General features: G+C 68.4%; 43 protein-coding genes and 8 pseudogenes (2 of these 51 cut by a window edge). 21 read left to right on the top strand and 30 right to left on the bottom strand.

Going from position 1 to position 57,671, the window contains the following annotated elements; all coding sequences use genetic code 11:
* From OG456_RS03990 to istA, 3 genes and pseudogenes are all read right to left on the bottom strand, one after another.
* Positions 1-329, bottom strand: the 5' end (the start) of a protein-coding gene (locus tag OG456_RS03990) for a SpoIIE family protein phosphatase (RefSeq protein ID WP_266557248.1). 2,029 nt of this gene lie to the left of the window's left edge; the window shows 329 of its 2,358 coding nt (coding positions 1-329); the start codon lies at positions 327-329; its stop codon lies beyond the left edge, outside the window.
* 421 nt (positions 330-750) lie between these two features.
* Positions 751-1,122, bottom strand: a complete 372-nt coding sequence (locus tag OG456_RS03985) for a hypothetical protein (RefSeq protein WP_266557246.1) — start codon at positions 1,120-1,122, stop codon at positions 751-753.
* A gap of 362 nt (positions 1,123-1,484) precedes the next feature.
* Positions 1,485-2,249, bottom strand: a pseudogene (gene istA / locus OG456_RS03980) (IS21 family transposase); the annotation flags it as partial.
* Between the two features lie 173 nt (positions 2,250-2,422).
* Here istA and OG456_RS03975 point away from each other — a divergent pair.
* Positions 2,423-2,858 (top strand): annotated as a pseudogene (locus tag OG456_RS03975) (serine/threonine-protein phosphatase); the annotation flags it as partial.
* Between the two features lie 30 nt (positions 2,859-2,888).
* Here the strand turns inward: OG456_RS03975 and OG456_RS03970 are convergent.
* A pseudogene (locus tag OG456_RS03970) lies at positions 2,889-3,801 on the bottom strand (integrase core domain-containing protein).
* Here OG456_RS03970 and OG456_RS03965 point away from each other — a divergent pair.
* Complete coding sequence (locus OG456_RS03965) at positions 3,778-3,984, top strand: hypothetical protein (RefSeq protein WP_266569561.1); 207 nt, start codon at positions 3,778-3,780, stop codon at positions 3,982-3,984. The pseudogene OG456_RS03970 and the gene OG456_RS03965 sit on opposite strands and share 24 nt — an antisense overlap.
* 223 nt (positions 3,985-4,207) lie before the next feature.
* Here the strand turns inward: OG456_RS03965 and OG456_RS03960 are convergent, their stop codons facing one another.
* From OG456_RS03960 to OG456_RS03940, 5 genes and pseudogenes are all read right to left on the bottom strand, one after another.
* A complete protein-coding gene (locus OG456_RS03960) occupies positions 4,208-5,233 on the bottom strand; it encodes an alcohol dehydrogenase (RefSeq protein WP_266557244.1) in 1,026 nt (341 codons plus the stop codon).
* Between the two features lie 2 nt (positions 5,234-5,235).
* The gene (locus OG456_RS03955; protein WP_266557242.1) at positions 5,236-5,640 is read right to left on the bottom strand and encodes an ester cyclase; all 405 of its coding nucleotides are present in this window, start codon (positions 5,638-5,640) and stop codon (positions 5,236-5,238) included.
* Positions 5,641-5,768: 128 nt separating this feature from the next.
* Positions 5,769-6,044 (bottom strand): hypothetical protein, encoded by a 276-nt coding sequence (locus OG456_RS03950; protein WP_266557240.1) that lies wholly within the window; start codon positions 6,042-6,044, stop codon positions 5,769-5,771.
* 123 nt (positions 6,045-6,167) lie between these two features.
* Positions 6,168-6,443: pseudogene (locus tag OG456_RS03945) on the bottom strand (transposase); the annotation flags it as partial.
* An 823-nt stretch (positions 6,444-7,266) separates the two neighbouring features.
* The gene (locus OG456_RS03940; RefSeq protein ID WP_266557239.1) at positions 7,267-7,788 is read right to left on the bottom strand and encodes a hypothetical protein; all 522 of its coding nucleotides are present in this window, start codon (positions 7,786-7,788) and stop codon (positions 7,267-7,269) included.
* 83 nt (positions 7,789-7,871) lie between these two features.
* On the opposite strand from OG456_RS03940, the gene OG456_RS03935 reads away from it, so the two are divergent.
* Positions 7,872-9,452 carry an IS1182 family transposase gene (locus tag OG456_RS03935; protein WP_266557237.1) on the top strand — a complete coding sequence of 527 codons (1,581 nt, stop codon included), beginning with the start codon at positions 7,872-7,874 and terminating at the stop codon, positions 9,450-9,452.
* A 149-nt stretch (positions 9,453-9,601) separates the two neighbouring features.
* Here the strand turns inward: OG456_RS03935 and OG456_RS03930 are convergent, their stop codons facing one another.
* The 4 genes and pseudogenes from OG456_RS03930 to kdpB form a co-directional block, all read right to left on the bottom strand.
* Positions 9,602-11,557, bottom strand: coding sequence for an amino acid transporter (locus tag OG456_RS03930; protein ID WP_266557235.1), 1,956 nt, complete (start codon positions 11,555-11,557; stop codon positions 9,602-9,604).
* A 556-nt stretch (positions 11,558-12,113) separates the two neighbouring features.
* Positions 12,114-12,884 carry a GNAT family N-acetyltransferase gene (locus OG456_RS03925; protein ID WP_266557233.1) on the bottom strand — a complete coding sequence of 257 codons (771 nt, stop codon included), beginning with the start codon at positions 12,882-12,884 and terminating at the stop codon, positions 12,114-12,116.
* A gap of 203 nt (positions 12,885-13,087) precedes the next feature.
* Positions 13,088-13,895, bottom strand: a pseudogene (locus tag OG456_RS03920) (SDR family NAD(P)-dependent oxidoreductase).
* Between the two features lie 318 nt (positions 13,896-14,213).
* Positions 14,214-16,367, bottom strand: coding sequence for a potassium-transporting ATPase subunit KdpB (gene kdpB, locus OG456_RS03915; RefSeq protein ID WP_266557231.1), 2,154 nt, complete (start codon positions 16,365-16,367; stop codon positions 14,214-14,216).
* Between the two features lie 643 nt (positions 16,368-17,010).
* On the opposite strand from kdpB, the gene OG456_RS03910 reads away from it, so the two are divergent.
* From OG456_RS03910 to OG456_RS03890, 5 genes are all read left to right on the top strand, one after another.
* Positions 17,011-18,423 carry a hypothetical protein gene (locus OG456_RS03910; protein WP_266557229.1) on the top strand — a complete coding sequence of 471 codons (1,413 nt, stop codon included), beginning with the start codon at positions 17,011-17,013 and terminating at the stop codon, positions 18,421-18,423.
* Between the two features lie 154 nt (positions 18,424-18,577).
* Positions 18,578-19,000: a GbsR/MarR family transcriptional regulator gene (locus OG456_RS03905; RefSeq protein WP_266557227.1), complete on the top strand. Its 423-nt coding sequence runs from the start codon at positions 18,578-18,580 to the stop codon at positions 18,998-19,000.
* A 78-nt stretch (positions 19,001-19,078) separates the two neighbouring features.
* On the top strand, positions 19,079-19,303 hold the full coding sequence (locus tag OG456_RS03900) for a hypothetical protein (protein ID WP_266557225.1): 225 nt from the start codon (positions 19,079-19,081) through the stop codon (positions 19,301-19,303).
* Positions 19,304-19,521: 218 nt separating this feature from the next.
* On the top strand, positions 19,522-19,800 hold the full coding sequence (locus OG456_RS03895) for a hypothetical protein (RefSeq protein WP_266557223.1): 279 nt from the start codon (positions 19,522-19,524) through the stop codon (positions 19,798-19,800).
* A gap of 186 nt (positions 19,801-19,986) precedes the next feature.
* Positions 19,987-21,831, top strand: coding sequence for an APC family permease (locus OG456_RS03890; RefSeq protein ID WP_266557221.1), 1,845 nt, complete (start codon positions 19,987-19,989; stop codon positions 21,829-21,831).
* Positions 21,832-22,312: 481 nt separating this feature from the next.
* Here OG456_RS03890 and OG456_RS50410 read toward each other — a convergent pair.
* The 3 genes and pseudogenes from OG456_RS50410 to OG456_RS03880 all read right to left on the bottom strand — a co-directional run.
* Positions 22,313-22,438: pseudogene (locus tag OG456_RS50410) on the bottom strand (integrase); the annotation flags it as partial.
* Positions 22,435-22,710 (bottom strand): hypothetical protein, encoded by a 276-nt coding sequence (locus OG456_RS50405; protein ID WP_323136291.1) that lies wholly within the window; start codon positions 22,708-22,710, stop codon positions 22,435-22,437. The gene OG456_RS50405 and the pseudogene OG456_RS50410, both read right to left, overlap by 4 nt.
* Before the next feature lie 289 nt (positions 22,711-22,999).
* Positions 23,000-23,437, bottom strand: coding sequence for an ATP-binding cassette domain-containing protein (locus tag OG456_RS03880; protein ID WP_266557219.1), 438 nt, complete (start codon positions 23,435-23,437; stop codon positions 23,000-23,002).
* Between the two features lie 640 nt (positions 23,438-24,077).
* Here OG456_RS03880 and OG456_RS03875 point away from each other — a divergent pair.
* A complete protein-coding gene (locus OG456_RS03875; RefSeq protein ID WP_266557217.1) occupies positions 24,078-26,435 on the top strand; it encodes a glycoside hydrolase family 95-like protein in 2,358 nt (785 codons plus the stop codon).
* Positions 26,436-26,443: 8 nt separating this feature from the next.
* Here OG456_RS03875 and OG456_RS03870 read toward each other — a convergent pair whose 3' ends face one another.
* On the bottom strand, positions 26,444-27,058 hold the full coding sequence (locus tag OG456_RS03870) for a BBE domain-containing protein (RefSeq protein ID WP_266557211.1): 615 nt from the start codon (positions 27,056-27,058) through the stop codon (positions 26,444-26,446).
* Positions 27,059-27,743: 685 nt separating this feature from the next.
* On the opposite strand from OG456_RS03870, the gene OG456_RS03865 reads away from it, so the two are divergent.
* A complete protein-coding gene (locus OG456_RS03865) occupies positions 27,744-27,989 on the top strand; it encodes a hypothetical protein (protein WP_266569560.1) in 246 nt (81 codons plus the stop codon).
* 170 nt (positions 27,990-28,159) lie between these two features.
* On the opposite strand, the gene OG456_RS03860 is transcribed toward OG456_RS03865, so the two are convergent.
* From OG456_RS03860 to OG456_RS03830, 7 genes are all read right to left on the bottom strand, one after another.
* Positions 28,160-28,474, bottom strand: a complete 315-nt coding sequence (locus OG456_RS03860) for a hypothetical protein (RefSeq protein WP_266557209.1) — start codon at positions 28,472-28,474, stop codon at positions 28,160-28,162.
* Positions 28,475-28,499: 25 nt separating this feature from the next.
* Positions 28,500-29,198, bottom strand: coding sequence for a GntR family transcriptional regulator (locus OG456_RS03855; RefSeq protein ID WP_266557207.1), 699 nt, complete (start codon positions 29,196-29,198; stop codon positions 28,500-28,502).
* A 126-nt stretch (positions 29,199-29,324) separates the two neighbouring features.
* Entirely contained in the window at positions 29,325-30,275 is a 951-nt protein-coding gene (locus OG456_RS03850; protein WP_266557205.1) for an NAD(P)-dependent oxidoreductase, read from the bottom strand.
* A 96-nt stretch (positions 30,276-30,371) separates the two neighbouring features.
* Positions 30,372-31,772: a gluconate:H+ symporter gene (locus OG456_RS03845; RefSeq protein ID WP_266557203.1), complete on the bottom strand. Its 1,401-nt coding sequence runs from the start codon at positions 31,770-31,772 to the stop codon at positions 30,372-30,374.
* Positions 31,773-31,873: 101 nt separating this feature from the next.
* On the bottom strand, positions 31,874-32,389 hold the full coding sequence (locus OG456_RS03840; protein WP_266557201.1) for a ribose-5-phosphate isomerase: 516 nt from the start codon (positions 32,387-32,389) through the stop codon (positions 31,874-31,876).
* Positions 32,390-32,470: 81 nt separating this feature from the next.
* The gene (locus OG456_RS03835) at positions 32,471-34,180 is read right to left on the bottom strand and encodes a dihydroxyacetone kinase family protein (RefSeq protein ID WP_266557199.1); all 1,710 of its coding nucleotides are present in this window, start codon (positions 34,178-34,180) and stop codon (positions 32,471-32,473) included.
* Positions 34,181-34,316: 136 nt separating this feature from the next.
* A complete protein-coding gene (locus tag OG456_RS03830) occupies positions 34,317-35,255 on the bottom strand; it encodes a sugar phosphate isomerase/epimerase (protein ID WP_266557197.1) in 939 nt (312 codons plus the stop codon).
* Between the two features lie 259 nt (positions 35,256-35,514).
* Between OG456_RS03830 and OG456_RS03825 the strand changes: the two genes are divergently transcribed.
* Together OG456_RS03825 and OG456_RS03820 are read left to right on the top strand one after the other, a co-directional pair.
* Complete coding sequence (locus OG456_RS03825; protein ID WP_266557195.1) at positions 35,515-37,833, top strand: beta-glucosidase; 2,319 nt, start codon at positions 35,515-35,517, stop codon at positions 37,831-37,833.
* 99 nt (positions 37,834-37,932) lie between these two features.
* Positions 37,933-39,222: an MFS transporter gene (locus OG456_RS03820; RefSeq protein ID WP_266557193.1), complete on the top strand. Its 1,290-nt coding sequence runs from the start codon at positions 37,933-37,935 to the stop codon at positions 39,220-39,222.
* Between the two features lie 463 nt (positions 39,223-39,685).
* On the opposite strand, the gene OG456_RS03815 is transcribed toward OG456_RS03820, so the two are convergent.
* Together OG456_RS03815 and OG456_RS03810 are read right to left on the bottom strand one after the other, a co-directional pair.
* Entirely contained in the window at positions 39,686-40,198 is a 513-nt protein-coding gene (locus OG456_RS03815) for a substrate-binding domain-containing protein (protein WP_266557191.1), read from the bottom strand.
* A 318-nt stretch (positions 40,199-40,516) separates the two neighbouring features.
* A complete protein-coding gene (locus tag OG456_RS03810; protein ID WP_266557189.1) occupies positions 40,517-40,774 on the bottom strand; it encodes a hypothetical protein in 258 nt (85 codons plus the stop codon).
* Positions 40,775-41,162: 388 nt separating this feature from the next.
* On the opposite strand from OG456_RS03810, the gene OG456_RS03805 reads away from it, so the two are divergent.
* From OG456_RS03805 to OG456_RS03790, 4 genes and pseudogenes are all read left to right on the top strand, one after another.
* Positions 41,163-41,861 (top strand): ThuA domain-containing protein, encoded by a 699-nt coding sequence (locus tag OG456_RS03805; protein WP_266557187.1) that lies wholly within the window; start codon positions 41,163-41,165, stop codon positions 41,859-41,861.
* Positions 41,846-42,937 carry a Gfo/Idh/MocA family protein gene (locus OG456_RS03800; RefSeq protein ID WP_266557185.1) on the top strand — a complete coding sequence of 364 codons (1,092 nt, stop codon included), beginning with the start codon at positions 41,846-41,848 and terminating at the stop codon, positions 42,935-42,937. The genes OG456_RS03805 and OG456_RS03800 overlap by 16 nt, the downstream gene beginning before the upstream one ends.
* Positions 42,938-43,160: 223 nt before the next feature.
* Positions 43,161-43,846, top strand: a pseudogene (locus OG456_RS03795) (ABC transporter permease); the annotation flags it as partial.
* A gap of 226 nt (positions 43,847-44,072) precedes the next feature.
* A complete protein-coding gene (locus OG456_RS03790; protein WP_266557183.1) occupies positions 44,073-46,490 on the top strand; it encodes a glycoside hydrolase family 95 protein in 2,418 nt (805 codons plus the stop codon).
* 155 nt (positions 46,491-46,645) lie between these two features.
* Here the strand turns inward: OG456_RS03790 and OG456_RS03785 are convergent, their stop codons facing one another.
* Positions 46,646-47,683, bottom strand: a complete 1,038-nt coding sequence (locus tag OG456_RS03785) for a LacI family DNA-binding transcriptional regulator (protein ID WP_266557181.1) — start codon at positions 47,681-47,683, stop codon at positions 46,646-46,648.
* Between the two features lie 177 nt (positions 47,684-47,860).
* Between OG456_RS03785 and OG456_RS03780 the strand changes: the two genes are divergently transcribed.
* The 4 genes from OG456_RS03780 (at position 47,861) to OG456_RS03765 (ending at position 52,833) form a co-directional block, all read left to right on the top strand.
* A complete protein-coding gene (locus OG456_RS03780) occupies positions 47,861-49,159 on the top strand; it encodes an ABC transporter substrate-binding protein (protein ID WP_266557179.1) in 1,299 nt (432 codons plus the stop codon).
* Between the two features lie 69 nt (positions 49,160-49,228).
* Positions 49,229-50,173: a carbohydrate ABC transporter permease gene (locus tag OG456_RS03775; protein WP_266557177.1), complete on the top strand. Its 945-nt coding sequence runs from the start codon at positions 49,229-49,231 to the stop codon at positions 50,171-50,173.
* A 31-nt stretch (positions 50,174-50,204) separates the two neighbouring features.
* Positions 50,205-51,110: a carbohydrate ABC transporter permease gene (locus OG456_RS03770; protein ID WP_266557172.1), complete on the top strand. Its 906-nt coding sequence runs from the start codon at positions 50,205-50,207 to the stop codon at positions 51,108-51,110.
* Positions 51,111-51,195: 85 nt separating this feature from the next.
* Positions 51,196-52,833, top strand: a complete 1,638-nt coding sequence (locus OG456_RS03765; RefSeq protein ID WP_266557165.1) for a beta-xylosidase — start codon at positions 51,196-51,198, stop codon at positions 52,831-52,833.
* A 130-nt stretch (positions 52,834-52,963) separates the two neighbouring features.
* Here OG456_RS03765 and OG456_RS03760 read toward each other — a convergent pair.
* From OG456_RS03760 to OG456_RS03750, 3 genes and pseudogenes are all read right to left on the bottom strand, one after another.
* Positions 52,964-53,116 (bottom strand): annotated as a pseudogene (locus tag OG456_RS03760) (transposase); the annotation flags it as partial.
* 248 nt (positions 53,117-53,364) lie between these two features.
* Positions 53,365-55,050, bottom strand: coding sequence for a ribonuclease J (locus OG456_RS03755; protein ID WP_266557163.1), 1,686 nt, complete (start codon positions 55,048-55,050; stop codon positions 53,365-53,367).
* Positions 55,051-55,359: 309 nt separating this feature from the next.
* Entirely contained in the window at positions 55,360-56,337 is a 978-nt protein-coding gene (locus OG456_RS03750) for a helix-turn-helix transcriptional regulator (protein WP_266557161.1), read from the bottom strand.
* Between the two features lie 89 nt (positions 56,338-56,426).
* Between OG456_RS03750 and OG456_RS03745 the strand changes: the two genes are divergently transcribed.
* A protein-coding gene (locus OG456_RS03745; RefSeq protein WP_266557159.1) for an MFS transporter crosses the window boundary here: on the top strand, positions 56,427-57,671 show its 5' portion. 72 nt of this gene lie beyond the right edge of the window; 1,245 of the gene's 1,317 nt are visible here — the first part of the coding sequence; it begins with the start codon at positions 56,427-56,429; the stop codon falls past the right edge of the window.

Below are 57,671 nucleotides of genomic sequence, written 5' to 3'. Positions count from 1 at the left end.
AGGACGTGCAGGCCCATGAGCGACTGAGCAGAGAGCGCGCCCAGCACAGCCGCACCGACCGCCGAGGGGATGGGCGAGTCCGTCCGCGCCTGGAACACCGCCCAGTCCACCGAGTCATCAGCGCGTAGCAGCGGCCGTACCCGTAGCTCCAAGCCCGACGCGGCACCGTTCCCCCGCAGCTGCGAGACCACACGGAGGGCGGAGGCTGACCCCGTTCGGCTCACCACACGGGCCACCGGTTGCCCCACCACCTCGGTCGCGGTGCGCCCCAGCAACTCCTCCGCCTCACGGCTCCACTGCACCACTGTCCCGCCGCCACTGACTACCATCAGGGGAGCCTCGCGCGTCACAGGCCTTCACCTCCACTCCCAGCCTCCTCCTGGTTGCCACCCTGTGCCTCCGCTGTTGGAAGGGCGCGCGGAGCAGCCTGGGAAACGCGGTCGTTGATCACGGAGCCGATCTCGACGCCCTGGGAACAGCTGGGGATGCACCCGCCGGGCGCCGATCGGGGTGGAGGGTGGCCGCAACTGTGCGGCCTCTCTAGCAGGGCGTCGAGGCTCTTTCCACCAGGGTGCCTCTCGAATCGGGTCACGTCCTCCGCGCCCCAGATGTGCACCACCGCTGCTTGCCCGCGGATACGCCCTCGACGATCATCCAGCGGCACAACCTTTACAGCCATACCCGAAGCCCCCGGCCCTCCGATCCTACGAACGACCAGAGCAGGCCCACGTCAAGAAGGTAGGACAACCCTTAGGGCAGCACCTCGTCCGCGCTCTTCGGCTCGACTTGGGGCTGGTGGTTGTACGCCCGACGGACCTTGGCCGACGCGGTGTAGATCTGCCGTACCTGCATGATCTCGCCCAGCGGCCTGTGTTCGGCCGTGACCCGCCACTGGTTGAAGGCAAGTCGGATTCCGAAGCTCTGCTCAGCGAGCGGAAGTTTTTTCAACCTGCGGTGATAGCGGTCATGCACTCGGTCAGAGAAGCGGGCGCAGTCCGGACACTTCGGCCGGCCTCTCGCCACCACCTCGACCATGTTGAACGCGACCGTCACCGCCTCGACGTCCACGTCGTCGATCCCGTCGAACACGAGCGAGTCCCAGAGAGGCGCGTCGGTCCGCATGACCAGCACGATCACCGCCCATAGTCGACCACGACAGCGACGACTATGAACTTGACGGGGCGTCATGTATGGCTGCGAGGCGGTATGGCATACGCGGGCTCACGCGGGCCTGTCCCCTCACAATCGAACACCGAGGTGACGCTCCGCAACGGCTTCCCAAGATCTGTGCCAGAACCCGCTCTCACCGACAAAGGCAACAGTTTGCCCGCAGCTTTGACAGCCGGGTCTGCCACCAGGCCGTGATGAGCGCCGAGATGAGCGCCGAAAGGAAGAGGACATGACCGCCTCGTACGAAACCATCAGCACCAGGTTGGACGACAATGTCCTGTCCGCCACCTTCAACGCCCCGCCGATCAACCTCATGCGGTCAGCTGGGCATTGAAGTCGTCGGGTCCAGTGAAGGTGCGGCCGGGCAGGAAGCTGGTCTCCAGGTAGCCATTCGCCCTCTCCACCAGCCCTTTTGCCTCTGGATCGCGGGGCCTGCAGAGGTAGATCTTGGTTGCGAGCAGGCCGGCGAACGCGGCGAAGTCGCCGGTCACCCTGCCGCGGCCGATGCCGGCCTCGTTGTCCCAGACCAGCATCCGCGGGACCGCGTTCCAGCCGGTCAGAAGCTTCCAGTGCCCGTCGATCAGGTCGCCGGTGGTGCGGGTGGGCAGCATTCGTGCGGAGATGATGCGCGAGTAGCCCGAGACCATCACGAGCACCGGCGGGCGGCCGGACTGCCCGTAACCGAGCGGGATGTCGAGGGGTGGGAACCACAGGTCGCACTGGGCCAGCTCGCCAGGCTGATAGGTCGTGCGCGAGACCGGATCGACGGGCAGATAGGCGGGTCGCAGCTCGCGCACGCGCTCCTTGAGGACCGTCATGCCCCGGTCCCAGCCGATCCGCTCGGCGATCACCGTCGCCGGCATGGTCGGGGTCTGCTTCAAAAGCTCCCGGATCTGCGGTTCGACCGCGTCGACCGCCGAGCCCTTCGACGGCCGGGAGTAGACCGGCGGCCGGTTGGTGGCCAACGCCCGCTTCACGGTGTTCTTCGAGATGCCCAGCTGCCGGGCGATCGCCCGGATCGGCATCTGCTCGGCCCGGTGCAGCCTGCGAATCTCTGCCCAGTCCTCCACGGAAATCACCCTCTTCTCCTGACCTTCGATCAAGATCAGGTTGGTCAGAAGACCACGAAGTGGGTCAGTTTTGATCCGCCGTCAGAGGGTCACGATTCACCCGTCGCCGACACATGGCTGATTCAGCGGGCGGAGCAGGTGACGGCTGTGACAGAGCCATGGCGCGCAGGTACTGATGGACGATGCGTCTTAAGCGGGAGTTTCGTCGGTCGTGGCAGCCGCGCCATGCGTTGCTGGCGCTTCCGCTCTGCCTGATCGCGGTCGTTACGGTGGTCGACACCCTGGCACCGCCCGACGTGCACCTTGGCCCGTTGCTGGTCGCCGCCCCGGCCGTCACGGCCGCTATCGGTGGTGCCCGGCTCGTGGCGGCTGTCGGCGCCCTCGCGGTAGATAGTGGCGCAGCTGGTGATCGGCGTGGCACGCCCTGGGTGGCCGCTCACGCTCAACCACGAGATGCAGATCCTCTCCCTGGCCATCGTCACTGCGGTCATCGCGACCTTCTGCTATCTGCGCGAGCGTCGGCAGCGGGAACTGGCGCAGGTACGTTCGGTCTCCGAGGCGGCGCAGCGTGTCGTGCTGCGTCCTCTTCCCTCTCGCCTTGGCCCGCTGAAAGTGGCCTGTGGGTGCCGAAAAGGTCTTCCGAGCTGGTCAGGCTGCATGGTGGTATTCGTGGAGCGTTCCGCTGAGGCGGTCGCGTCTGCGTATGTTCAGGTGGGCGATCTGGCCCGGATTGGTGACCGGCTCGGGGTGTGAGCGTAGAGGTGATGCTTGGCCGAGTGCACGATGCGGGCGGTGGTTGTTGTAGTGGTCTTCGAACTCTCGGAGGGCGCAGAGGAGATGGTGCGGGTTCCAGATCAGTGTGCGGTCGAGTAGTTCGCGGCGGCAGGTGCGTACCCAACGTTCCATGATCGCGTTCATCCGGGGCATGCGGATGCCGGTGAGCACCACTTTGATTCCGGTATCCGCGAGGATCGCGTCGAACAGTCGGGGATACATGCCGTCCCGGTCCCGGATCAGGAATCGCGCATGATGACCGGCGTCCTCCAGGTCTATGACGAGGTTTCGTGCGGCTTGCGTGACCCAGGCGGCGGTCGGGTGCGCGGTGGCGCCCAGGATCCGGATCCGGCGACTGGCGTGCTCGATCACCGCGAGCACATGCAGCCGGGTACCGGTAAGCGTGACGGTCTCGAAGAAGTCGCACGCGAGGAGAGCATCTGCCTGTGTGTGCAGGAAGTCAGCCCAGGTTGTGGTGGAGCGCTGCGGAGCCGGATCGATTCCGGCGGCGCGCAGGATCTCCCAGACGGTGGAAGCCGCGATCTTGATGCCGAGCATGGCGAGTTCGCCGTGGATCCGTCGGTAACCCCAGTTCGGGTTCTCTTTCGCGAAGCGCAATACCAGTTGCCGGATGGAGCGCACGGTTCTTGGCCGGCCGGTGCGCTTAAGGGCGTGAGCGGGCTGCGTGCCGACACTTTGTCAGGTCGCGGTGCCGGCGCAGCACCGTGTCCGGCCGAACCAGCAGCCGCAGCCTGCTCAGGGCATGTCTGGGCAGACGATGGAGCAGGGCGGCGAGGAACGCACGGTCCTCGGGAGCGAAGTTCGGTCGGGCTGTACCGAGCTGCCGTTCAAGGACTGCGAGCTGGTGCCGCAGAGCGAGGATCTCCACGTCCTTGTCCCGATCGCTCAACGGCAACAGCCGCAGCGCGGCGAAAGAGTTCGTGACCGCCAGATAGGCCAGGCGCAGTAACACGATCGAACATCATGCCGGAGCTGAGCTGGCGGGAACGGTCGATCAGCCCTCCGGCACCCGATTGTCCAGCCAGGCCCTTTCACCAGCGCGGATGGACTTATCGGCACGCACAACACCCCCGCTTCAGGAAAATCTTGCCAGGGCCAGCTCAGGCCGTACGCCGACACGAGTACCGACGTGCCGCCTAAACCGGCCGGATGTTTCATCGGCACCCGCAGCGTCAGCCCACGGTGAGCACCATCCGGAAGCGGGCCTTGCCGGCGAGCATCTTCTGGTAGGCCTCATCCGCACGGTCCAGTGGCACGGTCTCGGTCATCGGTCGGATGCCGTGCAGGGCGCTGAACGCCATGGTGTCCTCGACGTCCTGCGAGGTGCCGGCCGGGTGGCCGCGGACGATGTAGCCGCTCATGAGCAGCTGGGCCGGGCTGATGCCAAGCGGCTCGGTGTCCGCGCCGATAACCACGAGCTCCCCGCGGGGGGCCAGGCCGTCCACGGTGGCCGTGATGGCTGCGGAGTTCCCGGCGGTGGCCAGGACGACCTTGGCGCCGCCGAGGGACTGCAGGGCTTCGGCGACCGGGGTGTCGGAGGTGCTGTCGACGTAGTGATGGGCGCCGAGTTGTTTGGCGAAGTCGGCCTTCTCGGCACCGCGTGCGATAGCCACGGTCTCGAAGCCCATCGCGATCGCGTACTGCACCCCAAGGTGTCCGAGGCCGCCGAGTCCGAGCACCGCGATGAGATCGCCGGGCCGGGCGGAGCTGCGCCGCAGCCCGTTGAAGACGGTCACGCCCGCGCAGGCCATCGGCCCCGCGTCGCTCGCCGACACCGCGTCGGGGATCCGGGCCAGCGCGTCGACGGGCGCGATCACCTTCTCGGCGAATCCTCCGTCGTATGCCCATCCGGGGACCTTCAGATTCCGGCAGACGATGAAGTCGCCCTCCCGGCAGGATTTGCAGTGGCCACAGCTGCCGCCGAACCAGCCGACCGCGACCCGGTCACCGACCTGCCATCCACGGTCCTGAGCGCCTTCGCCCAGTTCCTCGATGCGCCCGGCGATCTCATGCCCGGGTACCTCGGGGAACGACACCCCTGGTAGTCCAGCGCTCACGAAAAGTGCGTCGGAGTGGCAGACACCGCATGCCTCCACGGCGATTCTGACCTGGCCGGAACCCGGCTGTGCCACCTCTCGCTCGGCGAGTTCGAACGTGCCGTTGGGTTCGTTCACCTGCGCGACTCGGTAGGTACTCATTGTCAGCGCTCCTCGGGGAAGTTGTCTCCGTACATCGGTAGGCCGCTCAGGGATTGTTTTCGGGAGGCTTCCTCCTCGATCACATCCCAGTGCTCCGCCAGGATGCCGTCCTCCATGCGGAGGAAGTCTGCGGCGATCCACGGGGCGGGCTGCACGTGCCCCGAGAAGCGCCCGCGCACCATGACCGTGTCCCCTTCCGCCATGATCAGCTCGCATTCGTGCTTCAGCTCCGCGGGGAGGCTCTTGACCAGATTGAAGAGACCCTCCCGGCCGGGCTCGATGTGAGCGCTGTGCTGGATGTAGTCGGGGGACCAGAACCGCTCGGCAGTGGCGTAGTCCCGCTTGTTGAACAGAGCGTCGAAAGCTTCACGGACGATGGCCTTGTTCCTGTCTTCGACGGTGCTCATGAGGTAATCACCTTCTGTCTGCCGCTTGCAGAAATGGGCGCAAGCACCCTGAAAGACCGGCCGGTCAAGCCGCGCACCGCCGACCGGATGTCGCCTGAGCTTGGGATTTGCTCCGATCAGTCGGGTATTCAGTCCCTGCCGAGGAGCTTCCTCGCGGTCCGTACGATCTCCTGGTTGGTGTAGGCGTGCGCGCCGATGCCCCAGCCGCAACGAACGCTCACGGTCAGTGATACCCAGGTGCGCTCTGCGAGGGAAGCGTCTCCGGCGGCCTTGGCGATGAGCGCGGAGATGTCTTTCACCAGTCTGAATTGCTGCTCGCGATTGTGCACGCCCGCGTTGGTGGTCACGTGGACGCGCACGCTGTTGCTGCCGCCCCCGGCGGTGGAGAACGCCTCCGGCTCCAATCCGTGGATGAAGGCGGCGGCCGTTGTCGGTGAAGATGGGAATCGATGGCACCTTCCCCCAACTTATGATGGTCTCCGCGAGCTCCTTGGCCAGAGCGTGCTAGGGGTGTGTCTGACAAATGGTCATCTGGCGGGTTCGCGGAGCCACAGGATCAGAGCTGCCAAGACGATTCCAGCCCGGTGGCGATCGGCGAGCTTGTCGAACCTGGTCGCGATCGCACGGAACTGCTTGAGGCAGGCGAAGCATCGTTCAACCACGTTGCGGTCGCGGTAGATGTCCCTGTCGAAGGCGGGTGGGCGGCCGCCGTGGGCTCCACGTCGCCGACGGTTGGCCACCTGGTCGCGGCGTTCGGGGATCGTGGCAACGATGCCCGAACGCCGCAGCAGGTGGCGAATCGCCCCGGCCACCGTGACCGACCTCCAGACCCACGGGATCCGGCGACGGTCCGTCCTGGGGGGCTTGATCAACGAGTACCACCACGCCGCCTGATCGAACGGCATCGCCGCAGCGTGCACCACTGAATCGCATTTTCGAGCGGCACAGGGTGCGTCGATGGCCAGCGCCCAGCTGCCGTGGTCCGGATCGGAGGCGAGTCGCGGGCAGTGCGGGCCGAGTTGGCGGCTGCCTTCGCTGCGGCAGCCGCAGCGGCGGTAGACCCGGCCGCGGGGTGATCGTGCGCTCATCTGGCGCTCCATCCGTGAGGTGCAGGGGAGCAGGTGATGCCTGGGAGATGCCCGCGCTTGGGGTGGTCTGCACCTGGCGGATGCTGGCGCGCTGGGGCGACCAACGGGGCGCGGGTGGCCGGGAGCCACCCCCAAGTGCACGGCCTCGAGGCAGCACTGTCGGCGACGGGGAGGCCTGTGCCTTCGACTATGAAGAGAAGTGCCCTGCCCCTGGTCCGGGCGGCCGGAGGCCAGAGGCGCGGAGCTGCCGCGGTGGCACGGTGTTGCGCCGGTCGGGGGCGGGGCCGTGCTTTCTTGTTTGAGGATTTCCCAGACGGCGGAGGCGGCGATCCGGAGGCCGAGGGTGGCGAGTTCGCCGTGCACTTTGCGGTGTCCCCCGTGATAGTTCTTGCGGATCAGACGCGGGGACCGGGGTGGATGGAGCGGACGGTGCGTGGCCGGCCCAAATGTGTTGGGTAGATGGTGCCGTTGTGGAGCGTGGCCAAGGGGACGTCGGCCCTATGTCTTGCAAGGCACAGTAGGGCCTGCGTGGCGTCAGTCAGGGCTTCAGGCCGGAGGCGGAGAGGACCTCTCGTGCTGTTCGGTCGTCGATCTGTTCGCTCAGCTGCCGCAGCACGTCGGATCCGTGGCGCAATGTGCCCCGCTCTCTGGAGCGGTGGGCGCCGGTGTCCAGCTCGTGCCAGAGCAGCGGATTGGCGACGAGTACGCGGGGGTCGAGCTCCAGCCAGTGGCCGTACGCGTCCCTCAGGACGAGGTGGGCGGTGACACCGCCGTACTGCCGTACGCTCACCAGCGCGTCGGTGCGCACCCGACGCCGGCGCGCGAGCCCGTGGACCGCCAGCCAGCCGTCGCCCGCGGTGATGCGTGGCGGGAGCAGCACGGCGAACACTGTGGCGGTCAGGGTGAGCCACATACCCGCGCGGAGCGTGGTGAGGGTTCCCGCGTCCCAGTCGATCAGCAGGGCCATGCCGCAGACCACGAGGGCGCAGCCGAGCGCGAACCGGGCGTTGCCGCGCCAGTGGCGGTCGTCGCCTGTGTCCCGGGGTCCGCTTCGTTTCATATGACAGACGCTAGAAGACTCATGAAGATCTTGGGTTCTGGCCCCGCCGCGTGAGCGGCGGGGCCAGACTGTTTGTTGTGGTGATGGGGGAATGGGCCGGGGAGACGATCGGGCCGGATGTATGGGAGACCTGCCGGGATTTGATCCCGGCAGGGAGTGTGTTCGCGTTCCTGGCCGAGCATCGCAGCGCGCTGTTCGAAGCGGAGATGTTTGCGGACATGTACCCGTCGGCGAACGGGCGGCCGAGCATGCCGCCGCAGATCCTGGCCGCTTCGATCACGCTACAGGCCCTGCACGGGCTTTCGGACTTCGAGACGGTCCAGGAGCTGCGGTGCGACCTGCGGTGGAAGGCCGCCTGTGGACTGGGCCTTCATGACATGGCGTTCGATCCGTCGTTGCTGGCCTACTTCCGCCGCCGGCTGGCCCGTTCCGCCCGGCCGAACCGGGTATTCGAGGCTGTGCGTGAGGTCGTGAAGGCCACCGGTGTCCTCAAGGGCAAGCACCGCCGGGCGCTGGATTCCACTGTGCTGGACGACGCGGTGGCCACCCAGGACACCGTCACCCAGATCATCGCCGCCATCCGGGCGGTGATCCGGGAAGTCCCCGGGGCCGGCGAGGTGGCAGCCGTGCAGTGCACCGCGCACGACTACAACGACCCGGGCAAGCCGAGGATCGCCTGGAACGACGAGCAGGCCCGTGCCGACCTGGTCGACGCCCTGGTCGGTGACGCACTGCGGCTGCTGGGCCATCTGCCCGAGCAGCAGCTCGACGAGAAGGCCGCGAACGCGGTCGGCATCCTGGCCCTGGTCGCAGGTCAGGACGTGGAGCCCGCCGAGGACTCCGACGGCCGCGACGGGCGCTGGCGCATCACCCAGGGCACCGCACCAAACCGGATGGTCTCCACTGTCGACCCCGAAGCCCGGCACGTGCACAAGACCCGCACCCACCAACAGGATGGCTTCAAGGCCCACCTCGCCATGGAGCCCGAGACCGGGTTATACACCGCCGTCGCCCTGCGGCCCGGAGCCGGTCCCGAGCACCACGAGGCGATGGTCGGAATCGACCTGCTCACCGACGAGGACGAGCCCGTTGACGCCTTCGGTGACACCGCCTACTCCACCGGCGACGCCCGCCACAGCCTCGAAACTGCCGGTCACCGGCTGTTCCTCAAACCCGCACCACTGCGGCCCGCCGTCCCTGGCGGCTTCACCCTCGACGACTTCATCATCGACACCGGCGCCGCCACCGTGACCTGCCCCGCCGGACACACCGTCCCTTTATCCGCTCCCGCCGGGCAGCACCACCAGCGCAAAGCCTCGTTCAAGGACGTGTGCGCCGGATGCCCCCTTCGTGAGCGGTGCACCAAGGCCAAGGCCGGGCGGATCCTGACCATCCGTCCGCACCACGACCTGCTCGCCGCCGCTCGCCACCAGACCGCCACCGATCCCGACTGGCAGGCTGACTACCGGCGCTGGAGACCACCAGTCGAACGCGCCGTCGCCTGGCTCGTCCACCACAACAACCGCAAACTCCGCTACCGCGGCACCATCAAGAACGACGCCTGGCTCCACACCCGAGCAGCCGCCCTCAACCTCCGCCGACTGATCAACCTCGGACTCACCCGAACCAACGGAACCTGGCACCTCACCCCGGTCAATACATAGCCGGAGGGGCCGCCCGGCCTGCGGCCGGACAACCCCTCAGCAAGATCTTCATGAGTCTTCTAGGCGGCGCCGGCCTCGGCGGATCCGACGCTGATGGCACTCTGACGCTGTGTCGCCCGTTCCTGACGCGTTCTTGATGCCCTCGCCGCTCAGCCGACGTGGATCCGGGGGCGGCGGGCCCTGTCGGGTTCGGCCTCGCGCAGGACCTCACGGGTGACAGGCGCGACCTCACCCTGGCCGAAGAGGAAGAAGCGGAGGAAGTTGGTGAAGGGGTTGCCCTCGGTCCACTCGAAGTAGATGTGCGGGGTGCAGCCGGTCGTGTCGCGGACGTCCAGGAGCAGGGCGGCCAGGGCGTTGGGGACGGACGAGCTCTCCAGAGTCAGGACCCGGTACCGGTTGTGGAGGACCTCCCCGCGGACGGTCAGGCCCGACTCGAACTCCGAGGGGTCGAGGACGGTGACCTCGACGAAGACGAAGTCCTCCTGGGACGGGACGTCATTGTCGTGACGGATCTGCTCGATCTTGTCGCGATACTCGGCCTTGTCGCGGTTGTCGGGCTCGTTGGCGATGAACCGGATCCGGCGGCTGGCGATGTCGCGTACGAATCGCTGAGCCATGTCGTCCAGGGTCACGCTCGTGACGCGCAGTTCGAAGGCGCGGGCGAGCCGCGACAGGAACGAGACGAGCATGATGCCGGCGATGAAACAGGCGCCGATCTTCACGCCGTCGGGGCGCTCGATGACGTTCACGACGGTGACGTAGAGGAGGATCGCAGAGACGACGCCGAAGCCGATCGTCAGGTTGCGCTGGCCGGCCTTGCGCGCGGCGATGGTCACCGCGATCGCCGCGGAGGACATCAGGACCAGGACGCCCGTGGCGTAGGCGCCGCCCTGGGCGTCGACATCGGCGTTGAAGATCCAGGTGACAAGGAAGGCGACCAGGGTGAAGACGATCACCATGGGGCGTACGGCGCGGGCCCAGTGCGGGGCCATGCCGTAGCGCGGCAGGTAGCGGGGCATCAGGTTGAGCAACCCGGCCATGGCGGAGGCGCCGGCGAACCACAGGATGGCGATGGTGGAGACGTCGTAGACGGTGCCGAAAGCGTTGCCGAGGTACTCGTGGGCCAGATAGGCGAGTGCGCGGCCGTTGGCCTGGCCGCCGGACTCGAACTCCTTCTCCGGGATGAGCAGCGTGGTGATGAAGCTGGTGCAGACGAGGAACACACTCATGATCACGGCGGCCGTGGTCAGCAGCTTCTTAGCGCCCCGGATACGGCCCGTCGGCTTCTCCTCGGTGTCGGTGGCATCGCCCTCGACGTGCGGCATCACCGCCACGCCGGTCTCGAAGCCGGACAGACCGAGGGCCAGCTTGGGGAAGACCAGTAGGGACACCCCGATCATCGCGAAGATGTTTCCGTGTTCGGCGGTCAGGGCGTTGGACCAGTCGGTGACCACATGCCCTGCGGACATCACGTGCCACAACCCCGTGATCACGACCACGGTGTTGAGTCCGAGATAGACCGCCACCAGGACGACGGCGACGCCGATCGCCTCCAGGAAGCCCTTGAGGAAGACCGCGCCGAGTAGCGCGACCAGGATCAGCGTGATCAGCATCTGCTTGTCGTGGAGCGTGGCGGTCAGATGGGGGTTCTCGACGAGGTGGGTGGAGGCGTCCGCCGCGGAGAGGGTGATGGTGATCAGGAAGTCGGTGGCGGCGAAGCCGAGCAGGGTGAGGACGAACAGCTTGCCCTTCCAGAAGGACAGCAGCCGCTCCAGCATCGCGATCGAGCCCTCGCCGTGCGGGCTCTCCTCGGCAACTCGCCGGTAGACGGGCAGTGCGCCCGCCAGGGTGACTATGACGAGCACGATCGTGGCCACGGGGGACAGAAGCCCGGCCGCAAGGGCGGCGATACCCGGCTGGTAGCCGAGGGTGGAGAAGTAGTCGACGCCGGTCAGGCACATCACCCGCCACCAGCGCTGCCCCTTGTGCACGGGCTCCGGCTCGACGGCCCGCGGCCCCTGCTGGTGCTTGGCCATGTCGGACAGGCCTTCCAGCATCCACCCACGCAGGCGGCTCGTGCGGGCGTCGTGGTCGGTGGCGGCCATCGGCGTGCTCCTGACGTACGGCTCTTCGAAAGTTTCCGGCCATCGAGGACACGGCGGGACCAGCGTATGCAGAGAGTGAACCCCGGGCCCACGGATAGCTGGGCCGAACGCGTCAAGGCCGCGTTAAGAACAGTCGGGCGCGCGCCTTCCCGGGGCATGCTTCCCGGGTGGTGAAACCGCCGTGAAGCTGTCCTGATCCCGCATCCCCGAACCATGAGGAGCAGCGCACAGCCACGCGTGCCGAACCGATACGAAGCGGAGTATCGACGTGCCACAGCGCCCTGCCACCCCCCTCGCACGGACCCACGCCCAGGTCGACGACGCCTGACGGGCCCCTGCTCCCCGGCATCGTCGACTTCTTCGAGGAGGGCGCCGCCGCTCAGCGGGGAACCCGGCACGGCCGAGAAGTAGCACCCGGCGCCTCATGCCGGTGTGCGTAGCCCGCACACGCGGTTCGTTCGCCTCGGCGCAGAGCGAACGGGCGCGGGTCGACCGGCCACCAGAAGCCGCCGCACCTTCGGTGGATCCCCGCCGCCCGCGCGGCCAATTCAGGGCCTCATGCCGCGAGGCGGCTGCGTCGTGCCGGGCTCCCGACCGCGTAGTGAACGTACTCGCGTACCAGCCGGAAGCCAGCAGTCCAGGCCAGGAGACGGCTGGCGCGGTTGAGGACGGAGCAGTTCCAGCTGGGGGTGTGGCCGCGTGCGGTGATGTCCGCGACCAGGGCGGTGACGCAGGCCAGCGCGAGGCGGTGGCGACGGTGGTCGGGGGCGGTGAAGACCGCTACGTCCTCGTAGCGGGTACCGCGGAAGTACGTGCAGGCGATGGCCAGGACCTGTCCGCCGCGGTCCACGGCCGCCCAGCCGTGACCGGAGGCGGCGAGGCCGACGGCACCGCCCCAACTGGCGTGGATCCAGGCCGAATCGGGCCCGAGGGCGTGCAGGGCGTCGGTGTCGGCGGGTTCGAGGCGGCGTACGGTCACGCCGCGTGGAGTCGGGCAGGGCTGGGGCTCGGCTTGCAGGGTCCACACCATGCGTTCCCACGGGGTGAGGCGGTCGAAGGCCGCGCCGAGGGTGGGCAGGAAGCGGGCGGGCGCGTCGATGGGGCTGCCTGCCAGGGGTGCCAGGTCCTCGGATGTGTCAGGGGAGCCGCGCAGCAGGACGCGGTCGGTGCAGGACACGGCGATGATGCGTGGCTGATCTGCCCGGTCTGCCCACCAGCGTCCGACGCCCGTGGTGAGGGCGTGCTCGCCGATGATGGCCGGCCCTGCGGTCCCGGCAGGGAACCAGTTTGTGAGCGGCGGCAGTTGACTGGGTTCGAGTTCGATCACCGAGGCCTCCGTGGGCTTGGAAAGGGGGAGAGGCGGGCGGGGGAGATGCGCCCCTTGTGACCGGTCCCGTCACCGCGCCCGCCCCTCCGGTGGGTCAGCGCTGGCCGGCCTTGCGGCCGTGGTTCGCCTTCTTCTTGCGGCGGGCTTTCTTCTTGCGGGATCGCTTCGACATGGGCATCAACTCCGTTTGAGATGGGGCGAATTCAAGCGGTGCGGCCGACGAGGAGGTCGGCCAGCTTGGTGAGGTGCTTGACCGTGCGGTCCTCGGTGGCGGCGGGCGCCGGGTCGACGCGCTCGGCGCGGTCGTAGTACGCGCCGTTGACGATCTCGACCGACGGGTCGCAGAGGCGGACCACGTGCGCGGCTCCCTCGGTGGGCGTGACGCCGTCGTGGGCGTAGAGGGGGAGCAGCGCGGTGTCGCACACACCCGGGTGGACGGACACCGCGGTGACGCGCGGATCCGCCGCGAAGACCGTCAGGGCCAGCTGCGACTGGGCGTACGCTGCGAGCCGGGAGTAGCGGCGGGCGCGGTTGGGGTCGCTCCACTGAATGGAGCCGGTGCGGTGCAAGGAGGAGGAGACGTTCACGACGCGGCCGCCCGGAGTGCTGGTGAGCGCGGGTTCCAGCAGGCAGGTCAGCAGGTAGTGGGCGAGGAAGTTGACCTGGAAGGCGATCTCGTTGCCGTCGGCGGTGATGGTGTGCCGCTCGGGCGCCGCCATACCCGCGTTGTTCACCAGGACGTCCAGGCACGGGTGCTCGGCGGCGACACGGGCCGCCATGGTCTCGACCTCGTCGAGGCGGGTGAAGTCGGCGCCCACGGTGCAGAGCCGGCCCGCGTCGATGCCGGCCGTCGCGACAAGACGGTCGGCGGCGGCGCGCGCTTCCTCGGCGGTCCGGCCGTGCAGCAGCAATGGCGCCCCGTTCGGCGAGCTGCCGGGCGGTCTCCAGACCGATGCCGGAGGTGGCGCCGGTAACGAGGACGGTACGGGACGAGAGGGTGGTGTCAGACATGGTCCATCCGGGGATACGAGTACGGCTTCGCGTACGGCTCGGGTCCGCGTACGACAGGTGCGTACGGGCATGGAAAGGGGCGCCGGACATGGGTCACGGCGCCCCTGGGGCAGCGGAAAGCGCGTCAGCGGACGGCGGACGCGGGCGTTTCCGCACAGCGGGGCACACGGCGGAACGCCCGATGAGGCGGCCGGTCGATGAGGAGCCACTCGCTGTTCATGGTGTCCATGGAACCGGCGTGATCCGCCCCGTACAAGCTCAAGTCCCGCTCCCTTACACCCCTCTGACGTGCCCGGACGCCTTTTTGACGCGGGCTGTTCACCCGAGCCCGGGCACGCCGGAAATCAGCAGGTCGATGAGCTTGATGCCGATGAAGGGCAGGACAAGGCCGCCGAGCCCGTACAGCGTCAGGTTGCGCCGCAGCAGGTCGTGCGCCGATGCGGGCGTGTAACGGACACCCCGCAGCGCGAGTGGGATCAGCGCGACGATGATGAGGGCGTTGAAGATGATCGCCGAGGTGATGGCCGAGGTCGGGCTGTGCAGGCCCATGATGTTGAGCGACTCCAGGCCCGGGTACGCGCCGGCGAACATGGCCGGGATGATCGCGAAGTACTTGGCGACGTCGTTCGTGATGGAGAACGTCGTCAACGCGCCCCGGGTGATGAGGAGTTGCTTGCCGATCTCGACGATCTCGATGAGTTTCGTCGGATTGGAATCCAGGTCGACCATGTTCCCGGCCTCTTTGGCTGCGGAGGTGCCCGTGTTCATGGCCACGCCCACGTCGGCCTGTGCGAGGGCCGGCGCGTCGTTCGTACCGTCGCCCGTCATGGCGACGAGTTTGCCGCCCTCCTGCTCACGCTTGATCAGCGCGAGCTTGTCCTCGGGAGTGGCCTCGGCCAAGTAGTCGTCCACGCCGGCCTCTTCGGCGATGGCCTTGGCAGTCAGCGGGTTGTCGCCCGTGATCATCACCGTTCTGATCCCCATGCGGCGCAGCTCCGCGAAGCGCTCGCGGATGCCGTCCTTGACCACGTCCTTCAGTTGGATCAGGCCCAGCACCCGGGGCCCGTCCCAGTCGTGCACGGCAACCAGGAGCGGGGTGCCCCCGGAGGCCGCGACCGAGTCGGCGAACCAGCGGGCCTCGGCAGGGACCCGGCCGCCGTACATCTGCACCCACTCGATCACCTGCTGGGCAGCGCCCTTGCGGATCGCGCACACCGCGCCGTTGTCCCAGCGCAGATCGACGCCGCTCATGCGGGTCTGCGCGGTGAACTTCACCCACCGGGCATGGCTCAACTCGCCCTCGGCAGGCGCCCGTAGCCCGTACCGTGCTTTCGCCAGCACGACGACGGAGCGGCCCTCGGGCGTCTCGTCGGCCAGCGACGACAGCTGGGCGGTGCCGGCGAGCTGCGCTTCGGTGATGCCGGGCAGTGGCACGAAGGCGGCCGCCTCGCGGTTGCCGAGGGTGATGGTGCCGGTCTTGTCGAGGAGCAGGGTGCCTACGTCACCGGCGGCCTCGACCGCGCGGCCGGACATGGCGAGCACATTGCGCTGGACGAGCCGGTCCATGCCCGCGATGCCGATCGCCGACAGCAGCGCCCCGATGGTCGTCGGGATAAGGGTGACGAGCAGGGCGACGAGGACGGTGGTGGACTGGGCGGCATCGGCGTACGTGGCCATCGGCTGGAGCGCGACGACGACCAGGACGAAGACGATCGTCAGCGCGGCCAGCAGGATGTTCAGGGCGATCTCGTTCGGGGTCTTCTGGCGCGAGGCGCCTTCGACGAGCGCGATCATCCGGTCCAGGAAGGAGTGTCCCGGGCGCGCGCTGACGCGGACCACGATCCGGTCGGACAGGACTGTCGTGCCGCCGGTGACACCGCTTCGGTCGCCGCCCGACTCCCGGATGACGGGCGCCGATTCGCCGGTGACTGCCGACTCGTCGACGGCCGCGGCGCCGTCGATCACGTCGCCATCGGCGGGGATCAGCTCGCCTGCCTCGACCACGACGACGTCGAGCGGCTTGAGGTCGGTGGCAGCCACCGCCTCGGTCTCTGCGCTGCCCGGATTGGTTCCGTAGCTCCAGTGGCGCAGGCGCAGCGCGACCGTGTCCGTACGTGCCTTGCGCAGCGATTCCGCCTGCGCCTTGCCGCGGCCCTCGGCGACGGCCTCGGCGAGGTTCGCGAAGATCACCGTCAGCCACAGCCAGGCGCTGACGACCCAGGTGAAGACGGCGGGGTGGAGGACCGCGGAGATGGTGGTGAGGACGGCTCCGACGGAGACGACGAACAGCACCGGGTTCTTGACCAGGACCCGCGGGTGCAGCTTCCGCAGCGCCTCGGGGAAGGACCGCGCGAGCTGGGCGGGTTCGAACAGCCCGCTCGACGCGCGACGTCCCGGACCTCTCTGGGTCCCTGGCTCTTGTCCGGGCTGCGGAGAGGACGGTGGTGCCTGCTGGGGAGGAGCGGAAAACATGGGGACCTTCATGCCTCGGTGGGGAACCGCGCCCACGCGCAGGGCGGCGCGCCGGCGACCGGTCGGGCTGACAGAACGTGTGGTGGCCGCCGGGCCTTGCGGTGCCGGGGCCCCGGCACCGCAAGGCTGCGCACGGACGTCGGCGACGGGACGACGAGACGCCGCCGCGTGCTCGGCCGCCCGTGGGGTGCCCTGACCGGAAGCATCCGATGGGTGCTTCCGGTGGAGAGCCGTCATGCCACTGACGCCCGCGGGCCCCACCGGCGGCCGAGGGGAAATCTAGCCCCGCCGGATGCCCGAAGTGCGCCGTCCGGCAGGGAATTTGCGCCTCTCTTACGACCTGTCGAACGGCGGCATCAAGCTCGCGTCAAGGTCAGCTGAGGAAGCGTCAGGAGGGCGTCAATGGAACACATCTGTGGCTGATTCGGGTCGCAGACTGAGCGGCGCGGGGGACACGGGCGACCGTCCGTGGCGTGACGATGGAGGGCTCGTGACTATCACGGCCGGTACCACGCGCAGTTCTGAGGCCGAGGCCGAGACTGTCGCAGAGCCACAGCACGGATCGGTCGCCCCGCCCGGGGGCGGGTCCGGTCCGCGGCCACGAGGGGGGTCGCGGCCGGTTCCTCACCTCCGTCGCGAGGCCGTGGACGCGTGGGCCGCTCTGCGCCGCCGCTTCTGGGCCACCCTGCCCGCGCGGCTGCGCCTCCTGCACGTGTCCACGGTCTCGCTGGCCGCCGCCCTCGCGCTGCTGCTTCTGCTGGCCGGGCTCGCCGCTTCCGGCACCTGGGACGCGGTCGCCGACCGGGACTCGCCGCGCACCACCAGTGCCGCCGACCTCAACCTCGCCCTCAACGACATGGACGCGCAGGCCGCGAACATCCTGCTGTCCAGCGGCGACGCGGGCAAGGGGCACATGGAGACGCCGTACGAGAAAGCGGTCGGCTTCTACGGCGACGCCCGCACCGCCATCGGCCACGACCTGCGCACCCTCGCCGTCGCCGCCCAAGGCGACCGCAGCGACGAGCACACCGTCGAATCCCTCACCGACCACTTCGCCGAGTATCAGGAACTGGTGGGGCGCGCTCTCGAGAACGACGGCCGCACCGGCGGCAAGGCGTCCGCCATTGCCGACTACCGGAACGCGACGGACCTGCTGCAGCGCAAACTCCTTCCGGAGTCACGCGAGTTGGTGGCCTCCAACAACCGGGCATTCAACACGCAGTACGTGCAGGCCCGTTCAGCGCTTTCCGTGCAGCTCGCAGCTGTCATTGCGCTCGGCGTACTGCTTCTTGCGGTGCTCGCCGTACTCCAGTGGTACTTGGCGCGCCGCTTCCACCGGATCCTCAACCCCGGAGTCCTGGCCGCCACCATCTGCGTCCTGCTCGCCACCCTCCTCGGTGCTCAGGCGCTCTCCGAGACGGCCGAGCAACTGCGGGGCGCCCGCCGCGACGCGTTCGACTCCGTCGTCGCGCTCTCCCGCGCCCGCGCGATCGCGTACGACGCGAACGCCGACGAAAGCCGCTACCTCCTCGATCAGGAGCGTCGCGGCCAGTACGAGCGAGCCTTCCTGGCGAATTCGCAGAAGTTGTACGGCGTCCGGGGCGCGACCCTCGCCACGTACGACGACGAACTCGCCACGACCTGGCAGGCGTACCGCTCCGACCGCGAAGACCTGCGCTTCACCGGCGAGTTCCGGCGCGAACTCGACAACATCACCTTCCCCGGCGAGCGGGCGGCGGCAGAGGAGGCGGTCGAGACGTATGCCGTCTACCAGCGCGATGACCGCAAGATCCGTGCTCTGGTCGCGCAGGGCAAGGAACGTGAGGCCGTCGCGTTCGGGATCAGCTGGCAGCCCGACATGTCCAACGCGCACTTCGGGGCGTGGATGGCCGCGCTCGACGAAGTGACCGACATCAATCGCCACCACTTCACTGCCTCGGTACAGGCGGGCCGCTCCGCCGTGGGCGGACTGCTGCCCTGGGCCCTTGGGGCGCTTCTTGCGGCGGTCGCACTCACCGCCCTCGGGCTGCGGCCGCGGTACGCGGAGTTCCGCTGAAGCGTGAGGCGCAACAGGGAGCAACAACTGAGATGACACAAATAAGTGTCATCTCGGGCAGGGTTGCTATCGTCGGCGATGTGCCCCGTGACACCAGCTGATCTTCGCCGACCATGTCGGCCGCTTCTACGCCCGCCAGTACGGCTTCCCGCCGGTGACGGGGCGGCTGCTGGGGTATCTGTTCGTCTGCGATCCTCCGCAGCAGACGATCGACGAGCTGGGTGAAGCGCTGCTGGCGAGCCGAAGCACCATCACGGGTGCCGTCAAGCTGCTCGAGAGCTATCGGATGGCGCGGCGGACGAGGGTCGCCGGTGAAGGGATGGACCGGGTGAGTCTGAACCCGGACAGTCAACAGCCGCAGAATTTCGACTCCGCCCTCCCCAAGGAGCATGCGGCTCTGTTTCGTGAGGGGTTGGCGGTGCTGGACGACGCTCCGCCAGAGCGTCGCGCTCCGCTGGCTGAGATGGTCACGCTGGCCGAGTTCCTCGGTGAGCGGCTGCCCGAGCTGCGGGACGAGTGGCACGCGCGCCGCGATGAACTTCGAGCGTCGGGCAAGCTGCCGACTCCGGGTGGATAGCGGAGAGGTGTCCAGTTGGGACACTCGTCGCCCTGGGCCGGCCGGCCCAGGCCGACGAGTGCGGAGAGGTTGTCCATCATGACTGACTCCGACCTGTCCGTCCTGCGGGAGCGGGCCGAGAAGGGTGACGAGGATGCGGTCGACGAACTGATCGAACTGGCCGCCGAGCTAGGTGACATGGGTGAGCTGCGGCGTCTTTCCGATGGGGGCAACGCCACCGCGGCCGATCAGTTGATCGAAATGGCCGGTGAGCGTGGTGACGCTGGCGAGCGAGAACCTCGACATCGTGATGGCCGCACGTGAGGCCACCCCGAGTGTGCGCGTGGTGATGCGGCTGTACGACGACGACTTCGCGGCCACGGGTCCAGCGCACCCTGCGTGCCTCCTACCCTCAGGCTCCGACCCGCAGCCGCAGTGTCTCGGCGCTCGCCGCGCCGTCCTTCGCCGCCGCGATGATGGGTCGCCACGTGCTGGGGGTGATGCCGGTCGAGCGGGGCTAGCTGTTGTTCAAGGTGGTGGGTGTGGCGGGGCATCCCGAGCTCGAGGGCCGCTCGGTCCACGAGGCGTTCCGGGAGCACGAGTGGCGGGTCCTGGCCGTGGGTTCTGCCGCGGACAGGCCCGCTCAGTCGTCGATGGACGCCCTCGCCGGGATCCGGTTCCGCCAACCTGGGTTCGACTGGCGTCCCCCGCAGGGGAAGGTTCTGCGTGCGGGCGACCGTGTGGTGCTGGCGACGACGCGGCGTGGCCTGGACATCCTCATGACCGGGGTGCAGCCGCATCCGGCGGACAGGCGGGGATGACGGCCGTGTCGTATCGGGCGTCGTCGGGGCGTTGTGGGTCACACCGCTGTCAGGGTCGGGGGATTCGGCGCGAAGAAGCCGCAAGGAGTGGTCGGCGAGGGCGGTGAGAGGACAGAAGGTGGGTGCATCCGCGTATCGCCTCCCCGTGTACGTGGGCCTTTCATGAGGTGAAGGAGCACGTGTCCCATGTCTGTCCTGACCGCCGAGTCCGCCGGCGCCGCCCCTGCCGACGAGGAACCCCCGGATACCGGCGAGCGCCATCGGCTCACTGCCGTCACCGGCCTGGCCGCCCTGTCCCTCGACGCGATGGCGTCGGTGGCGTACGGCCCGGAGGCGATCGTCCTGGTGCTGGCCGCCTCAGGGGCACACGGCCTCGGCTTCACCCTGCCGGTCACGCTCGCCATCGCCGGACTGCTCGCGGTGCTCGTGGCCTCGTACCGGCAGGTGATCGCCGCGTTCCCGGACGGCGGCGGCTCGTACGCGGTGGCCAGGACCCACCTGGGCGTCCGCGCGAGCCTGGTGGCTGCGGCCTCGCTGGTCCTGGACTACGTGCTGAACGTCGCCGTGGCCGTCACGGCCGGTGTGGCCGCCCTGACCTCGGCCTTTCCGGAGCTGTACGACGACAGACTGTGGATATGTCTCGCCGTGCTCGTCCTGATCACGGGTGTGAACCTGCGCGGCATCGTCGAGTCGGCGAGGGCCTTCATCGTGCCGACGGCCGTGTTCGTCGTCTCGATCCTGGTGCTCATCGCCGTCGGGCTGTTCCGGTCCGGGCCCGTCAGTACGGCTGCCGCCGCGGGCCACGCCTCCGTGCTCGCGGACAACGCCACCACGGTCGGAGCCCTACTTCTGCTGAAGGCCTTCGCGTCCGGGTGCAGTGCGCTCACCGGCGTCGAGGCTCTCGCCAACGCCGTGCCGTCCTTCCGCGTGCCGCGCGTGCGCCGGGCCCAGCGCGCGGAGGTCGCCCTCGGCGCCGTACTCGGTGTGATGCTGATCGGCCTGTCGGTCCTGATCTCGCGCTTCCACCTCCAGCCGGTGGAGGGCGTCACCGTCCTCGCGCAACTCGCGGACGCGTCCCTCGGCCACAACTGGGCTTTCTACGTCATCCAGTTCGCGACGATGATCCTTCTGGCGCTGTCCGCGAACACCTCCTTCGGCGGGCTTCCGGTCCTGCTGAAGCTGCTGGCCCGCGACAACTACCTGCCGCACGTCTTCGCGCTGAAGGCCGACCGCCAGGTCCACCGGCACGGCGTTCTGACCCTGGCCGCCGTCTCGGCCGCCCTGCTGGTCTTCTCCGGCGGCGACACCAACGCCCTCGTGCCGCTCTTCGCCATCGGTGTCTTCATCGGGTTCACGATTGCCCAGGTGGGCATGGTCCGGCACTGGCTTGAGCAGCGGGGGAGGAGCTGGCAGGGCAAGGCGCTGCTGAACGGCTTCGGAGCGGTGCTCACCGGAGTCTCCGCGGTCGTCGTCACCGCCACCAAGTTCGAGGACGGCGCCTGGTTGATCGTGATCGCGCTGCCGCTGCTGGTCGCGGCCTTCGAGACGGTGCACCGGGCGTACGCGCGGATCGGGGAACGGCTGGGCCTCGGGCGCATCCCCGATCCGCCGCACCGCGACCGCTCCGTCGTCATCGTCCCGGTGTCGAACCTGTCGCGCTTGACCTGCGAAGCCCTCAACGCGGCCGCCTCCCTGGGCGACGAGGTGCGCGCGGTCACCGTCTGCCACCCGGACGCCGAGGACCGTGCGCAGACCGAGGCCCTGGCGCGCGACTGGGCCCTGTGGAACCCCGGAGTGCCGCTGATCCAGCTCACCTCGGAGCGTCGTGCTCTGGGCCGCCCGATCGCCGCGTACGTGGGTGAGACGGCTGCCACCGAGGCCGGCACCCGAGTGACAGTGCTGATCGCCGAGGTCGAGCCCGACCGGCTGTGGCAGCGGCTGCTGCAGAACCAGCGGGGCGCGGTCGTCGCCCACGCCGTACGGAAGGACACGGACGCGGTGATCTGCAGGCTCCGGTTCCGCATCTCGTGACGCCCTTCACCCCCCGATGGCCCTGTACGTGCCGACAATTACGTCCTTGCAGGCCAGGAGGCATGTTGGTACTCGTGGAGCACGCCGCCGAGGCGATCGCGTCGTCGATGACGGCGGGGTATTTCGCGTCGCGGTCGCGGATCATGAACTTGATGGCGGCGAGCTGTCCGGCATCTTCGAGGTCCATGACCAGGTTCTTGATTGCCTGGGTGACCCAGGCGTGGGTGGGATGCGCGGTGGTGCCGAGTACACGGACGCCTCGGTGGGCGTGGTGGATGGCGGCGAGGGTGTACTGACGCTGCCCGGTGAGGGTGACGGTCTCGATGAAGTCCATCGCGAGGATGGCCTCGGCCTGGGAGTGCAGGAAGGTGGCCCAGGTGACGTTCGAGCGCTGGGTCGCGGGATCGACGCCTTCGGTCTTGAGGATTTCCCAGACGGTGGAGGGCGCCAGCTTGATGCCGAGGAGCGTGAGTTCGCCGTGGATGCGCCGGTAGCCCCAGGTGGGGTTTTCTTCGGCGAGGCGGAGTATGAGGCGGCGGACGGAGGTGACTGTGCGAGGGCGGCCGGGACGCGGGTTGCGGCTGAGGCGGACGTGACGGTTATTCATGAAGTCGCGGTGCCAGCGCAGGACAGGTCCGGGGAGACGATGAGCCGTAGCCGGCGCAGGGCGGCTCGTGGCAGCGGGGCGAGGAGAGAGGCCAGGAAGGCGCGGTCGGCCGCCTGAAAACCGGGGCGCTGATTGCCGAGCCGACGTTGCAGTACGGCGAGCTGGTGACGCAGCGCGAGGATCTCGACGTCTTTCTCGTGGTCGTTCATCGGGATCAGCCGCAGGGCGGTGAAGGCGTGAGTGACGGCGATGCAGGCCAGGCGTACGAGCATGAGCAGTGATCATTGCCGACCGCTGTCGTCGGCGCGATAGCGGGGGCTGAACTGCACCGACGTAATATTCGGCACCCACAGGTCAGATAGGCGAGACGAAGCAACATGAGTGCTTATCCTGCCGTATTACCGAATAGGCTCCTGAGCTGCATGGACGACATTTTCGGCGGGCGCACAGGAGCAGTAGCACGAGAGATCATGATGCCGTCCGAATTGGTCCGCGGGAAGACAATCAAAGGTCTGCGCGGCTCGCCGATAGGTAATCAAGGCCGTGACCTACGCGGATGATTTATCGGCACCCGCAGAGCCCGACCTTCTCCAGGTATTCCAGACCGATTTCTGCACGCTGCTTTCGGTTCAGCTCGGGCCGCTTGTGGCGCAGCCCCAGCGTCACGTTGTGCAGGACGGACTCCCACGACATGAGCGCGAAGCCCTGGAACACCGTGGCGCGGGAACCCACCCCGGTGCGGGGGATGGTGCCCTCGACGAGAACGGAGCCCGAGTCCGGGGTGAGAACGCCGTCCAACATTGCCGGCAGTGTGCTCTTTCCGCAGCCGAACGGGCCGATGAGGGAGAGGAATTCTCCTTCCTGCGCCTCGAAACTGACGCGGTTGATGATGGTCTTCTCGCCGTAGCCGAAGCTGACGTCCTGGACCTTGATGACTGGTTGAGTGGGGGCCGGGTTCATCGCCGTCGTCTCAACTCCCGTGCTCGCGCCGCTGTTCATGACGCCTCCGGCAGCAGACTGGGGTCGTAGAGATCGTCGACGGTGGGCAGGCGCTTCCCGCTTTTGCCGTACTGGAGTTCAACTCGACTGTTCCGTCGTGTGATTGCCTCGCGCACCGGTTCGGGAATGCGGCCGACCGTCCGAACGGGGTGCGCAGGTGTCCGTCGGACATGACGGACGCGGAGTGGGTGGTGGTGCGCAACGCGCTGCCGGTTCCTGCCTGGCTGGAGGGTCGGGGCGGGCGGAGCCTGAAGCGGGCCACGGCCCGAAGCCTCGCCAGTGCCAGACGTGCGAGACGCAGGGCCTGCGGTGTGTCCGGCAGGGCCTCGTAGCTGGGGCTCACACCCACGTGTGCCGAGTGCCGACGCAACGCCGTCGGCACCTCACGGTAGGCCGCGGCCGCCGCCTCGTGCGCGGGACGCGGCCTCCGACTGCGAGAACCATGACGCCTGCGCCCTCGAGTGGGGCGTGCTGCTACGTCGGGTCGATCGGACCGCGCCGGACTGCAAGGACGGCGGCCTCCCGTCCGCGGCCGCGCGAAAAGATCGGATCTTTTGCTTCAGTACCCCTTGTGGCTAAGGGGTGTTGACTGCATCATTCCCGGGACGCGGGTTCACCTCCGAGTATGGGAGTCACTTTTATGAACGAGAGGCGCGTCTCGGCCGCACTCTCCCGCCCATCCCGGCGGACCGCTCTCACTCTGGCCACCGGAGTGGGCGCAGCCACGCTTCTCCCGCAGACCGCCTCCGCCTGGGCCGCTTCTGCCGCCACCGTGGGGGCGAGCGCGCATTCCACCGATGTCTCGCCCCATGAACGGGTCGCGCGCGACGCCTCGTTGCGTTGGCGCACGCTGCCCGCCGACTGGAAGGACGGCGCACTGCTCGGCAACGGGCTGCTGGGCGCCGTCGTCTCCAAGGGCGCCGCCGCGAACACCCTCCAGGTGATGCTCAGCCACACCAAGGTGCAGGACCAGCGCGGGCAGTGGCGTGCGGCCATCGGCTACTCCCGGCTGCCGATCGGCTGTCTCACCCTCAGCCTCTCCGGCGAGATCACCGCCGTCGACTGGGCCCTCGACCTGTACGACGCCGAACTGCGCGGCACCATCACCACGGTCCGGGGCAGCGTCGCGTTCAGCATCCTGGTGCACAACTCCCGTGACGGGCTGGTGGCGTTCACCGAGCCGAGCCCGGGGGAAGAGGATGCGGCCTGGTCCTTCACCTGGATGCCCGCCACCACGTCGCGCACAAAGGACAAGCCCGCCGACTACGTGGGCAACCCGGACCCCGCGACCGGCACTGCCGAGGGCACCTCCTATGTCGAGCAGCCGCTGATAGCGGGCGGCGGCTGGACCACGGCCTGGCGCGAGCGCCGCGACGGCACCCGCCGGGTGCTGGCCGCCCATGTCGTCTACCGGCACCCGGAGGAGCTGAGCGGCACCACGCGCCTCGCCCTCGCCGCGGTCGACCGCACCCTCGCCGCCTCCACCACGGGCCTGCTGAGCGAACACCGATCCTGGTGGCACCGCTACTACCGCCGCAGCTTCGTCTCCGTACCCGACAAGCGAATCCAGGACTTCTACTGGATTCAGCTGTACAAGCTCGCCAGCGCCACCCGCGCGAACGGGCCGTCCCTGTCCGAGTGGGGTCCGTGGTATCCGGAGACCGGCGGCAGCTGGACCGCCGTCTGGTGGAACCTGAACGTGCAGATCGCCAGCTGGCTGCTGCAGGGCTCCAACCATCCCGAACTCGACTCCGTCACCTCGACGTTCAAGGCCTTCGAGGCAGAACTCCCCACCTCCGTCCCCGCGGAGTACCGTGACGGCGATACCTACGCCCTCGCGCACCCCTCGGACTGGATGCTGCGCACCGGCGGAAAGACGGTCGGCATCCCCGGCACCGCCTCCAAGACCGACAACACCGGCAACCTGCTGTGGGCGCTGCACAACATCTGGCTCAGCTACCGCCACTCCATGGACCTGGCGATCGTCCGCGACGTGCTCTACCCGATCCTCACCCGCGCGGTGAACTTCTACGACCACTTCCTGTACGAGGGTTCAGACGGCGCCCTGCATCTGCCGCTGACCCGCTCACCGGAGTGGGCCGACGCCGAGGACTGCACCTACGACCTGTCCCTGGTGCGCTGGGGCTGCACCACCCTCCTGCAGTGCCTGAAGCTGCTGCGCACGACGCACCCCAAGGCGGCGCGCTGGCAGGAGATCCTGGACCGGCTCACTCCCTACCCGCAGGACGCGACCGGGGTGATGGTCGGCGCGAACAAGCCGCTCACCGAGTCGCACCGGCACTTCTCACACATGCTCTGGCTCTTTCCGCTCGCCGAGTACGACCACGCGCGCCCCGCCGACCGTGCCCTGATTGACACCACCTTCGACCACTGGGTCAAGGACCGTACGCAGTGGGCGGGTTACAGCTTCGCCGCCGCGTCCTCGATGGCCGCCCGGATCGGCCGTCCCGAGCAGGCCCTCGACCTGCTGACGTACTTCACCGATGGCAACGTGTTCCGCAACTCCCGGATGACCGAGAACACCATGTACGTCGAGGGCGGCAACCTCGCCGTCGAATCCCCGCTCACCGCAGGCCAGTCCGTGGTCGACATGATGATCCAGAGCCACTCCGGGCCGGTGCGGGTCTTCCCCGGTGTGTCGGCGAGCTGGCCCGACGCCAGTGTCCAGGGCCTGCGCGCCCAGGGCGCCTTCCTCATCGACGCCCACCGGGCCGACGGCGCCACCCGATGGGTACGGGTACACAGCGAGGCCGGCGCGCCGCTCGACCTGGAGCACGGGATCAGCGGGGACATCGACGTACGGGACGAGCAGGGGCGACGTTTGCCGTACCGCACGACGGGTGTCGGGCGCGCTGTGATCCAACTCCCGAAGGGCGCCGTGGTGTTGGTGACCCCTGCTGGCAAGAGGATCACCGGTCCCGCACCGCGGGACGTGCCCGCACTGTCGGCGCGGCGCCCCTGGGGACTGCCGGACTGAACGCGGAGTCAGTGCACCGGCGCGGCGGACTCGGGAGTGATGTTCTTGTTGAAGCGGAGCAGGTTCTCGGGGTCCCAGGCGGCCTTGACGGCGCCCAGCCGCCGGTGCTTGGCCTCACTGCCGTGAACGGTCCGGCGCCACTGCGAGCCCTGGTCGTCGGTGAGGTTGGTGTAGCCGTTCGTCGGTGAGTGAGGGCGCATCGCCTCGGCCATCGCCGTCGCCCACTGCTCGTACAGAGCGTCGTGCTCGGACGTGTCCCACATGCTGACCGCCTCCCACAGCCAGGCGGCGCCCTCACGGGAGAAGGCCATGGCGTCCTCGGCCGTGTCCTCGGAGATGGCGCCGCCCATGCACCAGAGGTTGATGGTGGTGGCGCCGGGGTTCGCGGGTGCGGCGGCGGCGTTCGCCAGCACGGTGGTGATGGCGTCGGTGTCGAGCGCCGGCAGATAGCCGCCGTGCAGGTTCATGCGCTTGCCGTAGGGCGCGACGGCGTCGAGCATGCTGGCGTCCCGGCGGCGTCCGGCCAGGCGGCTGCTCATCAGCATGGTCATCGACCACTGCACCATCGCCAGTTGCATGACGGGCAGCACCTCGTAATCCCGCACCAGGCGCCTCGATCGCACCAGCCAGCTCAGCGTGCGCTCCTGGGATGTGGCGGCGCGCGGTGTACGCCACCGCCAGGCTGCCCGAGAGCACGGTGGACCGCGACGCGTAGGTGGTGTGCGTGCTGGAGCAGCCGCACCGCGCGTTGAACCGTCGGGATGTCTTCGCCGCGCCGTCCAACCGCTGGGCGGACCCGCGCGCGAGGCTGCTGGACGGGGCGCGCCGGGAGGCGATGCGCGAGACTCCTGGCGGGGCTGAGCCTGCACCAGTCGGTCGAGGATCGCCTGGCCGGCCTGCCCCAGGCACTGGATGCGGCCTGGCGACAGATTGCCGACCGGTGAGGCCGCCAGATGACCGCGTACTGGTCTACGAGCGGAATGTGTCGCGTACCCGACTTGTGTCGATGCCGGAACGGCGGTGTGATCCTTCCGTGTCCCGGCTCGCGCACGCTCGAAGAATGCAGCCAGCCTCCTGGAACGCCTTGTGGATCGTACGGACCCGTCGCCGGGTCGCAGCGACGGCAGCCGCCGGCGTGCTGAGCCATGTCCACCGCATGGACGTTCTTCGGCGGGCGTGGGCCGGTGTGTGCACAAACCGGGGTGCCCCCGGCGTGGACGGCATGACCGTTGACGCGGTGGCGGCCTCGGGGGCGGATACATTCCTGCAGGACCAAACCGGGGCGGCCGGGGGCTGTGGAGATCATGGATGCCGTCGGTCGTGGGGCTGCTTGAACAGCGCGAGCTCCTTGCTCGCCGCCGCGTGGACGAGCTGCGGGAGGAGGCCGACCGTATCCAGGCGGAACTGGCCGTGGCCGAGCGGGACTGGAAGGAATGGGCCATCGCTCGCTCGCGGGTGGGTGAGGTGCTTGCCCCGGCGGACGAGCCCGAGCGCGGACGACCGTCCAAGTGGTCCCAGCTCAATCGCCCTGTGGGGCCACTTCACGCGGTTTGATCTTCACGAACGCCCCTCAAACTGAGACCAGTTGGAGTCGTCTCGGTGGGGCGGCTGAACGCCGCCCGAGCCACCGCGAGCCCGGCCCAGCGGCCCGTCCGACAGAGCATGCCCCCGGCCGCATACGCCGACCACGCCTCACCCCGGTTCGGCCCCGCCAGCTGGATGAGTTACATGCCATGTCCCGCGGCGTACTTCGTGTACTCCGTCGTCATGTACTTGAAGTAGCTGTTGACCATGGCAGGACTGGACCGGTAGATCTCGCCCTCGGTCACGACCCCGTCGACGACCTTCCAGTCCGGCTTGATCTTCGCAGCGGCCCGGTTCACACTGCCCCACCGATGGCGAACATGCAGGTGATGGTGCTTGCAGTCGCCACAAGGTGCGTCGTCACGCAGGTGCAGGTCCACCAGATGCAGCCCGGTCAGCCCGCCGATCCGCAGGCTTGTGTCGGACAGCCAGCGCAGCACCGTATCCGGCCGCACGGGCAGCCTGTGCCGTTCGGAAACCTCAGGCCGGATCTGATACAGCCTGTCCGAACGACCGGTGAGCTACGCCCTCCAGGTGCGCGCGCATCGCCGCTTCGCACGCCGACGCGTCGCTCGCCTGGAAGGCCCGTAGCACTGCGGAGTGTTCGGCGAGCGCCTCCTCGGTGTCGTTGATGCGGCCGCCGGTGAAGCGGCGGAACCGCTGGATGTGGGCTCCCAGCGGATCGATGGCGGCGGACAGGAAGCGGTTGCCCGCGGCCTCGGCGATGGCCGCGTGGAAGGCGGAGTCGGCCTGCATGTAGCTGCGGAAGTCGTCCGTCTCCCGTTGGTCCGCCGCAGCGGTCATCTCCCGGTGGTGCTCGGCGAGGATCCGGGCCGCGCCGGACGCGTCCCGTTCGCACGCCTGGCGCGCGCTGTAGGGCTCGATGAGCAGCCGGGCCGCCATGAGTTCACGGAAGCCTCGGTCGTCCAGGAGCGGTGCCACCGTGTAGCCGCGGTGCGGCACCCGCTGCACGAGGCCCGTATTCTCCAACTTGGCCAGGGCCTCACGGAGCGGTGTCGGAGAGACACCCCAGTCCTTCGCGATGGTGTCGATGCGCAGCGGTGTGCCCGGGGCCAGGCCCTCGTCGATGATGAGGGCCAGCAGGGCCTCGTACGCCTCGTCCATCAGGACGGTCCTGCCGAGCCCTGCCGGGCGCACCTGTCTGCCGACTGCTCCCATCGTCGCCTCTTTCCGCTGTGGCCGGTGCTGTGCGGGCCCTGTTGCCCCAGCTGAGCGCACCCTGTGCGCCACCCGTCAGCTTAACCGGGGCGGCGTCCCGTCCTGTGTGGTCCGTCTGGCGTGGGCTCACCGAGCGGTGCGCGGGGACAGCAGCGTCACCAGTGCCGAGTCGTCCTGAGCAGCCAGGCCCTGGGTCATGGCGAGTTGGTAGAGCTGGTCAGCGGCAGCCGCGACCGAGGTGGCCACGCCGGCCTTCTTGGCGAGAGAGACGACGATGTTCATGTCCTTGCGGATGATGTCGAGCCGGGACCGCAGCTCGGGACCGCCGGTGCCGTCCTCCTGGACCTCGTACTGCTGGACCATGCGCGGTCCGCGGTCGGCGAGCATGAACGACGAGGCCGCTCCCTGGCCAAGGACGTCGACGGCACGGTCCAGGTCGATGCCGAGCGCGCGGGCCAGCGCGAGGGACTCCGCGGCGGCCGCGGTGTGGATGCCGCACAGCAGCTGGTTGACGGTCTTCATGATCTGGCCGTCGCCGATGCGCGGACCGACGATGTGCAGGGCGGACGCGAGCCGGTCCAGCACGGGCCGGGCCGCGTCGAGGGAGGTTTCGTCCGCGCCGACCATGATCAGCAGGTCGCCGGTGCCCGCGCGCACCGCGCCGCCGCTGACCGGGGCATCGACCAGGCGTACCCCCTGCTCGGCGAGGCGCGCGGCCACGGCCTGCACGCCGTCGACGCCGACCGTGGAGGTGACGACGACGACCGCGCCCTCGCGCAGCGTCGCCGCGGCGCCCTCCTCGACGAGGCCACCACCGAACAGGCAGGACTCCAGCTGTTCCTGGTCGCGGACGGCGATGACGACGACGTCCGCGCCCTTCGCCGCGTCGGCGGGCGTCGCGGCGGGGGTGGCACCGGCCTTGTCGGCCAGAGCGCGGCGCTCTTCGAAGACGTCGAAGGCGCGCACCAGGAAGGCACCGGCGAGGTGGGTCGCCATGGGCAGGCCCATTGCGCCGAGGCCGAGAACCGCAGTGACCGGGGTGTTGGTGATGGCAGCGGCAGTGGTGTCAGTGGACATGAAGAGCTTCTTCCTTGCAGTGCGGCGGCCGGAGGGAGCCGCGGGAACAGTTTCTCGTCGCCTGGAGTGGGCTGCGCAGGGGCGGCAGTGCGGGTGTCAGACGAGGACGGCGTACATGAGGAGTGACATGGCCAGGCCCATCACGGCGACGATCGTCGAGAGCACCGACCACGTCTTGATGTTCTCGGTGACGCTCATGCCGAAGTACTCCTTCGACAGCCAGAAGCCTGCGTCGTTGACGTGCGAGAAGAACAGCGAACCGGCGCCGACGGCCAGCGCGATGAGAGACGCCTCCACGGGCAGGGCTCCCGCGGCCAGGGGCGCCATGATGCCCGCGGCGGCCGTGGTGGCGACGGTGGCGGAGCCCGTGGCCAGCCGGATCAGTACGGCGAGCAGCCAGCCGAGCACCAGGACCGGCATGTGCGCCTCGGCCGCAGCCTTGCCGATGGCGTCTGCGACACCGGTGTCCACGATCAGCTGCTTGAAGCCGCCGCCCGCGCCGACGATGAGCAAGATGCCGGCGACCGCGGGCAGTCCGGCCGTGACGACGGAGCGGACTTCGGCCTTGCTGCGGCCGAGCCCCCAGCCGAAGACGGTCATGGCGACCAGCACGGCGAGGAACATCGCCACGAGCGGCGTGCCCAGGAAGTCGAGCACGTGGTTGTACCAGGCGTCGCCCGGGAATGCGATGTCCGCGATCGACTTGGCGAGCATCAGAACGACCGGCAGTGCGATTGCGCCGACGGAGGTCCCGAAGCCGGGAGTGCGGACCTGGGTGCCGTTCGCCTCCTGAGCGGTCATCAGCGACTCCACCAGTGCGGTGGGAGCCTCGGCGCGTACGTGCCGGGCGATGAACTTGCCGTACAGCGGACCGGCGACGATCACCGTGGGTATCGCGGCGATGATGCCGAGCCCGAGTGTGGTGCCGATGTCGGCCTTCAGCGCGCTGACGGCCACGAGCGGTCCGGGGTGCGGAGGCACGAACGCGTGCAGGGTGCCGAGCCCCGCCAGAGCCGGTACGGCCAGCAGGACCAGCGGCTTCCGGGTGCGCTTGGCCATGACCACGATGATCGGGACCAGCAGGACGAGGCCGACCTCGAAGAACATCGGCAGGCCGATGACGGCGGCGATCAATGCCATGGACCACGGCAGCACTCGCGGCCCGGAGCGCGAGCCGATCGTGTCGACGATACGGTCGACGCCGCCCGAGTCGGCGAGCAGTTTGCCGAGGATCGCGCCGAGGGCGATCAACGCGCCGGTGGAGCCGAGCGTCGTGCCCATGCCGTCGCTGAACGACTCGACGACCTTGGCCAGTTGGGTGCCGGAGCCCACGCCGAGGATGACGGAGCCGCCAATCAGGGCGATGAACGGATGGAAGTCGAAGAGGGTGATGAGAGAGACGATCGCTGCGATGGCGACGGCCACCATGACGATGAGCCGTGTGTCGTGCCCGGTCCAGGGCGCGGCCGCCAGGGGCAGGGCGATCGGGGCCATCATGCGGGGTTGTCCTTACGTCGTTGTAAGTGGCGGCGGAGGGGGAGGGGCGGTTCCCGTCCGACGGAACGGCCGAGCGGGACCGCGCGCGGCGGGAGGCTCGCTCAGCAGCCTGAGCCGACCTCGTCGGTGTGGTCGGCGCCTGTGTCGTAGGCGTCGAGAGCCTGGACTTTGTTGGCGGAGGGCGAGGTGGCGTCGAAGCGGTATCCGAGCCACTCGCCGACCAGGCGGCGCGCCAGTTCGAGGCCGATGACCCGCTGGCCCATGGTCAGTACCTGGGCGTTGTTGCTGAGTACGGCGCGTTCGACGGAGAAGCTGTCGTGGGCTGTGACGGCGCGGACGCCACGCACCTTGTTGGCGCTGATGGCGACGCCCAGACCGGTGCCGCAGAACAGCAATGCCCGGTCGGCGCGGCCGTCGGCAACGAGCCGGGCCGCCGCGACACCGATGTGCGGGTAGGCCGTGTGCTCGTCTTCGCCGACCCCGACATCCTTGACGGAGGCGACGCGTGGATCGGCCTGCAGGTCGGTTTTGATCGCTTCCTTGTATGCGTAGCCGGCGTCGTCGCTGCCGATGACGAGGTGCAGTGGGGCCGGGGCGGTCTGGTCGGGGTGACCCATCGTCGGTTCCAGATCTTGGTGGTGGTTGCGGAGTGGGTGGGGGAGAGCGGTGCGCTCGGATGCGGCGTGGAGTGCGGGCCGTCAGTCGGCGAGCAGGTCGGAGGCGGTGCGCGCGCACAGGGCCAGGGAGAGGGCGCCGGGGTCCGGCGTCCCGACGCTGCGTTGGGCCAGCGGCCGGGCACGGCCCAGGCGCGGCGTGAGCGCGGCGGTCGCCTCGGCGGCGGAGCCCGCCTCGGCCGCGGCGCGGGCGAAGGCGGACACTGTGTCGTCCCCGCGCCCGATGCCTGCGGTGAAGGTGTCGACGAGAGGGGCGAGGGCGTCCACGAGCGTCTTGTCTCCGGGGGCGGCGCCGCCGAGCGTCGTGACGGCCTCGAAGGCGGCTCGGGCACCGGCGGCCGCACGCGCTGCGTCGGCGGCTCCAGTGTCACCGAGTTCCTGGGCGAGGGCACGCAGCCCCACGCCCCACAGGACTCCGGACGTGCCGCCGGCCTCGTCGGCCCAGGCGTCGGCGGCGGCGCTGAGCAGCGAACGGGCGCCGGCCGACCGGGAGTCGGCCTGCTCGGCGGCGCGCACGGCGGCATCAACGCCCTTGGCCATGCCGCGCCCGTGGTCGCCGTCACCCGCGACCGCGTCGATCCGGCCGAGCTCGTCGGCGGCGTCGTGCAGTGCGTGTTGCAATGCGTGTAGGACGTCGAGAATCGTGGTCGCGGTGGAGCGCGAGGGCTCATCGCCCCGGACGTCAGGTGTCTCGGGCACCGTGTCGGGCAGCGCGCGCGGCCCGGCTGGCGCCACGGGCAGCGGGAGGCGCCGGAAGCCGGGGGCGTCGGCGGGCGCGCACCACCAGCGCTCCAGGTCCTCGTCCAGCCACATCAGGGTCAGCGAGCACGCGGCCATGTCCAGGCTGGTGACGAGCTCGCCGACCTCGGGCCGGACGACGGTGAGCCCGGCCTCGGCGAGGGCCTGCCCTACATGGCCCCACAGCAGGAACAGCTCCTCGTACTTCGTGGCACCGAGCCCGTTCAGGATCGCGGCGACGCGGGAACCGGCCGTCGCCGGGCGCTCGGCGAGCAACCGGTCCACGAGGATGCGGGCGACGGTCGGGGCGTCGGCCATGTCGGCGTCCTCGACGCCTGGTTCGCCGTGGATGCCGAGGCCGATGGCCATCTTCCCCTCGGGCACGGTGAACAGCGGCGCATCGGCGCCGGGCATCGTGCAGCCGGCGAAGGCGATGCCGAAGGAGTACGTGGCGGCGTTGGCGTGGTGGGCTGCGGCTTCGACGGCGTCCAGGGTGAGGCCTTCCTCGGCCGCCGCGCCGGCGACCTTGAAGACGGTGAAGTCACCCGCGATGCCGCGCCGGTCACCGGACTGGTCGGCCGGCGCACTGGCCACGTCGTCGGTGACGAGGACCGTGCGGGTGTCGATTCCGGCGTCACGCAGTCGCGCCTGCGCCATGCCGAAGTTCATACGGTCGCCCGCGTAGTTGCCGAAGCAGTAGAGGACGCCGCCACCTGCGTCCGCGGCCCGCGCCACGGATTCTGCCTGTCGGCTGGAGGGCGACGTGAAGATGTTGCCGACGACCGCGCCGGCGGCGAGTCCACCGCCGACCAGACCGCTGAAGGCCGGGTAGTGCCCCGAACCCCCGCCGACCACGACGGCGACCTGTCCCGGCCGCAGTGGACCGGTGCGTATGACGCCGCCGGGCACGAGTGTGGCGTGCTCGGGATGGGCGGCGGCGAATCCGCGCAGCTGGTCCTCGCTGAATCGGGCGGGGTCGGCGTACAGCCTGGTCATGGCAGGTGGTTCCTTGTCGGGAGGCGGGGCGCGCGTCGGTGCGCGCAGGGCGGGGCCGAGCGCGCCCGACCGGTCACCGATCGGGGGCGGGTGGCCGGTGGGGCGGCGTCGGGTCGGCCTGGCTGGGGGGCCGGGCTCAGGCCGTGGGGCGGCCGGGCAGGATGCGTCGCAGGTACTCGCGGTTCGCGGCGGATACGCTGAGACCGTCGCCGCCGTAGTGCTCCACGCAGAACGCGCCGTTGAAGCCGTGGGCGAGGGCGATCTTGACGGCCTGCCGGTAGCTGACGAACCCGGACTCCATGGGAGCGGGGGACGTGAGGACGGTGCCGGTGGAGGGGTCCTCCATGCGGTAGTAACTCTTCACGTGCCAGTAGTTGGCGTGCGGCAGGGTCTTCGTGACCATCGACTCCCACGACTCGATGGGGCGCTGCATGCGGATGAGGTTGCCCAGGTCCGGATTGAGGCCGACGTTGTCGCGCTCGATGTCGGTGAGCAGAGCGACGGCCGAGTCTGCCGTGCCGAGGTAGGTGTCCTCGTACATCTCCAGCGAAAGCTGCACGCCCACCGAGGCGGCGTGGTCGGCGAGTTCGCGCAGCCGGGTCACGGCCCTGTGCCACGTCTCCCTATCGCCGGCCGGGTCCTTCGGTCCCGGCACGGTCCAGAACCAGAGCACGGATTGCTGCTCGGCGGTGAGCGGCCGGTGCAGACCGACGGAGATGAGCGGGACGCCGAGGGCGGCGGCCGCGTCGATGGTGCGGTGCGAGTAGGCGAGGTTGTCGTCGCCGTCGACCGGGTCGATGACACTTCGGCGGATCGCGGAGATGGCCGGGGCGGTCAGGCCGACCTTGGCGAGCGTGGCGCGCAGCTCCTCGAGGCGGGCCGGGGCGAGGTCGCCGGGACGGAGCCAGCCATCGGTGAGGTCGACCTCGGTGAACCCGGCGTCCACAACCTCCTGCAGGGTCTGGCCCCACTGCTCGGCGGGCTGGTCCTGGGTGGGGACACCATCAGGTCCGGTGTTCGGGAACTGCAGGAGGGCGGCGGCGATCGGCCAGGTTTCTGCGGTGTGAGTCAGCATCGGCTCCCTTTCTCTATTTCCTATATGATCTAGGATCCTGCAGGCTGTCAAGAGTGGCCCAGCTCACATGCGCCCGCCCTTCGTCGCACTCGGAATGCTTTGTTCCGGGCGGCCGAAAAAAATGCACGCACCTTCTTGACCTGAGGCCTTGTCCGTGCGCATGCTTCCCGCGTTCTTTTTGTCAACGCCCTGAACTTATCTGTCGACCGGCCTGCCTCCTCGTGGCCCCGCGGATGTGCAGGCCGGATGCAGGAGCCCCATGAACCCCTGGAACGACACATCGCTGTGCGCCGACGAGCGGGTCAAGACCCTCCTGGCAGAGATGACCCGGGCCGAAAAAATCGCCCAGCTCGGCGGATACTGGGCCAAGACCAACGTCGGCAGCGGCGACGCCCGCGTCGCACCGATCGAAGAAGCCCTCGCCGCCCGCTCGAACGAGCCCACGGCCCTGGCCCACGGCATCGGCCACCTCACCCGCCCCTACGGCACCCGCCCCCTGACTCCCGAAGAGGGCCGCGCCGAACTCGTCCGCGTACAACGGATGTTGACCGGCAGCACCCGCCTAGGCATTCCGGCGATCGCACACGACGAGTGCCTCACTGGCTTCGCCGCCTTCGGGGCCACCGTCTACCCCACCCCACTGGCGTGGGCCGCCACCTTCGACCCCGCACTGGTCGAGGAGATGGGTGCCGCCATCGGCCGCGACATGGCGTCGGTCGGAGTCCATCAGGGCCTCGCCCCGGTCCTCGACGTCGTACGCGACTACCGCTGGGGCCGCGTCGAGGAGACGCTCGGCGAGGACCCGTACCTGACCGGCCTCATCGGCACGGCCTACGTCCGAGGCATGCAGTCCCAGGGCGTCGTCGCCACGCTCAAGCACTTCGCCGGGCATGCGGCATCACGCGGCGCCCGCAACCACGCACCCGTCTCCATCGGCGCCCGGGAAATGGCCGACGTGATCCTGCCGCCCTTCGAGATGGCCGTGCGCGAAGGTGCCGTGGGCTCGGTGATGAACTCCTACACCGACCAGGACGGGGTTCCCGCCTGCGCGGACGAGTCGCTCCTGACGAAAGTGCTGCGCGAGCAGTGGGGATTCACCGGCACAGTCGTCTCCGACTACGGATCGATCGCTTTCCTGCAGACCATGCACCGCGTTGCCGCCACCGAAGGCGACGCCGCCCGCCTCGCACTGACAGCCGGAATGGACGTCGAACTACCCAACACCCGCTGCTATGGCGACCCGCTCGCCCAACAGCTCGACGACGGCCTGATCACCCCCGAGTTCCTGGACCGCGCCGTCGAACGCGTCCTGCGCCAGAAGCTCCGACTCGGCCTCCTCGACGCCAACTACACCCCGGAGGCGGACGCCGGATTCGGCACCCCCGTCGACCTCGACTCGCCGACCAACCGCACACTCGCCCGCACCATCGCCGAACGCTCCATCGTCCTGCTGGCCAACGAGGGCGCCGCCCTGCCCCTCGACGCCGCCCGCACCCCCACCATCGCCCTGATCGGCCCAGGCGCCGACGACGCCACCACCTTCCTGGGCTGCTACTCCTTCCCCAACCACGTCCTGCCCAAGTACCCGGGTCACCCGCTTGGACTCGCCCTGCCCACCCTGTGCGAGGCGCTCACCGCGCAACTGCCGGACATCACCTTCGTCCATGAACCGGGCTGCAGGATCAGTGGAGGCGACCACTCCGGTCTGCCCGCCGCCGCGCGTGCCGCCGCCTCGGCCGACCTGGCCCTGGTCGTCGTCGGCGACCGCGCCGGAATGTTCGGCAACGGAACCTCGGGGGAGGGCTGCGACGCCCCTCATCTGCAACTACCGGGCGTGCAGGCGCAGTTGATCGAACACGTACTCGCCACCGGCACCCCGGTCGTCCTGCTCGTCGTCTCCGGCCGACCCTACGCACTCGGTGGACTCGCCGAACGCTGCGCGGCCGTCGTGCAGACCTTCATGCCCGGCGAAGAGGGCGGTCCGGCCCTGGCGCGCGTCCTGTCGGGCCGGTCCTGCCCGAGCGGCAAGCTCCCCGTACAGATCCCGGCCACCCCGGACAGCAATCCGGGCACTTACCTCACCCCGCCGCTCGGCCGCCACAGCGAAGGCATCAGCGTCCTCGACAACACACCCCTGTACCCCTTCGGGCACGGCCTGTCGTACACCTCCTTCAGCTACGAGGACCTGCGGCTCGACGGCGGAGCGCGCGTCCCCACCGACGGGTTCATCGAGGTCTCCTGCCTCGTCCGCAACACGGGACAGCGCGCGGGCCGGGAGACCGTCCAGCTCTACTACGACGACCCGGTCGCCCAAGTCGCCCGTCCCACAATGCAGTTGGCGGCCTTCGAAGTCATCGACCTGGCACCGGGTACACAGAGCCGTGTGACGTTCAAGATGCACGCCGACCAGACCTCGTACACCAAGGACGCCTCCGGCGACGGCCGGCGGCTCGTCGAGCCCGGCACCATCCGCCTCATGCTCGGATCCTCCAGCGGTGACATCCGGCTGAGCGCCGATGTCGAACTCACGGGACCGCAGCGCTGGGTGGGCGCGGAGCGCCACCTCCGCCACGCGTAACCGGCGCCACACAGTTCTCCCGGCCGCGACCCTCGCCCGACACACCTCACCTCTCTACATCCCCCCGTGTCCTGCCCGACTACAAGGAAGTAGCCTGCCGTGACCCCCGAAACCCTCCGCAGCGACACCGCCGCGCCAGAACGCGGCATGTCCAGCACCCTCTCGGCCGTCGCAGCCCCCCGACCCCGACTGGTGGCCGGCATGGCGGCAGGTCAACTCGGTATATTCCTCGCCCTGTTGACGCCCATCCTCGTCAGCCTGCAACTCAAAGTCCAAGCGATCGTCCCCGAGAGCGACCAGGTCTCGTCGCTCGGGATCATCACCACCACGGGCTCGGTCGCCGCGATGCTGGCTAACCCGTTCTTTGGGCGTCTCAGCGACCGCACCACCGGCCGCTACGGCCGGCGCCGGCCCTGGCTCGCCCTCGGCATGCTGGGCCTGTTCGTCGGGCTGCTGCTCATCGCCACGGCGAGCAGCGTCGCCGTCATCACCCTCGGCTTCGTCATCGCCTCGGCGTCCGCCAACGCCGCGCTCGCCGCATTCGTCGCAACCGTCGCCGACAACGTCCCCGAGTTCAAGCGCGGCAAGATCAGCGGACTGCTCGGCATCATGCAGAACCTTGCCCCCACCGCGGGCACCTGGATCGCTAAGTACTTCACCGACCAGATGCTCCTGCTCTTCCTGGTACCCAGCGTCATCGGCATCCTCCTGGTGATCGGATACATGCTGGTCCTCCCGGACAAGCCACTGGAGCGGAAGCCCCCGCGGGAAGGCTTCAGGGCGGTCCTGCGCACCTACTGGGTGAGCCCCAAGCAGCACCCGGACTTCGCTTGGACCTGGCTCTCCCGCTTCCTGCTGACGCTCGCCAATTGGATGTTTACCACCTTCCGTCTCATCTACCTCCAGCACGAGATGCGGCTCAGCGCCGCCGAAGCGACCGAGACGCTCGCCGTCGGCGTCCTCCTCTATGGGCTGGTCGTTATGGGCGCCTCGCTGACCGCCGGCTGGCTCTCGGACCAGGTCGGACGCCGCAAGCCGTTCATCGCCGTCGCTGCCGTGTCGTTCGGTGTCGGCATGCTGATCCTCAGTCAGGCTGACACCATTGCCTTGTTCTACTGTGCGGAGATCGTCCTGGGACTGGGTTTCGGCACCTACCTCGGTGTCGACCTCGCGCTCGTCATCGACGTGCTGCCGGACCCGGACAATCCTTCCAAGGACCTCGGCATCTTCAACATCGCGATGTCGGCCCCACAGATCTTCGCCCCCGCACTCGGAGCGCTGCTCATCTCACTCGGCGGCGGGCACAACTACGCGATCCTGCTGATCACCGCCTCCCTGGTGTGTCTCGGTGGTGCGCTGGCCATCCTGCCCGTGCGCAAGGTGCGCTGAGCGGGACTCTGTCGGGGATCTTGTCGTTTCCTGGTGCGGCAACGTGATCAGCGGGCATTCTTGGGGCGTTCCGAAGGCCGATGCGGTTGTCGAGGTGCCTGTTGTCGCTCCGTCCGCCTTCCGGTGAGTAAGCCCTGTCTCTGACCGCGCAGATCGCACAGGGGAGTACCCCGGAAGGGACGACGGCGATGTCTGGGGCACGATGCCGTTGCGGGCGATGGTCTCGCGGATCAAATCCTCGGCCGCACAGTTGAGCAGCGTGGCCTTCTCGCGCTGCCATGTGTCGTGCCAGAGCAGCCCGGGCGACGGATCACCCCAATTCTTTGCACCGTTGGCGAAGATCCCCCGGTGGCAATGGTGTTGGTGGAAGGCCTCCACGATGCAGAACGCGTACGCCTACTCGTCCACCGCGTGGGGAGGCAGGTGAGGCGCTTGCATCGCCAACCGCCTGGCCGAAGCCGCCTCACCGGAGGCGCGTTGTCGATTCGCGTACTGCGAATTGCGTGGCGAGTTCCACGCGGTGGGTGTCGGGTTGTTCGCCGCGGGATTGGCGGAGTACGGCGCGGAGGGTGGCGCGGCGCATTTCCTGGAGGGGTTGGGCGACGGGGGTGAGGGCGGGAACGGAGTCCTGGGCGAGGGCGGTGCCGTCGAAGCCGAGCAGGCTCAGGTCTTCGGGTACGCGGATGCCGCGACGTCGGGCCTCGCGCAGGACACCGACGGCGATGGCGTCTTTGCCGGCGAAGATCGCGGTCGGGGGATTGTTGCGGGCCAGGAGTGCGGTGACGCCTTCGGTGTCGTGGTCGGCGCGGAAGCGGCCGTGGGTGAGGAGGTCGGGGGCGAGGCCGTGGGCCGTGAGAGCGCACAGGTAGCCGTGCAGGCGTGCCTGGTTGCATTCCGTCGACTCCGGGCCGCCCAGGTAGGCGATGCGGCGGTGGCCCAGGCCCAAGAGGTGTGCGGTGGCGGCTTTGCCACCCACCAGTTGGTGGCTCCGACACTGACGACGTCGGCGGGCGGCGGGTTGAACGAGTGTCTGTTTCCTCCCCTGCCCGAAGGCAGGGGTATCCACGGAGGAACTCGATGACCACGACGGGGATGTGCTGGCGCTGGAAGGCAGCCAGTTCGCGCTCGCCGTACGCCGAGGTCACCGCGAGGATTCCGGTGCGGCCTTCACTGATCATGCGCTGTGCCATGCGGGTCGAGTCGAGTGGACCGTGGACTTCCGGTGGTACTGAGGGTGATCTCGACGCCAGCGCTCGTGGCGTGGTCGAGGATGCCTTTGAGCACCGTCGAGGGGTCAGTCGGAGCCAATTGCGTAGAAGGCGACCTCGACGACAGAGGGCCCTGCGGGCGAGCAACGCTGGGCCGGTGAGCGGTACCCGGTCTCCTCGAGTGCGGCAAGGCCCCTCGTGGGCGTTCCGGGAGCCACGTCCGCCCGGCCGACGACCTTGGACGCGGTGGCGGTGGAGACTCCCGTGCCGTGCGCGAGGGCGGCCGACGTAAGCCTGGGCTTGGGCTTGGGTTTGGTATTGCTCGAGGAGGACGGGAGGGGCATTTCGCTTCCTGATGTCTCGAAATATTTTCGGTAGCGGCAGCTTGGGTTGGCGCGCGCGGCGTCAATTCCCGGCGTGACGTCGGCCTTCGCCCGTCCATCCTCCAGCGACCACACTCAAATGTCACTGTGTGCACGCCTCTTGACCGCGATCTCCACCCCTCCCTACGGTGCCAACGTATCGAATATTCTCCGAAAGATTTCGAATTTTTTGCGAGGTCGGATCGCCTTCCAAGCCTTCGTCTCTCAGCGCTGAGGAGCGGAAGACCATGAACTTTCGCAGACGCCGCAGACTGCCGTGATCGCACGCCGCCGTCTCGTCAGCGGCCTGACGGCCGGGTCCGGCAAGCACGCGCACGTAGGCACCCATCTCGTACAGCAAAGGAGATCAGTGGCGACCAACAAGAAGGCCCTCGTCGTACGCGGCGGCTGGGAGGGGCACCAGCCCGTCGAGGCCACCGACCTGTTCATCCCGCACCTCACGGCGCATGGCTACGCGATACGGGTCGAGGATTCGCCCAAGGCCTATGCGAACGCCGCGTACATGGCCGGAGTGGACCTCGTCGTGCAGTGCGTGACGATGTCCACGATCGAGCGGGAGGAGTTCGCCGGGCTGCGGACGGCCGTCGAGAACGGCACCGGTCTCGCCGGCTGGCACGGCGGGATCGCTGACTCCTACCGCAACACCGCCGACTATCTGCACCTCATCGGCGGGCAGTTCGCCTGTCATCCGGGAAAACACCGGGACGAGCGAATCGGCGAGCAGTCCGACAACTACGTCCCGTACACCGTGAACATGCTTCCGGCCGCGGCCGAGCACCCCATCACCGAGGGCATAGCGGACTTCGATCTCGTCACCGAGCAGTACTGGGTCCTCGCCGACGACTACATCGACGTCCTCGCCACCACCACGCAGAAGATCCGCCCCTGGGACCCCTGGCACCGGGAAGTCACCTCGCCGGCCATCTGGTCCCGCCGGTGGGGCAAGGGTCGGATCTTCGTGTGCACGCCGGGACACCACGTCGAGGACCTCGAGAACCCCAGCGTCCGAACCATTGTCGAAAGGGGCCTGCTGTGGGCCAGCCGCTGAACATCGGGATCATCGGGTGCGGCACGATCGTCGACCAGTACCTCGCCAGCCTGCGCAGGCTGGGGGATGTCGCCCTGGTCGCCGTAGCCGATTTGGACGCGGCGCGCGCCCGGGCCGTCGCGAAGGAGTGGGACGGCGGCGATGTGCGCATCCTGAGCGTCGACGAGCTGCTCGCCGCCGACGACGTGGACCTCGTACTCAACCTGACGATCCCCGCCGCGCACGGCGAGATAGCACTCAAGGCGATCGCGGCCGGCAAGCACGTCTACGGCGAGAAGCCTCTGGCCGCCACGACAGGAGAGGCCCGCCTGGTGCTGAAGGCCGCCCGGCTGGCGGGAGTTGTCGTCGGCTGCGCGCCGGACACCGTACTCGGCACCGGCATTCAGACCGCACGCAAGGCCATCGACGACGGACTCATCGGCGCACCGGTCGCGGCGACGGCGACGATGGTCACGCCCGGACACGAACGCTGGCACCCGAACCCGGACTTCTATTACGCCCCGGGCGGCGGACCACTGCTCGACATGGGCCCGTACTACATCACCGCCCTCGTCACGCTGCTCGGGCCCGTGACCTCGGTGATCGGAGCGGCGAGCCACACGCGTACGGAGCGCGAGATCGGCAGTGGGCCGCGGGCCGGTGAGCGGGTCGACGTCCACGTGGACACCCATGTCACGGGTGTCCTTGTGCATGAGTCGGGAGTGCTTTCAACGCTGGTGATGAGCTTCGACGCGGCCGCGACGCACTCCGCGAACATCGAGGTGCACGGACCTCTGGGCACACTGGCGGTGCCCGACCCGAACCACTTCGAGGGCGACACTCGCCTCTTCCGCCTCGGCGTCGGCGAGTGGGAGGCGCTCCCGGTCTCCGCCGGCTACCTCGGGGCGGGGCGTGGCTACGGCGTCGCGGATCTGGCGGCCACGCCCGCGACGTGCGAACCGCGCGTCGGCGGTCCGCTCGCGTACCACGTGCTCGATGTCATGGAGTCGCTGCTGAATTCGGCGGAGAGCGGCTCGTCCGTCATGGTGGCCAGCCGGGCGGAGCGGCCGTCGGTGGTTCCCCTGGCGGAGCTTTGAGGGGCGGGGTGCGCGGCGGGGCATCGGCTACGTCGACGTGCCGCGGTTGTGGCAGGTGACCCGACTGCGTTCCGCCGGGGGCGGCGGCACTGGTGGCCGTGCCAGAAGGACCGCACGCCGCGCAACTGGGCCCCCTCAGTCGACAGCTACTTCACCACCTTCGTGGAGGCCTGCACCGACAGCTACTTGGCCTCCTGGGACGACGCCGACCAACCCGCTCACGGCGGGCGCGGCGCATGGGATCGGACTGCTGCCCGCCAGCTGGTCCATCCCTATCACCCTGACGGCCGGTCTACTGATCGGGGCGGTGAACGCCCTGTACATCATCCGGTTCGGGCTCAACGGCTTCATTGTCACGCTGGGCATGCTGATTGTGCTGCGCGGCATCCTGACGGGCGTCTCCGGCGGCCAGACCTTCTTCAATGAACCCGCCTCGATGCCTCTACCTCCGCACCGCCCAATGGCTGGGCATGCCTGCCTCGGTGTGGATCTGCCTGATCCTGTTCGCCATCGTGATGGTGGTGTTCGGCTTCACCAGCTTCGGTCGCTCCCTCTACGCGATCGGCGGCAACGTCGACGGGGCGAAAGCGGCCGGCATTCGCGCCGACCGGGTGCTGTGGATCGTCATCGTCATCGTCATCGTCACCGCGAGCGTCCTCGCCGCGCTGAGCGGCCTGCTGCTCTCGGGACGCCTCGCCTCGGTGCTCTCCGCCCAGGGCAGCGGCTACGTCTTCACCGTGTTCGCCGCCGCGGTCATCGGCGATATCAGCCTCAACTGCGGCAGGGGCACCGTGTTCGGCGCGTTCACCGGCATTCTGCCGCTGTTCCTTCACCCTCGGAGGTGTCCCCGCACAGTGGATCGGCTCCCTCAACGGCGCGATCACCCTCAGCGCCCTCGCGCTGTCCCGCACCCCCGGCAGCCGCTCCCCCTTCGCTGCCGCCCGCGCCCGGCTGACCACGCCGTATCAGGTGGCGGTGCCCACGGTCGGGACGCCGACCTTCGAACCGGCGAGGTGAACTCTCACCGGAAGGACCGGTACGGCAGAACGGCCCACGTGAAGCCACGTGCGCGTCCCCCGAGTTGCACCACACCCGAACGACCGACCCAACCCGCGATCGAAAGGCAGACATTCCCATGGAACGAAGAGACTTTCTCGTCGCCTCCGCAGCCACGTCCACCGCACTCGCCGTCGGCCTCCCGCCCGCTGTGGCGGCCGCGGCGCCGGGGACCTCATCAGAAGCGGAGGAGGCCACCGCCCCGGAGGCCTCCCGCCTCGCCCTGTGGTACGACAAGCCCGCCGGCCAGTGGCTGGAGGCGTTGCCGCTCGGCAACGGCCGCCTCGGCGCGATGGTGTTCGGCGGAGTGGACACCGAGCAGCTCCAACTCAATGAAGACACCCTGTGGGCGGGAGGCCCCTACGAACCCGCCAACCCTCAGGGTTTGGCAAACCTCCCCGAGATCCGCCGCCGGGTCTTCGCCGGCGAGTGGAACTCCGCCCAGGACCTGATCAACTCCACCTTCCTGGGCATCCCAGTCGGGGAGCTGATGTACCAGACAGTCGGCAACCTGCGCCTGACGTTTCCAGGCACAGGTGAAGACAGCTCCTACCGACGCGAGTTGGACCTGGACACAGCCGTGGCGACCACGACGTACGTCCGCGACGGAGTGGCATACCGTCGCGAGGCGTTCGCCGGCCATGCCGACCAGGTGATCGTGGTCCGGCTGACCGCGGATACCCCCGGTGCCCTGTCGTTCACCGCCGCCTTCGACAGTCCCCAGCAGGCTCAGACATCCTCCCCGGACCGGATCACCGCCGCGCTGGAGGGGACCGGGCAGACACGTGAGGGCGTCACCGGCCGGGTCCGCTTCCGCGCCCTGGTCCGTGCCCGCGCCGAAGGGGGCACCGTGCGCAGCGAAAACGGCACGCTCGCCGTGGACGGGGCCGACGCGGTGACCCTGCTGGTGTCCGTCGGCACCAGCTACAACGACTACCGGGACGCCTCCGGCGACCACCGCGCCCGCGCCGAGCGCCCACTGAACGCCGCCGCCGACACCCCGTACGGGCAGTTGCGCTCCCGGCACGTGCGCGACCACCGCGCACTCTTCCGCCGGGTCACGCTCGACCTCGGCACCACGGAGGCGGCGGAGGCATCGACCGATCGGCGAGTGGCCGCCTTCTCTCAGGCCGATGACCCGCAACTGGTGGCCCTGCACTACCAGTTCGGCCGCTATCTACTCATCTCCTCGTCCCGGCCCGGTACCCAGCCGACCAACCTGCAGGGCATCTGGAACGACGAGCTGTCCCCGCCCTGGGACTCCAAGTACACGATCAACATCAACACGGAGATGAACTACTGGCCCGCGCCCACCACCAACCTCCTGGAGTGCTGGGAGCCGATCTTCGCCCTGCTCGACGACCTCGCCCAGGCCGGACAGAAGACCGCCAGGGTGCAGTACGGAGCCGACGGCTGGGTCGCCCATCACAACACCGACGCCTGGCGCGGCACCGCGCCCGTGGACGGAGCCTTCTGGGGGATGTGGCCCACCGGTGGCGCCTGGCTGGCCACCTCCGTATGGGAGCACTACCGCTTCACCGGAGACAGCGCGGCCCTGCGTCGCCGACTGCCCGTGGTGGAAGGGGCGGTCCGCTTCTTCCTCGACTCGCTCGTCCAAGACCCCACCAGCGGGCATCTTGTGACCTGTCCGTCCGTCTCGCCCGAGAACGCCCACCACTCCGACGTGTCCGCATGTGCGGGCCCGACGATGGACAACCAGATCCTGCGCGACCTCTTCGACGGCTACCTCGCCGCCTGCGACGCGCTCGGCACCACCAGCCCGTACGCCGACCGGGTGCGCCAGGCCCGCGCCCAACTGCCGCCCATGAAGATCGGCGCACTGGGGCAGTTGCAGGAGTGGCAGCAGGACTGGGACGGGGGCGCGCCCGAACAGCAGCACCGCCACATCTCCCACCTGTACGGCCTGCATCCCAGCAACCAGATCACCAAGCGCAACACCCCGGAACTCTTCCAGGCCGCTCTGAAGACTCTGGAGATGCGTGAGGACGACGGCACCGGCTGGTCCCTCGCCTGGAAGATCAATTTTTGGGCGCGAGCGGAGGAAGGCGCCCGCTCCTACAAGCTCCTCACCGACCTGCTCACCCCCGACCACACTGCCCCGAACCTGTTCGACCTGCACCCGCCGTTCCAGATCGACGGCAACTTCGGCGCCACCGCGGGCGTGACCGAATGGCTGCTCCAGTCCCACACCGGTGAGGTCCACCTGCTTCCCGCCCTGCCGTCGCAGCTCCCCGAGGGCCGGGTCACCGGCCTCCTCGCCCGCGGCGGCCTCACCGTCAGCGTCTCCTGGCGCGACGGCGCGATGACCCACGCCCACCTGGCTGCGCGCCAGAGCGGCACCGTCCGACTGCGCACCGCCGCACCGGTCACCGTGCACTCAACGGGCGGCGCTGAGAGAGAAGTGAAGCGCCCCGAAAGCACCGTCGCCGTGTTCGAGACCAAGGCAGGGGGGGAGTATGTGATCACGCCGCTCTGACACCTCGCGGCGCCGCCCGCGTCGAGCCGTCCTGATGCACCAGGCCGGCATCGAGCCGGGCCCACAGGGCGGCGCCTCTTCAGGAGACCATGGACATGGCTTCCGGTCATGTGGTCACCACTACGCGGTGGATATCCGAGGTGGGGCGGAGCAGGTCAGGTGGCCGGGCCTGTGGAGTCACGGACGTTGAGGGTGGTCGCCAGCTGGAGGTGCCGGGAGGCGGGCTGGACGCCGTTCGCCATGCCGAGCGCGGTCTCGACGGCCATCCGGCCCATGCCGACGAGCGGCTGCCCGACGGACGTCAGCCGGGGGGTTGTCCATTGGGCTTGCGGCGTGTCGTCGAACCCGGTGACCGACAGATCCCCCGGGATGGTGATAGGGAGTTCATTGGCCGCAGCGAGCACCCCGACAGCGATTTCGTCGTTGCCCGCGACGATCGCGGTTGGCCGCTCGTCGAGCGCCAGCATGTCATGGGCGTGCTGAAGTCCCGCTTCGACGGAGAACGCGTCGTGGCGGATCATCGCGCCGTCCGGCGTGATGCCCGCCGAGTGCAGCGCGGCCTGGTACCCGTGGAAGCGCTCTGCCGAGGGAGTGGAACCCAGCGGACCGCCGATCCAGCCGATCCTGCGGTGGCCCAGCCCGATGACGTGCTCGGTTGCCGAGCGGCCACCCGCCCAGTTGGTGGAACCGATGCTGACGACACGTGAGTCGGTGGTGTCGATCGGGTCGATCGTCACCACCGGCAGCTCTGCATCCTCCGCGACGAGGAGCACCGAGTCGGGCACGGCGACGGCGAGGGCGATGATGCCGGCGACTTCGGACGCCAGCAGCTTCGCGATCCAGGCACGGGCCGCTGTACGGCTGGTGCCGATCCAATCTTCGGGCGGCCGGCGCAGGAGGAGCTCGGTCTGTGCAGCGCTCGCTGCCACGAGGATTCCCTGGAGCACCGTCCCGGCGTATGGAGACTCGACGATGTCGAGCACGGTGACGAGCGTCCGCTCCCGCTGCAGATCCCGTCGCGCCGTCGTCGGCTTGTAACCGAGCTCGGCGATGACGCTAAGGACAAGGTCGCGCGTGTTCGCCCCCACGTCGCTGCGGCCGTTGAGGACTTTCGAGGCGGTCGCCGGCGAGACGCCGGCCAGCCGGGCGACATCCGCGAGGGTGGCTCGTTCGGAATGAGAGCGCCGACTCATCGTGACTCCGTTCGTGTCCGAAACTTTTTCGAACCGAAGCTCACGTTACACATGTGCCGCCCCCGACGTCTATCTGCTCAAGTCCTTGACGCGAGCAGAGGGCGCCGACTACCGTCCCACGCGTCTTCGAAAGTAATGCGAAAAAGTTTCGAGCCATCTCAAAGAGGAGGGCGGCTCATGAGGCTCCGCAAGAAAGCAAGGCTCTTTTCCGCGGCACTCGCGCTGATGCTCGTACTGGGCGCTTGCTCGAGTGGGCCGGCAGAGAGCGGCAACAACCAGGTGAAGCTCACAGTCTGGAGTTGGGACGACACCGTCGCAAAGGCCGTGCCTGGTTTCGAGGCGGCGAACCCGAACATCAAGGTCAAGGTGGTCAACGCCGGCTCGTCATTCGACGAGTACACGGCACTCGACAATGCAATCCAGGCCGGTTCCGGCGTGCCGGACCTCGCGATGTTCGAGTACTTCGCGGTGCCCTACTTCGCCATTCCTGGCAAGCTCGACGATCTCGGGAAACTGGGCGCCGAGGATCTCAAGAAGGACTACGCCAAGGCCGCGTGGAATGATGTGACAGTCGGTGACAAGGTCTACGCGCTGCCTTCTGACTACGGTCCGTCGGTCATGTTCTACAACAAGACCACACTCAAAAAGGCCGGTGTGAAGAAACCTCCGGCTACGTGGAACGAGTACTACGAGGACGCCAAGAAGGTTCGCGCGCTCGGTGGCAACCACTACATCGCCCAGGACACCGGGGACCTCTTCTTCCTGCTCTCGCTCATCTGGCAGGCAGGCGGCCGCCCGTTCAAGGTGAACGGCACCAAGGTGCACATCGACTTCACGGAGCCTGGCACGACCAAGGCCGTGGCGTTCTGGCAGAAGATGCTCGACGAGGGCTTGCTCAACACCAAGGTCACGGCGTGGTCTGACGACTGGAACCGCACGCTCAACGACGGAACTCTTGCCTCCCAGATCATGGGCGGCTGGCTGACCTCGTCACTGCCCCAGCGTGCGCCCAAGGCCGCCGGTGACTTCAGAGTTGCGTTGATGCCGCAGTGGCAGCGGGGCGACGAGGTCGGAGCTGAGAACGGCGGAAGCGGCTTCGGTATCCCGGCCGCTGCCGGGCACAAGGACGCGGCGTTCAAGTTCCTCGAGTACTTCACGCACGGCGGCGGCCTCTCTTCCCGCGTCGACGCGGGCGCCTTCGTGCCGAACACCTCGGTATTGGCGAGCACGGACTCCCAGAACAAGGTCAACAAGTACTTCGGTGACCAGAAGGTCGGCCCCGTGCTGGCCCACGCCACGAAGATCGTCGCGAGCGGCTGGCAGTACCCGCCGTTCTTCGAATGGGCCCGATCGGCCTACGGCGACCTCGTATCGAAGTTCTACACCACAGGCAAGGGCTCTCTCACGGGAATCCTCGAAGAGTGGAAACAGCGCATGATCAAGTACGGCAACGAGCAGGGTTTCGAGGTGGACTAGCGGTTCCCCGTCAGGACTGCGTGAGGAAGCGAGCCCGGGCAAGGCAACGCACCGAAAGGAACACCGCGAATGGGCCACGCAGGCCGTCTCGACGTCACCGCTGTGATGTCGCCAGATACAACGCAACACCAGGCACCTGCCAAAAGGCGCGGGAAACAGATCGGACTGGCGTTCATCGCGCCCTTCGGGCTGTTGTTCATCCTCGTGTACATAGTGCCGATCGTCTACGCCGGCTACCTCAGCCTCTTCCAGGAGAAGCTCATCGGGGGCAACACGTTCAGCGGGCTCGCCAACTACACCAAGCTGTTCCAAGACGCGCAGTTCTGGCACGGGGTGAGCCGGGTCTTCTGGTTCACGCTCGTCCAGGTGCCGATCATGTTGCTCCTCGCCATGGCGCTGGCGCTGGCGTTGGACTCCAGGCGTCTGCACGGCGCCAAGTTCATGCGGGTGTCGATCTTCCTCCCCTATGCGGTGCCGGCGGTCGTGTCGACTCTCATGTGGGGATTCATGCTGGGCGTCAAATACGGCCTGTTCGGCAGCCTCAACAACACTTTGGGCACGGATCTCAACCCCTTCGCCCCCGGTACTACGCTCATCTCCATCGGGATGATGGTGACCTGGGCGTTCACCGGCTTCAACATGCTCATCTTCTACGCCGTGCTCAAGGCCGTCCCGCGTGAGTTGTACGAGGCTGCGGCCCTCGACGGGGCGAACGAATTCCAAGTGGTCCGCAGAATCAAGCTACCGGCACTGCGAAGCTCCCTGGTCATCGCGATCATCTTCTCGATCATCGGCACGTTCCAGATTTTCAGCGAGCCGCAGATCCTGCCGTCAATGGTGGCCAACAGCGGCATCACCACCGACTACACGCCCAACCTGTACGCGTACAACCTGGCTTTCGCCGGATCTCAGCAAGGCTATGCGGCAGCCCTCGCGCTCGTCATGGCTGCGATCACGATCGCGGTCGCCTACGCCGTCCAAATCAGAGGATTGAGGAATGCGTTCGAGGACTAGCACACGAGCTGCATCCGGGGAAGCCCACGTCGTGACCCCCGGCGCATCGATTCGTGATTCCCGCAACCGCCGTCGCCTCTACAGCGTGGACAACCCCAAGAAGAGCGTAACTCTCACTGTCATGACGGGGCTGTCTGCCCTGTACTGCCTGCTGCCGCTCGTGTGGCTGGTCATCAACGCAACCAAGTCACAGGCCGACTTCGTGTCCTCGTTCGGGCTCGCGCCCGGTCACAAGTTCGCCCTGTGGGACAACATCGTCGAGGTGTTCAGATACCAGAACGGGATTTTCACCCGGTGGCTGCTCAACACCGTCCTCTACGTCGTCGTGGGCGCGGCCGTGTCAACGTTTCTGGCGGCCCTCGGCGGATACGCCCTGGCGAAGCTCCACTTCAGCGGCAAGCGCGTTCTCCTTTTCGTCATCCTGGGATCGATCGCGGTGCCGGGCATCGCCCTGGCGATCCCACAGTTCTTGCTGTTCGCGCATCTCGGCCTCACCAACACCCCGTGGGCCGTTCTCATACCGAGTTTCATCAACCCCTTCGGGTTGTACCTGATGTGGGTGTTCACGGCCGAAGCCGTGCCGACGGACCTGCTCGATGCCGCAAAGGTCGACGGTGCCGGCGAATTCAGGACCTTCGTTCAGATTGCGCTCCCGATGCTCGCACCGGCGAGCGTGACGGTCCTGCTCTTCTCGTTCGTATCGATCTGGAACAACTACTTCCTTCCGTTGATCATGCTCAAGGATCCCAACTGGTATCCACTGACCATCGGACTCAATCAATGGAACAAGCTGGGATCGACCGCGGGGAACGGCGCTCTCATCCAGAATCTCGTGATCACAGCCGCGCTGCTGACAATCATTCCGCTGATCGTCGCGTTCCTCAGCCTGCAGCGGTATTGGCAGTCGGGCCTGTCGCTCGGCGCCGTCAAGGGCTGATGCCCCGGCGCTCAGACGGGCGCGGACGTCGACGCCGCGGCGAAGTCGGCCTCTTCCATGAACGACTCTGCGAAGAAATGAGACCATGACAAACGACGCCCTGAGCGAACCTCGGTTCCGGATCGACGGCGACCTGCGCGACGAGAGCGCGCTCCCGCACATCTGGGCGGAGTGCGTCGGCGCCGGACGAGCGAATGAGGCATTGCGCGCAGACTGGCAACAGCAGTTCGGCGAGGCTGTCGACGCCTGCGGATTCCGTTACATCCGCTTCCACGGCATCTTCCACGACGACATGTTCGTGTACCGGGAGAGCTATGGTCACGGGTTCGGCCCGAACACACCCCTCCCCTCCCCGGTGTACACCTTCAGCTACATCGACAAGGTGTTCGACTTCATCCTGGAGTCCGGCGCCCGCCCCTTCGTTGAGCTGGGGTTCATGCCACGCGAGTTGGCGACGGCACACGAGACGGTGTTCTGGTGGGGTGCTCACTGCAGCCCGCCCAAGGACATGGCGCGCTGGGTTGAGCTGGTGACGCGTTCGGTCGAACACTGGATCGACCGGTACGGTCTCGAGGAGGTGCGCGAATGGCGATTCGAGGTGTGGAACGAACCGAACCTGGTTCCGCATTTTTGGACGGGAACGAAGACGGAGTACTTCGAACTCTACGAACACACTGTGACGGCGATCAAGAAGATCGATCCCGAATTGAAGGTGGGCGGGCCCTCAACGAGCGTCTTCGTGCCCGACGACCGCTACAAGGGCGAAGTCGAGGACCGCTCGGCGATGCACGAGACGGCCGGCGCGTCCGACGTGGACGCTCTCGACTGGCGCCCGGTGTGGATCGAGGACTTCATCGACTGGTGCGCGAAGCGCAAACTCCCGGTCGACTTCCTCTCGACTCACCTGTACCCGACCGATTTCGCGTACGGCGCCGACGGCCAGGGGGTACACCTCGCCCGATACGTCGATGCGACCTTCGACGACCTGGTCCTCCTCCGCGATCTTGTGGCGAACAGCGCATATCCGGATGCGGAGATCCATATCACGGAGTGGTCGACCTCGCCGTCTGCCCGCGACTTCATCCATGACACGCTGTTCGCGGCGACGTCCATCACGCGGACGTACCTGAAATGTGCCACCCTCGCCGACTCGATCTCCTACTGGGCCTTCACGGACGTGTTCGAAGAAGGAGGAGCCGGGCTCGGACCGTTTCACGGCGGGTTCGGCCTGGTGAACGAGGCCGGCATTCACAAACCCACATTTCACGCGCTCACGATGCTCCAACGGCTGGGTGACCGACTACTCCTCGCGACGTCCGACGGCGTCGTGACCCGGGACAGCCAGACATCGGCTGTGTCAGCCCTGTTCTTCAACTACCCCGACGAGATGGCCATGAAGGCTGTCGGCTCGGCGAACTCGTATCCAGCGACGCGCGCGCTGGCCGAGATGGGGCCGAACCGAAGGATCCGCCACTCGATCGGTGGACTCAAGCCGGGGAGCACGTTCCTCGTCGAGATCATGGACTGGGAGCACGGGAACGTCGCCGAAGCTTGGCACCGGCTCGGATCGCCCCTCAACTTGTCCCGGGCAGACAGCGCTTACTTGCGCGCTGTCGCCGACTCACTCCGCCGTTTCACGCTGACTGTGCCCGAAAACGGCCTGCTCGAGATCGATGTCGACCTCTCGCCGTGGGCGGTGATGTCGGTGCGGCAGGCGGCGTGAGGTCCGCCCGCCGTTCGGCTTTCTCCGCGAACACCGCGAGGCCGCCGCACAGACGGCCTCGCGGTGTCACCTCACGCAGTTGCCTTCCCAAGCACCTCATCCTTGAAAGGAAACCGCATGCCCCACGCCCGCCTGGGTTCGGGAGGGCTTCGAGCCTGGCCAGGGCACTGGTGATCACGTTGGTCCAGGGCCAATGGTCTGTGAATCTGAGGTGTCGACGGCGGGCGGTCGTGACGAGCTGGGCGGCGGCGGAGAAGAGGCGGAGTCGAAGTCGGCGTGGCTCGCACGGACTCCAGCACCCGCTTGGTCAGCTGCTGCAGCAGCCCGCCCTCGCCCGGTCAGGCTCACCCTGCCGGCCCGGGCCCGCTCCATCAGCTCGCTCAGCAGGGCCTCGTCCACGGCCTCGGAGGCATCCGTGGTGACCTTGCCGGCCTCGGTGTCACTCGTCACGTCAGTCATCAACTGTCGCTCTCTGAACGGGAGTTACACCACCCACCGTACAGACCCGAACCGGGGACCGTGCTGCCGGGCTCAGGCGTCGATGATGACGGGGATGATGAGGGGCTTGCGGCGGTGGGTGCGGAACGCCCAGTTCGCCACAGCGCGGGCGAGGAGCTGTTCGAGTTGGCGCGCGTCCCCGACGCCTTCCTCAGCCGCGGTGGACAGGGTCTTCTCGATGACGGGGACGACCGGCTCGAAGGTGGTGTCGTCGTGGACGAAGCCGCGGGCCAGGAAGTCGGGGGCCTCGGCGAGGGCGCCGGTGTCTGCGTCGACGATCGCCACCACCGTGACCACGCCTTCGGCGGCGAGGGTGAGGCGGTCCTTGAGGGAAGCTTCGGTGGCGCCGCCGACTTCCATGCCGTCCACGTAGACGTTGCCGGCGGGGACCTTGCCGGTGATGGACGCGCGCCCGTCGACGAGGTCGACGACGACGCCGTCCTCGGCGATGACGACCCGGTCTGGGTCGACACCGGTACGGATGGCGAGGTCGCCGTTGGCCCGCAGGTGGCGCCATTCGCCGTGCACGGGCATGACATTGCGGGGTTTGACGATGTTGTAGCAGTAGACGAGTTCGCCGGCGCTGGCGTGCCCGGAGACGTGGACCTTGGCGTTGCCCTTGTGGACCACGTGGGCGCCCCACCGGGTAAGTCCGTTGATGACGCGGTAGATGGCGCTCTCGTTGCCGGGGATGAGGGAGCTGGCGAGCAGGACGGTGTCGTCCTTGCCGATGCGGATCTGGTGGTCGCGGTTGGCCATCCGTGACAGCGCGGCCATCGGTTCGCCCTGGGAGCCGGTGCACACCAGAGTGATCTTGTGGTCCGGGAGCTTCTCCAGCTCCTTCGTGCTCACGACCAGACCGGACGGGACCTTCAAATACCCCAGTTCACGGGCGATGCCCATGTTGCGGACCATCGACCGGCCGACGAAGGCGACCTTGCGGCCGTGCTGGTGGGCGGCGTCCAGGACCTGTTGGATGCGGTGCACATGGCTGGCGAAGCTGGAGACGATGACCCGGCGCGGCGCGGTGCGCATCACCTGCTCGATCGCCGGGTTCAGCTCACGCTCGGAGGTGGTGAAGCCGGGTACTTCGGCGTTGGTGGAGTCGGTGAGGAACAGGTCCACGCCCTCCTCGCCGAGGCGGGCGAAGGCGCGCAGATCGGTGATGCGGTCGTCGAGAGGGAACTGGTCCATCTTGAAGTCGCCGGTGTGCAGCACCATCCCGGCGCCGGTGCGGATCGCGACCGCGAGGCTGTCCGGGATGGAGTGGTTGACCGCAACGAACTCGCAGTCGAAGGGCCCGAAGCCGCGCCGGTCGCCCTCCTTCACCCGCACCGTGCGCGGCCGGATGCCGTGTTCCTTGAGCTTGGCCTCCAGGAATGCCAGCGTCAGCTTGGAGCCGACGACGGGAATGTCGGACCGCTCGCGCAGCAGGTACGGCACGCCGCCGATGTGGTCCTCGTGGCCGTGGGTGAGTACCACGGCCACGATGTCGTCCAGCCGGTCCCGGATCGAGGTGAAGTCCGGCAGGATTACGTCCACGCCGGGCTGGGTCTCCTCGGGAAACAGCACGCCGCAGTCGACGATGAGCAGCTTGTCGGCGTGCTCGAAGACGGTCATATTGCGGCCGATCTCACCTAGGCCGCCCAGGGCGATGACCCGCAGCCCTCCTTCGGGAAGCGGCGGGGCGGCTTTCAGCTCGGGGTGCGGATGACTCATACCTTGACGTTACCCGGAGAGTGGGACGGGGTGATCCACTGCCTGTGTGATCTCTTCTTCCCGACGGAGCGGGGCACCCGCAGCGGCTGCCGCGCGTCAATCGGATTATGCCGGCGGCCGGCACAGGGAGCGGTGAAGGCGGTACTACCTGTCGTGGGTAAACCGTTCGCCCGGTGTGCTGGAGAAGATCTCGTGCACCGTGTCGTGTCTTCCGGCGTTCGCTGCCTCCTGGTGGCCCCGGCACTGTGTCAAGACGCGGGTGCCGTCGGCGCTCATCACCGACCCCGACACCAGTGCTGATCTGAGCCCTCAGCCCGAACCGCCGGCCAGTGCCTCGCCGAGCGGGGTGCGCCGGTAGAGCACCGACCGTCCGGACCGGGCGCGGACGAGCAGACCCGCGCCTCGCAGGATGGCGAGGTGGTCTCCTACCGCGCCGGGTGCCATGGCGAGGCTTCGGGCGAGGTGGCTGGTACTGGCCGGGGCGTCCAGCGCCACCAGCAGCCGGGCTCGGGCCCGGCCGACCAGAGCGGTCAGCGCATCCGGTTGGGGGACAGTCTCCTGTTTGCCCCACAGGGCGGCGGTACCGCGGGCGGGATAGACCAAGGTCCTGGGCCAGGGGTCTTCCAGGTGGGCGGCGATATTCCCGACGAAGACCGAAGGGATCAGCAGTAGCCCGTCGCCGGTGAGGCGGACTGTTCCGCCTCGGAAGAAGCCGAGCTCGATACCGCCGGCGCGCCAGGCGATGCTCGGGTGCAGGCTCTCGATGGTCGTGGCCCATCCGTGTTCGCCGATCACACCCACCCGGTGCACGACATCGCGCTCACAGATCGCGCGTAGTTGCGGCCAGTCCGTGGCGAGCAGCTCGTGCCACGCCTGGTCCATCGCCTCGGCGATCCTGGAGACGGCGTCCGTCGAGTCCAGCACTGCGCGTACGCGGGGATCACGGGCCAACGGGCCGGTCGCGGTGGTGGCGAATTCGCGGCGGGCCGCGTCCAGCGGTGTGGCCCGGATCATGGCCAGGTCGTCTGCCCAGGTCTGATTGAGGCCGCGCGGGGGCGGGGCGACGAAGTTCGGTCCGGATTGCGGGTTGTGCAGGGCGAGGGCGGCGTTCAGTTCGGTATCGCGGCGAAGCCGTTCAAAGGCCGGCAGGAGCCGGGTGGCCCAGGCTCGCGGCAGCGGCCGGTCTTGGCCGGCGAGCGAGCGCAGCAGTGAGCAGAGGTCCATCGCGGGCGACAGTGCGAAGCGGCTGCGCAGCAGGTCCTCGACGGAGACTTCGAAGCGCAGCACCGTGCCATGCTACCGCGGGACGTCTGTTTGGATTCGTCCAACGACGAATCATTGGTGTGTGGCGTGGGCGCACGGCGAGGCTGCGCGTCATGACCCCAACCGCCGAACCCGCGCAGGGCAACCACCGTGCCACCTACCGGGAGGTGCTGGCCGAGCCGCGATTCCGGCTGCTCTTCTCGACCCGCACCGTCGCGATCACTGCGGACTCGCTGCGGATCACCACGTTCTCGGTTCTGGTCTTCGCGGCCACCAGCTCCGCGCTGTTGAGCGCGCTGGCCTTCGGCATCGGCTTTCTCCCGCAGTTGTTCGGCTCGCTGCTCCTGGGCTCACTGGCCGACCGACTGCCGCCCCGCGCGCTCATCGCCGGCGGTTACGCCTTGGAGTGCGCCGCCGCCCTGCTGCTCGCCCTGGTGAGGATGCCGATTGCGGCAAGCCTTGGTGTGGTGGCGCTGGTCGCCCTCGCCACACCGGTGTTCAGCGGCGCGTCGAGTCGGCTGGTCGCGCAGTGGCTGGAGGGCGACGCCTATGTACTGGGCCGTTCACTGAACAACATCGCTGCCTCCGGCGCGCAATTGTTCGGTCTGGCGCTGGGAGGTGCGGCCGTCGCGATACTCGGCCCGCGCCGGGCGCTCGCGGTAAGCGCCGCCCTCTACCTCGGCTGCGCGCTCGCTATCCGCATCCGGCTACCCCGGCTGCAGCCGGGAGAGTTCGGCGGCACACCCGGCAGCGCTCGGGGTGATGGCGGGGCCGTCCGGACAAGCCTGCTCGGTGCCGGCCAGCTGCTGCGCGGACACACGGTGCGACGACTGATGCTGGCCCAGTGGCTACCGTCCGCGTTCGTAGCGGGCGCGGAAGGCCTGATCGTCGCCTACGCGGGAGGACGCCACTTCGCGCCCGGCTGGTACGCGGTGCTGATGGGCTGTCTGCCGGTCGGCATGCTTGTCGGTGACCTGTTGGTGGGTCGACTGCTACGGCCACCCACCCGGGAGCGACTGGTAGTCCCGTTGATTGCGCTGATGGGACTGCCGCTGGTCGGCTTCGCTGCCGAGCCCGGAGTGGGCGTCTCGTCCTGTCTGCTGCTGCTCTGCGGCTTCGGATTCGCCTACGGTCTCGGCCTGCAACGGCCGTTCCTGGACGCCCTGCCCCAGGATGGCCAGGGCCAGGCCTTCGGTCTGCTCGGCTCCGGCAGCATGACGCTGCAGGGCGTCGGGCCGGCCTGCTTCGGCTCGGTGGCCGCAGGCATCGGAACAGGCGGCGCGATCGCCCTGGCAGGCGGCGCGGTGGCGCTTACCGCCGGCTGGATTCTCACCTGGCACACGCCCACCTCCCCGGCC

The sequence above is a fragment of the Streptomyces sp. NBC_01446 genome, from assembly GCF_026340095.1.
Classification (GTDB): domain Bacteria; phylum Actinomycetota; class Actinomycetes; order Streptomycetales; family Streptomycetaceae; genus Streptomyces; species Streptomyces aureus.
Note: the sequence above shows the minus strand (reverse complement) of the source record. Positions and strands in the feature narration are given on the sequence as shown.

Excerpts from the sequence above, each read along its gene's own strand:
- OG456_RS03755 (WP_266557163.1), bottom strand. The coding sequence starts at position 55,050 with ATGAGTCATCCGCACCCCGAGCTGAAAGCCGCCCCGCCGCTTCCCGAA.
- OG456_RS03965 (WP_266569561.1), top strand. The coding sequence starts at position 3,778 with ATGTCTGGGCAGACGATGGAGCAGGGCGGCGAGGAACGCACGGTCCTC.
- OG456_RS03955 (WP_266557242.1), bottom strand. The coding sequence starts at position 5,640 with ATGAGCACCGTCGAAGACAGGAACAAGGCCATCGTCCGTGAAGCTTTC.
- kdpB (WP_266557231.1), bottom strand. The coding sequence starts at position 16,367 with ATGTTTTCCGCTCCTCCCCAGCAGGCACCACCGTCCTCTCCGCAGCCC.
- OG456_RS03855 (WP_266557207.1), bottom strand. The coding sequence starts at position 29,198 with ATGGGAGCAGTCGGCAGACAGGTGCGCCCGGCAGGGCTCGGCAGGACC.
- OG456_RS03875 (WP_266557217.1), top strand. The coding sequence starts at position 24,078 with ATGAACGAGAGGCGCGTCTCGGCCGCACTCTCCCGCCCATCCCGGCGG.
- OG456_RS03960 (WP_266557244.1), bottom strand. The coding sequence starts at position 5,233 with ATGAGTACCTACCGAGTCGCGCAGGTGAACGAACCCAACGGCACGTTC.
- OG456_RS03775 (WP_266557177.1), top strand. The coding sequence starts at position 49,229 with ATGGGCCACGCAGGCCGTCTCGACGTCACCGCTGTGATGTCGCCAGAT.
- OG456_RS03865 (WP_266569560.1), top strand. The coding sequence starts at position 27,744 with ATGCCGTCGGTCGTGGGGCTGCTTGAACAGCGCGAGCTCCTTGCTCGC.
- OG456_RS03880 (WP_266557219.1), bottom strand. The coding sequence starts at position 23,437 with ATGAACAGCGGCGCGAGCACGGGAGTTGAGACGACGGCGATGAACCCG.
- OG456_RS03845 (WP_266557203.1), bottom strand. The coding sequence starts at position 31,772 with ATGATGGCCCCGATCGCCCTGCCCCTGGCGGCCGCGCCCTGGACCGGG.
- OG456_RS03985 (WP_266557246.1), bottom strand. The coding sequence starts at position 1,122 with ATGCGGACCGACGCGCCTCTCTGGGACTCGCTCGTGTTCGACGGGATC.
- OG456_RS03840 (WP_266557201.1), bottom strand. The coding sequence starts at position 32,389 with ATGGGTCACCCCGACCAGACCGCCCCGGCCCCACTGCACCTCGTCATC.
- OG456_RS03890 (WP_266557221.1), top strand. The coding sequence starts at position 19,987 with ATGTCTGTCCTGACCGCCGAGTCCGCCGGCGCCGCCCCTGCCGACGAG.
- OG456_RS03940 (WP_266557239.1), bottom strand. The coding sequence starts at position 7,788 with ATGAAACGAAGCGGACCCCGGGACACAGGCGACGACCGCCACTGGCGC.
- OG456_RS03935 (WP_266557237.1), top strand. The coding sequence starts at position 7,872 with ATGGGGGAATGGGCCGGGGAGACGATCGGGCCGGATGTATGGGAGACC.
- OG456_RS03835 (WP_266557199.1), bottom strand. The coding sequence starts at position 34,180 with ATGACCAGGCTGTACGCCGACCCCGCCCGATTCAGCGAGGACCAGCTG.
- OG456_RS03780 (WP_266557179.1), top strand. The coding sequence starts at position 47,861 with ATGAGGCTCCGCAAGAAAGCAAGGCTCTTTTCCGCGGCACTCGCGCTG.
- OG456_RS03790 (WP_266557183.1), top strand. The coding sequence starts at position 44,073 with ATGGAACGAAGAGACTTTCTCGTCGCCTCCGCAGCCACGTCCACCGCA.
- OG456_RS03900 (WP_266557225.1), top strand. The coding sequence starts at position 19,079 with ATGACTGACTCCGACCTGTCCGTCCTGCGGGAGCGGGCCGAGAAGGGT.
- OG456_RS03850 (WP_266557205.1), bottom strand. The coding sequence starts at position 30,275 with ATGTCCACTGACACCACTGCCGCTGCCATCACCAACACCCCGGTCACT.
- OG456_RS03785 (WP_266557181.1), bottom strand. The coding sequence starts at position 47,683 with ATGAGTCGGCGCTCTCATTCCGAACGAGCCACCCTCGCGGATGTCGCC.
- OG456_RS50405 (WP_323136291.1), bottom strand. The coding sequence starts at position 22,710 with ATGCTCGTACGCCTGGCCTGCATCGCCGTCACTCACGCCTTCACCGCC.
- OG456_RS03810 (WP_266557189.1), bottom strand. The coding sequence starts at position 40,774 with ATGCCCCTCCCGTCCTCCTCGAGCAATACCAAACCCAAGCCCAAGCCC.
- OG456_RS03765 (WP_266557165.1), top strand. The coding sequence starts at position 51,196 with ATGACAAACGACGCCCTGAGCGAACCTCGGTTCCGGATCGACGGCGAC.
- OG456_RS03825 (WP_266557195.1), top strand. The coding sequence starts at position 35,515 with ATGAACCCCTGGAACGACACATCGCTGTGCGCCGACGAGCGGGTCAAG.
- OG456_RS03930 (WP_266557235.1), bottom strand. The coding sequence starts at position 11,557 with ATGGCCGCCACCGACCACGACGCCCGCACGAGCCGCCTGCGTGGGTGG.
- OG456_RS03830 (WP_266557197.1), bottom strand. The coding sequence starts at position 35,255 with ATGCTGACTCACACCGCAGAAACCTGGCCGATCGCCGCCGCCCTCCTG.